Origin of the sequence: Lysobacter sp. Root690 (assembly GCF_001427785.1) — a bacterium.
Taxonomy (GTDB): Bacteria; Pseudomonadota; Gammaproteobacteria; order Xanthomonadales; family Xanthomonadaceae; genus Lysobacter.
On the sequence record NZ_LMHM01000013.1, the window covers coordinates 560,040 to 614,514 of the forward strand.

Annotated in this window: 51 protein-coding genes, 3 tRNA genes and 1 pseudogene; 25 read left to right on the top strand and 30 right to left on the bottom strand. The window is 65.9% G+C overall.

All coding sequences use genetic code 11. The features are described from left to right. Positions 1-45: 45 nt before the first annotated feature. Positions 46-432 carry a hypothetical protein gene (locus tag ASD86_RS14425; protein ID WP_056111668.1) on the bottom strand — a complete coding sequence of 129 codons (387 nt, stop codon included), beginning with the start codon at positions 430-432 and terminating at the stop codon, positions 46-48. A 314-nt stretch (positions 433-746) separates the two neighbouring features. Between ASD86_RS14425 and ASD86_RS14430 the strand changes: the two genes are divergently transcribed. Then, on the top strand, positions 747-1,817 hold the full coding sequence (locus tag ASD86_RS14430) for a sensor domain-containing diguanylate cyclase (RefSeq protein WP_056111671.1): 1,071 nt from the start codon (positions 747-749) through the stop codon (positions 1,815-1,817). A gap of 683 nt (positions 1,818-2,500) precedes the next feature. Here ASD86_RS14430 and ASD86_RS14435 read toward each other — a convergent pair. From ASD86_RS14435 to ASD86_RS14455, 5 genes are all read right to left on the bottom strand, one after another. Further along, positions 2,501-3,130 carry a hypothetical protein gene (locus tag ASD86_RS14435; protein WP_157476639.1) on the bottom strand — a complete coding sequence of 210 codons (630 nt, stop codon included), beginning with the start codon at positions 3,128-3,130 and terminating at the stop codon, positions 2,501-2,503. Between the two features lie 14 nt (positions 3,131-3,144). Continuing rightward, entirely contained in the window at positions 3,145-4,548 is a 1,404-nt protein-coding gene (locus ASD86_RS14440; protein ID WP_056111680.1) for a pectin acetylesterase-family hydrolase, read from the bottom strand. Between the two features lie 557 nt (positions 4,549-5,105). Then, positions 5,106-5,975, bottom strand: a complete 870-nt coding sequence (locus ASD86_RS14445; RefSeq protein ID WP_056112750.1) for a DMT family transporter — start codon at positions 5,973-5,975, stop codon at positions 5,106-5,108. A 38-nt stretch (positions 5,976-6,013) separates the two neighbouring features. Further along, positions 6,014-7,054: a UDP-N-acetylmuramate dehydrogenase gene (gene murB, locus ASD86_RS14450; RefSeq protein WP_056111683.1), complete on the bottom strand. Its 1,041-nt coding sequence runs from the start codon at positions 7,052-7,054 to the stop codon at positions 6,014-6,016. A gap of 73 nt (positions 7,055-7,127) precedes the next feature. Continuing rightward, the gene (locus ASD86_RS14455) at positions 7,128-8,186 is read right to left on the bottom strand and encodes a quinone-dependent dihydroorotate dehydrogenase (protein WP_056111686.1); all 1,059 of its coding nucleotides are present in this window, start codon (positions 8,184-8,186) and stop codon (positions 7,128-7,130) included. A 252-nt stretch (positions 8,187-8,438) separates the two neighbouring features. Between ASD86_RS14455 and ASD86_RS14460 the strand changes: the two genes are divergently transcribed. Beyond that, positions 8,439-8,654, top strand: a complete 216-nt coding sequence (locus ASD86_RS14460; RefSeq protein ID WP_157476641.1) for a hypothetical protein — start codon at positions 8,439-8,441, stop codon at positions 8,652-8,654. A 605-nt stretch (positions 8,655-9,259) separates the two neighbouring features. Here the strand turns inward: ASD86_RS14460 and ASD86_RS14465 are convergent. The 9 genes from ASD86_RS14465 to ASD86_RS14505 form a co-directional block, all read right to left on the bottom strand. After that, positions 9,260-9,484, bottom strand: a complete 225-nt coding sequence (locus ASD86_RS14465) for a hypothetical protein (protein ID WP_056111692.1) — start codon at positions 9,482-9,484, stop codon at positions 9,260-9,262. Positions 9,485-9,734: 250 nt separating this feature from the next. After that, complete coding sequence (locus ASD86_RS14470; RefSeq protein WP_056111694.1) at positions 9,735-9,959, bottom strand: hypothetical protein; 225 nt, start codon at positions 9,957-9,959, stop codon at positions 9,735-9,737. Between the two features lie 159 nt (positions 9,960-10,118). Then, complete coding sequence (locus ASD86_RS14475) at positions 10,119-10,409, bottom strand: DUF4190 domain-containing protein (RefSeq protein ID WP_056111696.1); 291 nt, start codon at positions 10,407-10,409, stop codon at positions 10,119-10,121. Positions 10,410-10,605: 196 nt separating this feature from the next. Beyond that, on the bottom strand, positions 10,606-10,833 hold the full coding sequence (locus tag ASD86_RS14480; protein ID WP_056111698.1) for a hypothetical protein: 228 nt from the start codon (positions 10,831-10,833) through the stop codon (positions 10,606-10,608). 314 nt (positions 10,834-11,147) lie between these two features. Continuing rightward, positions 11,148-11,375, bottom strand: a complete 228-nt coding sequence (locus tag ASD86_RS14485) for a hypothetical protein (protein WP_056111701.1) — start codon at positions 11,373-11,375, stop codon at positions 11,148-11,150. Between the two features lie 387 nt (positions 11,376-11,762). Beyond that, positions 11,763-12,611: a hypothetical protein gene (locus ASD86_RS14490; protein WP_157476643.1), complete on the bottom strand. Its 849-nt coding sequence runs from the start codon at positions 12,609-12,611 to the stop codon at positions 11,763-11,765. Between the two features lie 145 nt (positions 12,612-12,756). After that, positions 12,757-12,990, bottom strand: coding sequence for a hypothetical protein (locus ASD86_RS14495; RefSeq protein ID WP_056111707.1), 234 nt, complete (start codon positions 12,988-12,990; stop codon positions 12,757-12,759). 73 nt (positions 12,991-13,063) lie between these two features. Continuing rightward, positions 13,064-14,596, bottom strand: coding sequence for an aldehyde dehydrogenase family protein (locus ASD86_RS14500; RefSeq protein ID WP_056111711.1), 1,533 nt, complete (start codon positions 14,594-14,596; stop codon positions 13,064-13,066). Between the two features lie 111 nt (positions 14,597-14,707). Further along, positions 14,708-14,784, bottom strand: a tRNA-Arg gene (locus ASD86_RS14505). A 345-nt stretch (positions 14,785-15,129) separates the two neighbouring features. Between ASD86_RS14505 and ASD86_RS14510 the strand changes: the two genes are divergently transcribed. Continuing rightward, the gene (locus ASD86_RS14510; protein WP_235567763.1) at positions 15,130-15,627 is read left to right on the top strand and encodes a hypothetical protein; all 498 of its coding nucleotides are present in this window, start codon (positions 15,130-15,132) and stop codon (positions 15,625-15,627) included. 823 nt (positions 15,628-16,450) lie between these two features. After that, a complete protein-coding gene (locus ASD86_RS27425) occupies positions 16,451-20,935 on the top strand; it encodes an autotransporter domain-containing protein (RefSeq protein WP_056111717.1) in 4,485 nt (1,494 codons plus the stop codon). Between the two features lie 429 nt (positions 20,936-21,364). Here ASD86_RS27425 and ASD86_RS26820 read toward each other — a convergent pair whose 3' ends face one another. From ASD86_RS26820 to ASD86_RS26825, 4 genes are all read right to left on the bottom strand, one after another. Continuing rightward, positions 21,365-21,538, bottom strand: a complete 174-nt coding sequence (locus tag ASD86_RS26820; RefSeq protein ID WP_157476646.1) for a hypothetical protein — start codon at positions 21,536-21,538, stop codon at positions 21,365-21,367. A gap of 176 nt (positions 21,539-21,714) precedes the next feature. Continuing rightward, positions 21,715-22,470: a hypothetical protein gene (locus ASD86_RS14520; RefSeq protein ID WP_056111721.1), complete on the bottom strand. Its 756-nt coding sequence runs from the start codon at positions 22,468-22,470 to the stop codon at positions 21,715-21,717. Continuing rightward, the gene (locus ASD86_RS14525) at positions 22,467-22,859 is read right to left on the bottom strand and encodes an ankyrin repeat domain-containing protein (protein ID WP_056111724.1); all 393 of its coding nucleotides are present in this window, start codon (positions 22,857-22,859) and stop codon (positions 22,467-22,469) included. Before ASD86_RS14525 ends, ASD86_RS14520 begins: the two co-directional genes overlap by 4 nt. A gap of 99 nt (positions 22,860-22,958) precedes the next feature. Further along, positions 22,959-23,105: a hypothetical protein gene (locus ASD86_RS26825; protein WP_157476648.1), complete on the bottom strand. Its 147-nt coding sequence runs from the start codon at positions 23,103-23,105 to the stop codon at positions 22,959-22,961. 29 nt (positions 23,106-23,134) lie between these two features. Between ASD86_RS26825 and ASD86_RS14530 the strand changes: the two genes are divergently transcribed. Both ASD86_RS14530 and ASD86_RS14535 read left to right on the top strand, forming a co-directional pair. Beyond that, the gene (locus ASD86_RS14530; RefSeq protein ID WP_200957254.1) at positions 23,135-24,115 is read left to right on the top strand and encodes a GlxA family transcriptional regulator; all 981 of its coding nucleotides are present in this window, start codon (positions 23,135-23,137) and stop codon (positions 24,113-24,115) included. Between the two features lie 116 nt (positions 24,116-24,231). Beyond that, on the top strand, positions 24,232-25,293 hold the full coding sequence (locus ASD86_RS14535) for a DJ-1/PfpI family protein (RefSeq protein ID WP_082578352.1): 1,062 nt from the start codon (positions 24,232-24,234) through the stop codon (positions 25,291-25,293). 73 nt (positions 25,294-25,366) lie between these two features. Here ASD86_RS14535 and ASD86_RS14540 read toward each other — a convergent pair whose 3' ends face one another. Beyond that, positions 25,367-26,080 (bottom strand): TonB family protein, encoded by a 714-nt coding sequence (locus ASD86_RS14540; protein ID WP_056111728.1) that lies wholly within the window; start codon positions 26,078-26,080, stop codon positions 25,367-25,369. Positions 26,081-26,266: 186 nt separating this feature from the next. On the opposite strand from ASD86_RS14540, the gene ASD86_RS14545 reads away from it, so the two are divergent. Further along, entirely contained in the window at positions 26,267-26,617 is a 351-nt protein-coding gene (locus ASD86_RS14545) for a nucleotide pyrophosphohydrolase (protein ID WP_056111730.1), read from the top strand. Between the two features lie 172 nt (positions 26,618-26,789). Here the strand turns inward: ASD86_RS14545 and parC are convergent, their stop codons facing one another. Continuing rightward, a complete protein-coding gene (gene parC, locus ASD86_RS14550) occupies positions 26,790-29,033 on the bottom strand; it encodes a DNA topoisomerase IV subunit A (RefSeq protein ID WP_056111733.1) in 2,244 nt (747 codons plus the stop codon). Between the two features lie 152 nt (positions 29,034-29,185). Here parC and ASD86_RS14555 point away from each other — a divergent pair, with 152 nt between their 5' ends. Next, the gene (locus tag ASD86_RS14555; RefSeq protein WP_235567764.1) at positions 29,186-30,007 is read left to right on the top strand and encodes a glutaminyl-peptide cyclotransferase; all 822 of its coding nucleotides are present in this window, start codon (positions 29,186-29,188) and stop codon (positions 30,005-30,007) included. A gap of 22 nt (positions 30,008-30,029) precedes the next feature. Here the strand turns inward: ASD86_RS14555 and ASD86_RS14560 are convergent, their stop codons facing one another. Next, positions 30,030-30,596 carry a hypothetical protein gene (locus ASD86_RS14560; RefSeq protein ID WP_056111736.1) on the bottom strand — a complete coding sequence of 189 codons (567 nt, stop codon included), beginning with the start codon at positions 30,594-30,596 and terminating at the stop codon, positions 30,030-30,032. Positions 30,597-30,900: 304 nt separating this feature from the next. Between ASD86_RS14560 and ASD86_RS14565 the strand changes: the two genes are divergently transcribed. Further along, positions 30,901-31,617, top strand: a complete 717-nt coding sequence (locus ASD86_RS14565) for a heavy metal response regulator transcription factor (RefSeq protein ID WP_056111739.1) — start codon at positions 30,901-30,903, stop codon at positions 31,615-31,617. Between the two features lie 7 nt (positions 31,618-31,624). Then, positions 31,625-33,046: a heavy metal sensor histidine kinase gene (locus tag ASD86_RS14570; protein ID WP_056111742.1), complete on the top strand. Its 1,422-nt coding sequence runs from the start codon at positions 31,625-31,627 to the stop codon at positions 33,044-33,046. Positions 33,047-33,161: 115 nt separating this feature from the next. Here the strand turns inward: ASD86_RS14570 and rnk are convergent, their stop codons facing one another. Then, positions 33,162-33,599 carry a nucleoside diphosphate kinase regulator gene (gene rnk / locus ASD86_RS14575; protein ID WP_056111745.1) on the bottom strand — a complete coding sequence of 146 codons (438 nt, stop codon included), beginning with the start codon at positions 33,597-33,599 and terminating at the stop codon, positions 33,162-33,164. Positions 33,600-34,078: 479 nt separating this feature from the next. Here rnk and ASD86_RS14580 point away from each other — a divergent pair, with 479 nt between their 5' ends. The 12 genes and pseudogenes from ASD86_RS14580 (at position 34,079) to ASD86_RS14625 (ending at position 43,703) form a co-directional block, all read left to right on the top strand. Then, entirely contained in the window at positions 34,079-34,651 is a 573-nt protein-coding gene (locus ASD86_RS14580) for a sigma-70 family RNA polymerase sigma factor (RefSeq protein WP_056112758.1), read from the top strand. 9 nt (positions 34,652-34,660) lie between these two features. Further along, positions 34,661-35,419 (top strand): anti-sigma factor, encoded by a 759-nt coding sequence (locus tag ASD86_RS14585; protein ID WP_056111748.1) that lies wholly within the window; start codon positions 34,661-34,663, stop codon positions 35,417-35,419. 193 nt (positions 35,420-35,612) lie between these two features. Continuing rightward, a tRNA-Leu gene (locus ASD86_RS14590) sits at positions 35,613-35,697 on the top strand. 303 nt (positions 35,698-36,000) lie between these two features. After that, positions 36,001-36,690 (top strand): winged helix-turn-helix domain-containing protein, encoded by a 690-nt coding sequence (locus tag ASD86_RS14595; RefSeq protein WP_056112762.1) that lies wholly within the window; start codon positions 36,001-36,003, stop codon positions 36,688-36,690. Beyond that, positions 36,687-38,126: an ATP-binding protein gene (locus ASD86_RS14600; RefSeq protein WP_056111751.1), complete on the top strand. Its 1,440-nt coding sequence runs from the start codon at positions 36,687-36,689 to the stop codon at positions 38,124-38,126. Before ASD86_RS14595 ends, ASD86_RS14600 begins: the two co-directional genes overlap by 4 nt. Before the next feature lie 80 nt (positions 38,127-38,206). Continuing rightward, on the top strand, positions 38,207-38,392 hold the full coding sequence (locus ASD86_RS14605; RefSeq protein ID WP_056111754.1) for a hypothetical protein: 186 nt from the start codon (positions 38,207-38,209) through the stop codon (positions 38,390-38,392). 707 nt (positions 38,393-39,099) lie between these two features. Next, positions 39,100-39,891: a hypothetical protein gene (locus ASD86_RS14610; RefSeq protein WP_056111757.1), complete on the top strand. Its 792-nt coding sequence runs from the start codon at positions 39,100-39,102 to the stop codon at positions 39,889-39,891. Positions 39,892-39,893: 2 nt separating this feature from the next. After that, entirely contained in the window at positions 39,894-41,105 is a 1,212-nt protein-coding gene (locus ASD86_RS14615) for a type IV secretion system protein (protein ID WP_056111759.1), read from the top strand. A 555-nt stretch (positions 41,106-41,660) separates the two neighbouring features. Then, on the top strand, positions 41,661-42,158 hold the full coding sequence (locus ASD86_RS25995; protein ID WP_082578354.1) for a DUF4189 domain-containing protein: 498 nt from the start codon (positions 41,661-41,663) through the stop codon (positions 42,156-42,158). A gap of 206 nt (positions 42,159-42,364) precedes the next feature. Continuing rightward, positions 42,365-42,652: pseudogene (locus tag ASD86_RS26000) on the top strand (DUF4189 domain-containing protein); the annotation flags it as partial. Between the two features lie 191 nt (positions 42,653-42,843). Further along, complete coding sequence (locus ASD86_RS14620) at positions 42,844-43,170, top strand: hypothetical protein (RefSeq protein ID WP_056111762.1); 327 nt, start codon at positions 42,844-42,846, stop codon at positions 43,168-43,170. 74 nt (positions 43,171-43,244) lie between these two features. Then, on the top strand, positions 43,245-43,703 hold the full coding sequence (locus ASD86_RS14625) for a hypothetical protein (protein WP_056111766.1): 459 nt from the start codon (positions 43,245-43,247) through the stop codon (positions 43,701-43,703). A gap of 515 nt (positions 43,704-44,218) precedes the next feature. Here the strand turns inward: ASD86_RS14625 and ASD86_RS14630 are convergent. The 3 genes from ASD86_RS14630 to rnd all read right to left on the bottom strand — a co-directional run bounded on the left by ASD86_RS14630 (position 44,219) and on the right by rnd (position 46,424). After that, positions 44,219-44,836: a hypothetical protein gene (locus ASD86_RS14630; protein WP_157476650.1), complete on the bottom strand. Its 618-nt coding sequence runs from the start codon at positions 44,834-44,836 to the stop codon at positions 44,219-44,221. A 336-nt stretch (positions 44,837-45,172) separates the two neighbouring features. Further along, positions 45,173-45,248 (bottom strand) — tRNA-Ala (locus tag ASD86_RS14635). A gap of 45 nt (positions 45,249-45,293) precedes the next feature. Further along, positions 45,294-46,424, bottom strand: coding sequence for a ribonuclease D (gene rnd, locus ASD86_RS14640; protein WP_056111772.1), 1,131 nt, complete (start codon positions 46,422-46,424; stop codon positions 45,294-45,296). A 218-nt stretch (positions 46,425-46,642) separates the two neighbouring features. Here rnd and ASD86_RS14645 point away from each other — a divergent pair, with 218 nt between their 5' ends. Continuing rightward, on the top strand, positions 46,643-48,484 hold the full coding sequence (locus ASD86_RS14645) for a formylglycine-generating enzyme family protein (RefSeq protein WP_235567765.1): 1,842 nt from the start codon (positions 46,643-46,645) through the stop codon (positions 48,482-48,484). Positions 48,485-48,628: 144 nt separating this feature from the next. Beyond that, on the top strand, positions 48,629-49,558 hold the full coding sequence (locus ASD86_RS14650) for a M48 family metallopeptidase (RefSeq protein WP_056111775.1): 930 nt from the start codon (positions 48,629-48,631) through the stop codon (positions 49,556-49,558). 204 nt (positions 49,559-49,762) lie between these two features. Here the strand turns inward: ASD86_RS14650 and phbB (ASD86_RS14655) are convergent, their stop codons facing one another. From phbB (ASD86_RS14655) to gluQRS, 4 genes are all read right to left on the bottom strand, one after another. Continuing rightward, positions 49,763-50,503, bottom strand: a complete 741-nt coding sequence (gene phbB, locus ASD86_RS14655) for an acetoacetyl-CoA reductase (RefSeq protein ID WP_056111778.1) — start codon at positions 50,501-50,503, stop codon at positions 49,763-49,765. Between the two features lie 176 nt (positions 50,504-50,679). Further along, positions 50,680-51,192: a polyhydroxyalkanoate synthesis repressor PhaR gene (gene phaR / locus ASD86_RS14660; protein WP_036112324.1), complete on the bottom strand. Its 513-nt coding sequence runs from the start codon at positions 51,190-51,192 to the stop codon at positions 50,680-50,682. 359 nt (positions 51,193-51,551) lie between these two features. Next, positions 51,552-52,292, bottom strand: coding sequence for an acetoacetyl-CoA reductase (gene phbB / locus ASD86_RS14665; RefSeq protein WP_056111780.1), 741 nt, complete (start codon positions 52,290-52,292; stop codon positions 51,552-51,554). A gap of 42 nt (positions 52,293-52,334) precedes the next feature. Further along, positions 52,335-53,276, bottom strand: a complete 942-nt coding sequence (gluQRS, locus tag ASD86_RS14670; RefSeq protein WP_056111783.1) for a tRNA glutamyl-Q(34) synthetase GluQRS — start codon at positions 53,274-53,276, stop codon at positions 52,335-52,337. Positions 53,277-53,454: 178 nt separating this feature from the next. On the opposite strand from gluQRS, the gene htpX reads away from it, so the two are divergent. Further along, positions 53,455-54,369, top strand: a complete 915-nt coding sequence (htpX, locus tag ASD86_RS14675; protein ID WP_056111786.1) for a protease HtpX — start codon at positions 53,455-53,457, stop codon at positions 54,367-54,369. Positions 54,370-54,475 lie beyond the last annotated feature (106 nt).

Genomic DNA, 54,475 nt, shown 5'->3' on the forward strand with positions numbered 1-54,475 from the left:
ATAACGACGAACCTCGAACGCGGCATCGCAACCCTCAACCGCGACTCACCACTCCCGCCACTCCTCGGTAATGTCCTCGCCCTCGGCGCACAGGCCGGCCACCACCGCCGCGCCGAGGATCAACTCGCATAAGCCTTCGCGCTGATCGGTCTCGATCAGGCTGTGCCCGCAGCGCGCATTGAGCGCATTCAAGCCCAACACCGCGTCCTTGACCGCGCCGTGCGCGGCGGCGCTGTCGCCGCGTTCGGCCGCCGCGCTCATGGTCTCCAGAAAGCGGTCGATGATGCCTTCGCACTCGTCGATCTGTTGCACGCTGTAACCCGCATCGACGCCGTCCTGCGCGAGGTCTTCGCGGTAGCTGCGCATGCCGTCGAGGATCTCGCTCTTGAGCTCGACGTAATTATTCGTTTCCACCTGCACCTTGCCCTCCATCGTGGCGATCCGTGGCCGGCGCCGCGCTCGTTCGCGGCATCGCCTTGCCGTGGTGAGTCTATCGGTTCGACATTGCAGGCAGTGCGGCAGCGCCCCGTTCCAAGGTCGCGCAATCGCTGTGACGGGTATCGATGGTTGAGGCGTTCGCGCTCCAGTCGCATTGACGCCGCCGGGCCGGCGTGCTGCGGCCGAACGGGTGGGGCGGGCGGCAAACAGTCGGTTCAGGCCGTTTTGTTAGACTGACCGCCGTGACCCGCCGTCCGCGAAAACGGTGCCGACGCGCCGTAAACCGGACACTTACCGGACGTGGTGCCGTGCAGAAACCGCAGATTCCCGCAAACGAAACCGCGCGCCTGGAAGCGCTTCGCCATTACGGCGTGCTCGACACTCCACCAGAACAGGACTTCGACGACCTGGTCGCGATCGCCGCGGCGATCTGCGACGTGCCCACCGCGCTGGTCAGCCTGATCGACGCCGATCGCCAATGGTTCAAGGCGCGCATCGGCCTGGACGCGCAGCAGACCCCGCGCGATCTCGCGTTCTGCGCACACGCCATCCTCGAGCCGAACCGGACCATGGTCGTGCCCGATGCGCGCAACGACGAACGTTTCTTCGACAGCCCGCTGGTCACCGACGATCCGCATATCCGTTTCTATGCCGGCTCGCCGCTGGTCACCCCGGGCGGCGAAGCGATCGGCACCTTGTGCGTGATCGACAGCGAGCCGCGCGAATTGCAGCCGCATCAGTTCGATGCCCTGCAGGCCTTGTCGAAACAGACCTCGCGCCTGCTCGAACTGCGCCGGGTCAGCCGCGCGTTGGCCCAGCAGTTGCAGGAAAGCGATTGGTACGAACACAAACTGCTGCAGTACCAGGCCGAACTGGAAGCCAGCAACGCCGACCTGACCGCCTTGACCCGCACCGACCCGCTGACCGGCCTGCCGAACCGCCGCGCCTTCGCGCTGGCGCTGGAACAGGCGGTGGCGCGCAGCGACGCGAACGCGCCGCTGCAGGTCGCGGTGCTCGATATCGATCATTTCAAGCTCATCAACGACGTCCACGGCCATCCCGAAGGCGACCGCATCCTGCAGGCCGTGGCCGATGCCTTGCGCCTGTATTCGGCCGGTCCCAACAGCGTCGCGCGCTACGGCGGCGAAGAGTTCCTGATGCTGTTCGAAGCGCCGTCGGCGCAGGCGCAACTGCAATGCGAATTCGTGCGCGAAGCGATCGCCAACCTGCCGGTCGGCTTGCCGCTGACGGTCAGCATCGGCCTAGCGGCTTATCGCGCGGGCGAGGAGACCGCCGCCACGTTCGCGCGCGCGGATCAGGCGTTGTATGTGGCCAAGCGCAGTGGGCGTAATCGGGTGATCGTTGCCGAGGACATGTAGTTACAGCGCGTAGACGCAGCTTCCAGAAGCATTCCCCCCCCTTTGGAAAAGGGGGGCTAGGGGGGATTCGCTTTTACCCGCAGATCGCGGCGTCGTGTACGAAAAGCGAATCCCCCGCGCGAATCGACCAAGTACACACATCCAGCCCGCGCGGCGCGCCGCCCCCTTTTCCAAAGTGGGCTGATTGACGCGCAACGCTACGAGGCCGAGATGGCGCGCCGATTCCAAACCAAGACGCAGCTTCCAGAAGCATTCCCCCCTTTGGAAAAGGGGACTAGGGGGATTAGCTTTTACCCGCAGATCGCGGCGTCGTGTACGAAAAGCGAATCCCCGGCGCGAACCGGCCAAGTACACAGATCCAGCCCGCGCAGCGCGCCGCCCCCTTTTTCAAAGTGGGCTGATTGACGCGCAACGCTGCGAGGTTGAGATAGCGCGACGATTCCAAGCCAAAACGCAGCTTCCCGAAGCATTCCCCCCTTTGAAAAAGGGGGGCTAGGGGGGATTTGCTTTTACCCGCAGATCACTGCGCCCCGCACGAAGAGCAAATCCCCCGCGCGAATGAGCGAAGTACAGACATCTCGCGTGCGCAGCGCGCAGCCCCCTTTTTCAAAGGGGGCGAATGGACGAAATGATTGGCCAAGCTGTTTAAGCGTGGCGGCTCGGTGTCCCGCTCGCATTAGCACTCACCGATATACCCGCTCCCGCTCCGCCTGCAACCGCTGGCGCAGATATTCGTCGCGAGTGACGCCGCCGGGAATCTGCTGCATCGCCAACACCTCGGCGACCACCACGCGTTCGCGCTGCTTGTAAGTCTGAAAGCGCGTGTCGTGCTGCTGCTGTTCGATCCATTGCTGCTCGCGGCGTTTCGCATCGGCGCGGTAACGCGTCGCCAGTTGCTGCACCATCGCCGCCTGCTGCGCTTCGTCGGCGACGGTGGCCTGGATCAGGCCGACCCGCAGCAGCATCGATTCGCCGGCCGACAGTTCGCTCGCGTTTTCGTAGCGTTCGATGTCCTCGCGCAGCGCCTGCGCGCGGCGTTCGCGTTCGGCCGGACCCAGCGAGGCGGCCTTGCGGAAGAAGTCGTGGGCATCGGACTGGAACTGCTTGCGTTGCTGATAATCGCGCGCTTTCGGCGTCGCCAGCAGGTTGTGCAATGAAGGATCGGGTTTGCCGGCGGCGACCGCGGCTCCCGTCGATGTCGTGGGCGCGGCCTGCGCGCGCGCCGGGCGCAGCGGGTTCCAGCCCAGGCTGACCGCCGCGGCGCAGGCCGCGACGGTCAGGGCAAGACCCAGCATGAGGATGTTGCGATTCATGCCTTATCGTCTCATCAGGCCAGCAGCTGGTCGACCAGCCAGTACAGCAGGTTGAATGGCTTGGCCTTGTCGGCCGCGTCGCTGGCTTCGCTGGCGTCGAGCACCTTGCCGTTGCCGTCGAGCACGCTGTCGATGAAGTTCTTCAACTCCAGGTTCTGCGCCTGCACGTCGCCGTTCTTGAAATCGACGATGGTCGTGCAGTGGCTCTCGTTCAAGGCGCGGTACTGCGGGAAGTAACCGCCGAAGTTGTCCAGCGTGTTCAAGCGCGCGGCCAGGCGGGTGGTGTCGCTGCCCCACTTGGCGTGGATCAGCGCTTCCTTCGCGGCCTGGTTCGGCGCCTGGGCGATATCGTCGTGGAAACGCTCGTACGAGTAGGACGAATAGTTCAGGTCCTGCCAGAAATGGGTCTGGCCCAGGCGATCGTTACGGTGCTTGTTGGCCAGCGCCGGATAGATCGAACCCAGTTCGTTGAGATCGATCTGCGGCAGACCGGCGGCGAGGAAGGCCAACGGGCCGTTCGGCGCGTCCAGGCCCCACACGTCGCGGATCTTGTTCATCAGCGGCTGCGAGGGGTATTCGGCCGGATTGCCGTTGCGCGGGGTCGGGAAGATCGGGCCGGAGTCGTCGATCAGGTACGCGCTGCTCGGCGCCAGATCGCTGCGCACCGAATCGTAGGCGATCAGGCTGCCGGCGCCGCCGGCGCTGCAACCGGTGCTGAGCATCTGGCCCGGACGCGGCAGGTTGTCCTTGAGCCACGCGGTCATCGCGCGGGTATTGCGCAGGCCGTTGTGGTGCCACACCAACGGCTGCTGCTGTCCGCTCGGATCGGGATACACCGCGACCTTGTCGCCGCTGTAAATATCGCCGGTGCAGTAAGGCACGTAAACCATGTTCCAGTTCTGGGTCTTGACCGCATCGAACGGGCTCACGCGCGTCACGAACGGACTGACCAGGCTGGCGCCCGGGTTGAGCAGCTTCATGTAGTCGTCGGGCACGCCGTTGGGATTGCGCGCGCCGCGCACGCCGGTCGCGCCGGTGCAGCTCGCATAGTCCCAGCACGCGCCGCCGCCTTCCATGTAGATGATGGTGTTGGTGGTGTTGGGCACGCGGTTGACGAAGATCTTGTACGGCGAACCGTTGCCGCAGATCGCGCCGGTTTCCGCCGGCAGTTGCACGGTCTGCCATTGGTAGTACGCGGCCGGGTCGAAACCGTCGGCGCGCGTGGCGTCGCGGCTGAGCAGCGGGTATTGGCCGGTGCGTTGCGCGGCCTGGACCTTGTTGTCGGCCTTGGGCGGCGACACCAGGTTGCGAATGGTCTGGAAAAATCCGTAATCGCCCTGTTCGGCCTGCGAGGGCAGGCTCGACAAGGCGACGGCGCCGCCCACGAGGGCGACGGCCAGATAGCGGCTTACTGCCATGATGTCTCTCTCCTTTGAATCGTCATGAAGGGAGGAGCGAAACGCGTATTCGGCGCGTGCTAGGGCGTGCGCGCGGCCGGTTCCCCTCCGTACTGCAGCGTCCGGAATAGCGGTGGCGGGGTGACGGGTCAATCGCGATGGGGCGTGTTTACCGGCCGCGCCGCAGATTGGCCGCGATTGCGGCTACCGGTGGCCGCTATTGCCCCTGAAACCGTCACGAAACGGCGCGGCGCGCGCGCGGGTTCGTGCGCTGCAGCATGTGATCCGCATCGCCTATTGCGCGCGCGTGTGCTGCGTCACTGCGACTGCGTGTCGGCGGTGGCGCGTTGGCCGCTGATGCGGGGACGGATGTGACGCGGGCCGCGGCCGCGATGGTGTGTAGTCGCCGCGATCGATGAGCGCGCGATCACCGAGTGGCTTCGTATTGCACTGTAGGAGCGGCGCAAGCCGCGACCGCGCTGCATCGGGTTCGCGGCGAAAGGTGCTTTCGTCGCGATCGGTTGGTCCGCGGCCGCGACTCACGCCGCGCCTGCAGGCAGCCCAGGTCGCCGCGCCGCTTACTCGCCCGGTACCGCGCCCGCCGTCGATGCGGCCGATGCGCGCCGCCGCGCCAGCACCGCTTCGCGATGGGCGATATACGCGTTCGATCCGAGAATGATCGCCGCGCCGATCACCGTGTAGATGTCCAGCGATTCGCCAAACCACAGCCAGCCGGCGGCGGCGACCAGCGGCAACTGGGTGAAGCTGATCGGCGTCAGCGCCGAGACCTCGCCCAGCTTCAACGCATGCGTCCACAGCACCTGACCGCCGGTGCCGAACAGGCCGGCGGCGGCGATCCACAACCAGGTGATGCCGTGCGGCCATTGCCACACGAACAAGGCCGGCAGCAGCGACATCGGCACCCAGAACGCGTAGGTGTACAGCACGATGGTGTTGGCCGAATCGACCTTCGATAGCTGCTTGATCTGGATAGCGATCACGCCGCCGAGGACCGCGGCGAGCAGCGCCGCCAGGCTGTCGATGGAGAACTCCGTCGAGCCCGGCCGCACGATGATCAACACGCCGATAAAGCCGGCCGCGACCGCGAGCCAGCGCCGCGCGCGCACGTGTTCGCGCAGGAACAGCACCGCGGCGATGGTGACGAAGATCGGCGTGGAGTAGGTCAGCGAAATCGCCTGCGCCAGCGGCAGATGGCCCAGCGCCCAGAACCCGGCCAGCATCGAGAACATGCCGATCAGGCAACGCACGAAATACTTCGGCAATTGCCTGGTGCGCAGTTCGGCGCGCTGCGCGCCCAGCAACAGCGGCAACACCGCTAGCAATCCGAACAGGTTGCGGAAGAACGCGATCTCGAAGGTGTGCAGCGAGGCCGAAGCCAGCCGGATCGCGATCGCCATCACCCCGAAACACAAGGTGCTCGCCAACATCAGGCCGGCGGCACGCAGCGGATGCGCCGGGGTTGCGCTCACCAGCGCGCGCCGACGATGCGCGGCTCGGGTTCGATCGCGACCGCGAACCGCGCCTGCACCGAGTCGGCGATGCGGCGGGCGAGGTCGAGCAATTGCAGGCCGCTGGCGCCGCCGTGGTTGACCAGCACCAGCGCGTGCGCGGCCGATACGCCGGCGTCGCCGTCGCGATGGCCTTTCCAGCCGCAGGCGTCGATCAGCCAGGCCGCCGACAGCTTGCGGGTGTCGGCATCGGCGCCGCGAAACACCGGCATCGCCGGATGCTGCGCGAGCAAGGCTTCGGCCTGCGCGGCGGCGACGATGGGATTCTTGAAGAAGCTGCCGGCGTTGCCGAGCACCGCCGGGTCGGGCAGTTTGCGCCGGCGGATCGCGATCACCGCGTCGGCCACTGACTGCGGCGTCGGCGTGTTCACGCCCATCGCCGCGAGTTCTTCGCCGATGCCGGCGTAGTCGAGCTTGAGCGCGGGCGCGCGTGGCAGGGCGAATTCGACCGCGGTGATCAGATAGCGGTCGGGCGATTGCTTGAAGCGACTGTCGCGGTAGGCGAATTCGCAAGCAGCATTGTCGAAGCGATGCCACTGCCCGCTTGCCGGTTCGAAGGCCTCGACCGCATGCACGAAATCGCGCACTTCCACCCCGTAGGCGCCGATGTTCTGAATCGGCGAGGCGCCGACGGTGCCGGGGATCAGCGCCAGGTTCTCCAGCCCGGCGAGGCCCTCGGCGAGGCTGTGCATGACGAACTCGTGCCAGATCACTCCGGCGTCGGCGCGCACGATGGCGCGATCGCCGTCGCCGCCGAGGGTCGCGATGCGGCGGCCGCTGAGCTCGAGCACGGCGCCGTCGGCATCGCCGGCGAACAGCAGATTGCTGCCGCCGCCGAGGGTCAGCGCGATGCCGTCGTTCAATGGACCGGTCTGCAGCGCCTGCGGCAGCGCCGCGGCATCGTCGATCGACACCAGCCAGGGCGCGCGCGCGGCAACGCCGAAGGTATTGCGGTGTTGCAGCTCAGCGTCGCGCACGATGCGCGGTTCAGCGGTCATGCGCGAAGGCCGGATTGAGTGGATCAGTGGGTGACATCTGGAAGCGGGCGGACTCGAAAGCGATGGCGGCGGCTCAGATCGTCGGCGGCACGTGGCCGCGACTGGGCGCTTCCTTGCGGCGGCGGATGGCGTCGACGCACTCGTGCACCAGCGCCGGGCCGCGATACACCAGCCCCGAATAGCACTGCACCAGGCTCGCGCCGGCGGCCATCTTGGTCACCGCGTCGGCGCCCGACAGAATGCCGCCGACCCCGATCATCGGGATGCTCTCGGGCAGGCGCGTGCGCATCTTGCGCAGCACCGTGGTCGATTGGGTCATCAGCGGACGGCCGGACAGGCCGCCCATCTCGTTCGCGAATGGGCTGCCTTCCACACCGTCGCGGGCGATGGTGGTGTTGGTCGCGATCACACCGTCGACCTGCAACTCGCCGAGCACGCGGCCGGCGGCTTCGATGTCGTCGTCGGACAGGTCCGGCGCGATCTTGACCAGCATCGGCACCCGCTTGCCTTCGCGCGCTGCGAGCTTCTCCTGCGCCTCGCGCAGGTTGCCGACCAGCCGCCGCAGCGATTGTTCTTCCTGCAGTTCGCGCAAGCCCGCGGTGTTGGGCGAGGAAATATTGACGGTGATGTAGTCGGCCAGCGGGTACACGCGTTCTAGGCAGTAGAGGTAATCGTCCTCGGCGCTCTCGTTCGGGGTGTCCTTGTTCTTGCCGATGTTGATGCCGAGCAGCCCGCGTTTGCGCCGGGCCTTGGCCACGTTGCGCACCAGCGCATCGACGCCTTCGTTGTTGAAGCCCAGGCGATTGATCACCGCCTGCTGTTCGGGCAGGCGGAACATGCGCGGCTTGGGGTTGCCGGCCTGCGGCTTGGGCGTGACCGTGCCGATTTCGATGAAGCCGAAACCCAGCGACAGCAGCGCATCGATGTGCGCGCCGTTCTTGTCCAGGCCGGCGGCCAGGCCGACCGGGTTGGGGAAGCTCAGGCCGAGGACTTTGGTCGGCAGCGGCTTGGGCGGCCGGGCCATCAGCGGGTTGAGGCCGCTGCGATAAGCCGTCTCCAGCGCCGTCAGGCCGAGACCGTGCGCGCGTTCGGCATCCAGTCCGAAGAGGAAGGGGCGGGCAAGGCTATACACGAGGTCGGGGGGCACTCGGGTCGGGGAACGCGGATTATCGCCCATGCGGGCGCTTGGGGGCGAGCGCCGCGTGGCGGGCCGGGACATGCATGCGCGTCGGGGAGCCGTGTGAGCGAACATTCCAGGCCGGTGTCGTTGAATTCCACGGCGGCGATCGCGAAACGCGCACCCGTCCCTTGACCCTTCGCGTCGGCGCCGCCTAGCGTGAATCCACCAGAACGGACTGGTGTCACAGGAGGGATTCTCGTGAACATGAGCTACCGCAGCATTCGCCTGACCGCGCTCGCGGTCGGCCTTTTCGGCTTCGCCGCCTCGCTCACCGCAACCGCCGGCGAGGAAGATTGCGAACGCTGCCGACTGCTGTTCCAGATCTGCATGACCAGCACCCCGGGCGACCTGGCTTGTTACGAGCAACTCTGGGATTGCGAGCGCCAGGCCGAGTGCCCGATCGGTTTGCAGACCATTTGAGTTGAGTTCGCGCGAGCCGGCGCCCGGACGTCCAGCCCCGCATGTGCGCGCTTGGACGTGGCTGGGTGTTGCGCCGTTTTGAGCGGCCGGGGTGTTCGTGCATGGTGCGGGCGGACGGCATGCGGTTGGAGCGGATCCGTTCTCGCGGCAGCGGCCGCCTGCGTCGGATTTGCTTCGCTCGTGAGCCGCGCCGCGGTACTTCGTTCGCGGGCTAAGCGGCGACGCCTGAGGTTTGTCGTGATTGCGGTATCGCGGTGGCGGCTTGCGCCGCTCCTACAGGGGCCTGCGTGCGATGGCGCTTAGTCCGGCCCCGCCGCGTTCGGGTGCGGTCTGCTGTGGGCCTACCGGCGTTTGCATGGCAGTGCGACGCATGCGAGGCATCGGCGCGTTGCTGCGACACAAGCGGCTTGGTGGTGGGCCGGTGCCTTTCTGTAGGAGCGGCGCGAGCCGCGACCGCGACAGAACAACTGCGACGCACGCGGGCAATCCCGGGTTACGACCCAGGCGAGGTGTCGCGGTCGCGGCTTGCGCCGCTCCTACAGGGGCCTGCGTGCGATGACGCTTAGATCCGGACCGCGCCGTGTGCGGGCGCGGTCCGGGACGAATCAGATTTCCTCGTACGGACAATCGAGCGTGCGCACACACTGGGCGTAGCGCGCGTCGCAATTGCCGCCGCCGGGAATTTCGCTGAACATCAGGCAGTTCTCGTATTCGATCCGGCATTGGCGGCAGGCGGCATCGTCGGAGGCCACCGCCGACAGCGAGGCGGCGAAACCGAAGGCGGCCAGGGCGATCAGGGCCAGGCGGTTGGAGCGGTTGCGGGTCTTCATCGGGTTGGTCCTGGTTGGGATGAATGTGGCGGTGCAATGAAGGTGGGCGCGCGGCGGGCGAAGACCCCGGCGAAAGCCGTCGCGTTCGCGCATCGCAGCGATGCGCTGGCGCAGGCTTGCAGCGCGCAACCAGCGCGATCACGGGCCATGCAGCGCGAATCGATCACGCGTCAGACGCGCGCCTGCGTGCGGATCGTTATGCGTGCGGGCGAAGCCGGCCGCCGACCTCGGTCGCGGCCGGCCCGAAGGCTCAAGGCTCGATGACGATCTGGCAGCGGTTCGCGGTCAGGCAGGCGCGATACTGCAGCCAGCAGCTCGGCGTCGCGTTGGGGGTGTTGGCCTCGCACCACTCCAGCACATCGGTGTAGCACTGGTGGCATTTGTCGACCGCGGCGAACGCGGTCAGCGAGGCGGAGAAGCCGAAAACGCCGGCCGCGATCGCGCTCAGGCGGGCTGTACGGGTCCATGTCTTCATCGAGTGTGTCCTGTCCTTAGCGCCAGTCCATCTGGCCCGGCCAAGCTTGTGACGAGGACGGGCGCGGAACAAGCTGCGCCGCAGCACTTTACGGCGCGCGCCGCTCAAATTCGCCAAGTCGCCGCGCGCGCCGATGTCGTGCTTGTCCGCGCGCCCGGTTCATTGGTTGGCGGCGAACGCGAACACCGCGGCCAAGCCGCCGAAGAACAGCACCACGACCAGCAGGGTCAGCAGCCCCACGATCACCGACGCCCAGCCCAGCACCAGTCCGGCGATGGCCATGCCGTCGCCGTCGTAACGGGCCGGTTCGCGACGGATCTGCGCGCGCGCCATGTGGCCGCAGACGATGGCGGCGGCGCTGCCGATGATCGGCAGCAAGATCCAGCTGAGAATGCCGGCGATCAGGCTGACCACGGCCATCGCATTGGTTTCGCGTACGGGTGCTTGCATGCGTGACGATCCTTCGTTTGGAGTATCGCCAAAGCATACCTGCGCGGGCGCGAGCGGGCCGTGCATGCGCCGGCCGGTAAGCGGCACCGGGCCACGAGCGGCGTGGTGCCCGGTCGTGCAAGTACGACAAAGCCCACGAATGCGCATTCGCGGGCTTTGTCGATAACGCCTCCGGCACCGCCGGCCGCGACCGCGCTCAGAAATCCGGCGGCAGGCTGATCATGCAGCCGTTCGAGGTCTGGCAGTTCCAGAAGTCCGCCACGCATCCGTCGCGGTTGTCGGGATTGGCGTTGACGCAGTCGTAGTAAATCGGTACGCAATGGTCGCATCCCCACGGCCCGGCGAGCGCGCTGAGCGAGGCGGAGAATCCGAACGCGCCGACCGCGATGGCGATCAGACGAAGACTACGGGTCCTTTTGTTCACAAGGCATCCTACATGTGGCGCCAGTCCATCTGGCGAAGCCACGCTAGGCAGGCGAACGGGCGCGGTCAAGTCAACGCCGTCGCAGTCTGCGCTTGCGGTTTCGCGATCATGGGGCGCAAGGTTTTTCGTTCGCACACGCCGCGACGATCCGCGCGCCATGAGCGTGGAATCGCGGATGCAGATGGCGTACTCGGGCGATTGACGACGCGTCGATCCGGATCGTGGAGGCGTCCGCCGACGCGGCTATCGCGGCGGTAACGCAAGGCCGGCGAATCGACCTACGCAGGCCTTGCGTTGCACCGCGTGCGCGGTGCTCAGAAATCCGGCGGCAGGCTGATGGGGCAGCCGCCGTCCTGCTCGCATTGCCAGAATTGCTCCAGGCAACTGGGTTGCGCGTCGGGCGTGTTGGTGCGGCAGGCGTAATAGCCCGGCAGGCAGTGGTCGCATCCCCACGGGGCGGCGAAGGCGGTGAGCGAGGCGGCGAAGCCGAATACTCCGACGGCGACCGCGGTCAGGCGAATGCTACGGTTCCCTTTGTTCACAAGACTTCCTTCATGTGGCGCCAGTCCATCTGGCGAGGCCACGCTAGGCACGCGTGCGGGCAGGGGTCAAGCGATGCGCTCGCAGTCTGCGACCGCGCGCTCATGGCCGATACGAGGGCTGATTGAAACGCCGCATTCAGGTGGGGGCGTGGTCGATGGGGCGAGGCGTGGATCGCGAAGGCGCAACTCGCAGTCGCAAAGTCGCCAGGTTGTTCGAGGTCTTTCGCGGGCGGAGTTTCAAACCCGAAACTCTCGGCTCAGGTCGCCGGAAACTTCACTGCCTGCTAGCGAACGGCATCGGGTGAAACTCACCCTGCAAAAGTATCCGCCCGACCGTTCGATCAGAAAGGCCGCGTTGCCGGTCATGCCGACACGTCATGCGATCGCTCAGCGAATCACCACCACTTTCCCATCCGCGATCGCCTGCCGGTAATCGTGGACATGGCGCGTCCTGTCGCTGGATTCGCGCAGCAGTTCGGGCTCCGCGATGGGTTTCATCCGGCCCGAGCGCAACGCTTTCTTGTTGACGGCGATGCGTTCGCGGAACTTGCACATTTCCACCCACCAGATCCGATACTGAAGCAGATCGACCCGCTGCGGATCGACGAAGCCGAGCAGTCCGAAGATGCGGGTCGGCGCTTCGCTGGGCGCGAGCATGCCCCAACTGCCGGTCAAGGCCATGCTGGCGCAGAGGACAACGCAGCTGATCAGTGGTAGCAGCTGAAGTTTCAGCGCATCCGGCCCCTCCGGCCCGATCAACCAGAACATCGCAGCCATGCAGGGATACGCGAAACAAAACGTCCACAACGCGAACAGACGACCCGCCTTATCATCCGCGGCGCTGCCTGATGGGTGATGGACCCATACGTAGCCTTGTTGCGGGTCCAGAATTCCGTGTGCACGCAAGGCTTCACCCACTCGAGATACCGCTACTTTCACGCGGTGACCTTGTTTGAGTTTGCCGGCCCCGGCGAAACTTCCGAACACGACTTGCCCTTCCATCCGGCAAGCGAAATAGTCGCGTTCTTCCCCGGGGTCCGAGGGCACCAGCGTGCGCTCGATGATGCCGGTTGCCTGCGCGAACGGCGCAGCGGTGGCGACGACAACACGCTTGGACGTCGGCTTGCTGTGCCGTTGCGGATCGATCCGCGCCATCAGCTTGTCCAGTGCGTCTTCTACATACAGCTGATCCAGCACGCCTTCGATCAGAAACAGCTCATCCTCGTCATGAGGCATCGCTGGCGAGTCGGTGCGTTGGTCGCTTGTCATGATCCCTCAGCAAAGGCCAGGGCGGCCGTGTCGAAAGTCCTTCGACTGTGCAGTGGTGCGTGGCGCGGGCTTGCGGTACCGGGTTCAATCAATAGCCCGTGGTGTTGCTTGCTTAAACAGATTCGCTTTCGAGAACTACTTCGGTTGGTCTCAGGCTGAACCAAGGCGCGTGTTCGCCGAACCAAACAAAGCCGTAGCCATCGATTTCCAGCACCGGCAGCACCTGGCCTTCAACGCTGCGCAGATGCGCGACGTCTTCGGCGGACAGGTCGTGGATCAGCGAGTGCGGGATGACCGGGATGCGGACCCGGCTGCCTTCGATGATGGGCCGTCCCGACGCGTCCACCGCCGCCAGGGGAAACCCCGGCGGCAATGGACCTTGCGGCGGATCGAAAAAACGCCACGGTCAGCGTGTCGGCTTACAGATCGAACTTGATGCCCTGCGCCAGCGGCAGCGCATCGGAGTAGTTGATCGTGTTGGTCTGACGGCGCATGTACGCGCGCCATGCGTCCGAACCGGACTCGCGGCCGCCGCCGGTTTCCTTCTCGCCGCCGAACGCGCCGCCGATTTCGGCGCCGGAGGTGCCGATGTTGACGTTGGCGATGCCGCAGTCCGAACCGGCCGCCGACAGGAAGGCTTCGGCCGCTTTCAGATTCGCGGTGAAGATCGACGACGACAGGCCCTGCGGCACATCGTTCTGCAGCGCGATGGCTTCGTCGAGGGTCTTGAACTTCATCACGTACAGGATCGGCGCGAAGGTTTCGGTCTGCACGACTTCGGCGTCGTTGGTCAGGCCGGTGATGATGGTCGGCAGGACGAAGTTGCCCTTGCGCTCGATCGCCGCGCCGCCGGTGGCGACGGTGCCGCCGCTGGCCTTGGCCTTTTCGATCGCGTCCAGATACGCCTGCACGCCGTCGCGGCTGTTGAGCGGGCCCATCAGGTTGGTCGGGTCGGTCGGATCGCCGATCTTCTTTTCGACCTGCTTGAACGCGGCGACCAGCTTGGCCAGCACGTCGTCATGGATCGACTCGTGCACGAACAGACGGCGCGTGGTGGTGCAGCGCTGGCCGGCGGTGCCGACCGCGCCGAACGCGATCGCCGGGATCGCCAGCTTCAGATCGGCCGAGGCGTCGACGATGATCGCGTTGTTGCCGCCCAGTTCCAGTAGCGAACGGCCCATGCGGCGCGCGACGCGCTCGCCGACGATGCGGCCGACCTTGGTCGAACCGGTGAAGCTGACCAGACCGATGCGCTTGTCGTCGACGAAGTTCGACGCGAGCTCGGTGCCGGCATCGTTGAACAGGAAGAAGATGTCCGGGAAGCCGCCGGCGCGCAGCGCTTCGTTGCAGACCTTCATCGACGCGATCGCCGACAGCGGGGTCTTGGGCGAGGGCTTCCAGATGGTGATGTCGCCGCAGATCGCCGCGATGAACGCGTTCCACGCCCACACCGCGACGGGGAAGTTGAACGCGGAGATGACGCCGACGATGCCGAGCGGATGCCACTGCTCGTACATGCGGTGGCCCGGGCGCTCGGAATGCATGGTCAAACCGTATAGCTGGCGCGACAGGCCGACCGAGAAGTCGCCGATGTCGATCATTTCCTGCACTTCGCCGTCGCCCTCGGGCTTGGACTTGCCCATTTCCAGCGCGACCAGCGAACCCAGCGCGTCCTTGTGCTTGCGCAGCGCGTCGGCGCACAGGCGGATGGCTTCGCCGCGGCGCGGCGCCGGGGTGGTGCGCCACACCGCGAACGCGGCCTGGGCGCGCTCGACGATGGTGTCGTAGTCGCTCTGCGAGGAGGCCTGCACGCGCGCCAGCACTTCACCGTCGGTGGGGTTGACCGGTTCCAGCACGCCGGCGTCGGCGGTCTTCGCCCACTCACCGTGACCGAGGTAGGTGCCGGACTCGGTGTCGTTGAGTCCGAGTGCGGCGAGAACGGGGTGAGTCATACCGAAAGCTCCATGTAGTTGCACGCCGGTGGCGCGGCATAAGAAAAGCGTTGGATTGGCACGCGTCCGGTGGACGCAGACGGCGCGCGACGGGGCGCGCGGCCGTGGAAGTGGTGACCCCGACACGATTCGAACGTGTGACCTTCCCCTTAGGAGGGGGATGCTCTATCCAGCTGAGCTACGGGGCCGAAGGTTTGGAAAATCAAGTGGTTGCACGACCCGGATCGACCATCCCGGGGCCCGCGCGGCGGCGCGCCGATGTGCAGGCACGATCGACGCGACCGGCCCGGATTGTACTCGGCCGGGCCCGCGCGCCGCCATGCCGCGGCCGTCGGCGAGGGCGCATGAATGCCGATTTGATCGCCGCGCGGGCGTAACGCTTCGCTCACAAGCGCCTGATGTGGGCTGGTTATGCTCGGCCCGACGTGATCGGTCTGCCGCGTCGTCGCCGCGCCGATGCGCTGCGCGGGGCGGCAGCCAGGGATTCGATCCGCCGGTCCGTCGGGACCCTGAAGTAACTCAAGGAGCAGTGCATGTCATTCGATCGACTCGGACGTACGTCCTCATCCCCCCAGGCTTCATCCCCCTTGTTGTTCAAGACCGCGGCGGCTGTTGCCCTCGCGCTCGCCGCCAACGCCGCCTGGGCGCAAAGCGACGCGCAGGTGTACGAATCAGCCATCGCCGAAGCCGCGCGCCTCTGCCCCGGCCATTCCAAGGAACGCACCACGCCCGGCATCCGCGCGGTTCCGGTCGGCGCGCTGCGGGTGTTGGCGCAGCGCAATTACACGATGTGCCCCGACCGTCGCCTCGACGCCGCGACCCCGGCGGTGTGGTACGGCGCGGCCGGCGTATTCGCGTGGAATCCCGACAACAAGGGCGCGGCCAAGCTGATCGCGGGCAAGGTCGATGCGATGACCCGCAAGGAAGAGTTCCCGGCCGAAACCCTGGTGTGGAAGGCCGACGGCAGCGAGGCCAAGGGTGTCACCGTGCCGATGTTCGAACCGCGGCCGCGGCCGGCCGGCGCGTACTGATCCGAGCGGGTGTGATCCCGGTAAGAAGAGACTGATCGACGATGTCCGCTGCTCGCGGGCGAGCGCACGGGCCATTGGCCCGGCTCGAGCCACCGCCCGCGAGCGGCTTTGGCCGCATGCGGCGAGCGCGCCATGCCGGTGACGGGCCGGAGCGATAAGCGAACGCGACCGGCCAGTTCGCGACTGCTTGTGTGCGTCGCCCGACGTTCCAGGCTCAGGCGGCCGGCGAACGCACCGTGTCCGATCGAGAGCGCCGCAGCCGAAGCACGCCTGCAAGGGACTTCGTCGCCGCGGAACCGGGTGGGGCCTGTCCGCACGCCGTGCATTGCACACCTCCTGAAACCCGTTAGCGGCGCATCGGTTGGGGCCACCGGCCAATACAATCTTTCAGATCGAAAGCGCAGGTCGAAGCGCAGTCCGCAAAGGACTTCGTCGCTGGGGCTCCGGGCGGCACCGGTCGGCGCGCCGTGCTTTGCACACCTCTGTAACCCTTAGTGGACCTCGCCCGAGGCGTCCGGCGCGCTGTTTCGACATGTCGCGCGCATCCGGCTGTGCCATTCAGACGTATCCAGGCACATCTATTTCGTACAAATCGCATTTGTGACGGCCGTTCTTGGCGCCTGATTGCGTTACATGCCAGTAACCCTGGATGTTTCAGGACGGAAACGGCCACCACGGCGACCTCCCGACGAGCGGGATTGCTGTGGAGGGAATACGTATTTAATGTGTGATCGGGGTCGCATGTTCGAGGCGCGCCGTTAGCGGCGCAGTCAGAGGCATCGGTTTTTTTCGGCCGCGGGGAAGCGGTCGTCTAGGGGACAACATGATCGGTTTAAAGAACTGGGCGCTTCGCGCCCGTGCGGCGCTGCGCGTGGGTGCGAGTCCGTCGGCGCGGTTGGGCTGGGTGTTGTTGTTGCCGGGCCTCGGTCTGGCCGGCGCGGCCCAGGCCCAGAGCTGCGGGGTCGGTGAGGTCCCGGCGGCATTCGGGTTCACCGGCGGCGAGCAGACCACCACGGTCCCGGCCGGCGTGCATTCGCTGACCGTATACCTCAGCGGCGCGCAGGGCGGCGCGGGTCGCAGCGGCGCCGGCAGCATTGGCGGCAGTCCGAATTCTCCGGGCGGCACGGGCGGCCTGGGCGGACGCGTGCGCGGCACCCTGGCGGTGACGCCGGGCGCGGCGTTGTCGATCTGGGTCGGAGGCCAGGGCTCGCAAGCGGTCAATCCCGGCGGCCTGGGGCAGGGCGTCGACGGCATCGGCGGCGGCGCCACCGATCTGCGCGTGGGCGGCAACGGCATCGGCAACCGGGTCGGCATCGCCGGCGGCGGCGGCGGTGGCGGCAATGCCGGCTGGAGCACGTCCAACGTGATCGCCGGCGGCGCTGGCGGTGTCGGCGGCGGCGGTGTGGGCGGCACGGGCGCGACCGTGCCGGGCGGCCCTGGTCCGTTCGGCGGCGGTGGTGGTGCAGTTGGCACCGGTGGTGCGGCCGGCGGCGGCTGCGGCGGCTTTCCGGCCACCGCAGGCAACGCGGCCACCGGCAAGGGCGGCAACTCCAATAATTTCTCCGGCTCCTTCATCGGCGCCGGTTACGGCGGTGGCGGCGGTGGCGGTGCCACCATCGGCGCGGGCGGCGGCGGTGCCGGCGTCGGCACCACCGGCTGTCAGCAGAACTGGAACGGCGGCGGTGGCGGTGGCGCGGGCGGTAGCTCGGGCGCGACCGGTCTGACCGCGGTCACCATCAACAATGGCGTGCAGGCCGGCAACGGCGCGGCGCTGATCTGTTTCGCGCCGACCCAGTTCTCGGTCGGCGGCACCGCGACCGGTCAGACCGGTCCGGTCACGCTGCAGCTCGCCGGCACCAACCCGGTCAGTTCGCAGCAAGTCGTGGTGGCGCAGGCCGCGACGACCTTCGTGTTCCCCACGCGTCTGCCGCAAGGCGCGAACTGGACCGTCAGCGTGCTCAGCGCGCCCGCGGGCCAGCAATGCACGGTCACTCCGGCCAGCGGCCTGGCGATCAACGCCGACGTCACCAACGTCGCGCTCAGTTGCGTCACCGTCGCGGTGACGGTCAATCCGGCCACCTTGCCCAACGGCGCATTCAATACGGCGTATTCGCAGACGCTCAGCGCCACCAGCGCCAACGGCGGCACCGCGCCGTACACCTTCGCGGTCACCGCCGGCGCCTTGCCGGCCGGGCTGACCTTGTCCAGCGCCGGTGTGCTGTCGGGTACGCCGACCGCGGCGGGTTCGTTCAACTTCACCGTGCGCGCCACCTCGAGCAACAACTTCAGCGGCACTCGCGCCTATACCTTGGCGATCGCCCAGAACGCGCAGGCCATCACCGCGTTCGCCTCCAATCCGGTTTCGCCGGTGTACGCACCGGGCGGTACGTTCACCGTGTCGGCCACCGGCGGCGGATCGGGCAATCCGGTCGTGTTCGCCAGCACCACGGCGGCGGTGTGTACGGTCGCCGGCAGCACGGTGACGATGGTCGCCGCGGGCAATTGCGCGCTGACCGCCAATCAGGCCGGCAACGCCAACTACAGCGCCGCGCCGCAGGCCAATCTGGCGGTGACGATCGGTGCGGCCAGTCAGGCCATCACCGCGTTCGCGTCCAACCCGGCTTCGCCGGTGTATACGCCGGGCGGCACGTTCACTGTGTCGGCCACGGGCGGCGCGTCGGGCAATCCGGTCGTGTTCGCCAGCACCACGGCGGCGGTGTGTACCGTCGCCGGCAGCACGGTGACGATGGTGGCCGCGGGCAATTGCGCGCTGACCGCTAACCAGGCCGGCAACGCCAACTACAACGCCGCGCCACAGGCCAACCTCGCGGTGACCATCGGTCTGGCGAATCAGGCGATCACCGGTTTCGCCGCCAACCCGGCCGCGCCGGTGTATACGCCGGGCGGCACGTTCGCCCTGTCGGCCACGGGCGGCGCGTCGGGCAATCCGGTCGTGTTCGCCAGCGGCTCGCCGGCCGTGTGTACGGTCGCCGGCAACACCGCGACGATCGTGGCCGCGGGCACCTGCTCGCTGACCGCCGATCAGGCCGGCAACGCCAACTACAACGCCGCGCCGCAGGTGGCCCTGGCCGTTGCGATCGGCGTGGGCACCCAGGCGATCAACAACTTCGCCGCCAATCCGGCTTCGCCGGTGTATGCGCCAGGCGGCACGTTCGCGGTCTCGGCCACGCCGGGTGCGTCGACCAGCCCGGTGGTGTTCGCCACCACCACGCCGGCGGTGTGTAGCGTCGCCGGCAGCACGGTGACGACGCTCGCCGCGGGCACCTGCTCGCTGACCGCCGACCAGGCCGCCGACCCCAACTACGCCGCGGCGCCGCAGGTCCTGCTCGACGTGACCATCGGCGTGGCCGCCCAGGCCATCACCGACTTCGCCGCCAACCCGGCGTCGCCGGTGTACGCGCCGGGCGGCACCTTCGCGGTCTCGGCTACGCCGGGCGCGTCGACCAGTCCGGTCGTGTTCGCCAGCACCACCACCTCGGTGTGTACCGTCAGCGGCAGCACCGTGACGATGCTGACCGCGGGCACCTGTTCGCTCACCGCCGATCAAGCCGCCGACGCCAACTACAGCGCCGCGCCGCAAGTGACGCTGGACGTGAACATCGGCGCGGCCGCGCAGGCCATCAGCAACTTCAGCGCGAATCCGTCGGCGCCGGTGTACACCCCGGGTGGCACCTTCGCGGTGAGCGCGAGCGGCGGCGCCTCGGGCAACCCGGTGGTGTTCGCCAGCACCTCGCCGGCGGTGTGCACGGTCAGCGGCAGCACCGTGACCACGCTCGCCTCGGGCACGTGTTCGTTGACCGCCGATCAAGCCGGCAACGGCAACTACAGCGCCGCGCCGCAAGTCGCGTTGCAGGTGTTGATCGGTGGCGGCACGCCGACCCTGTCGTGGATCGGCGATGTGTCCAAGACCATCGGCGAGGCATCGTTCGATCTGCCGAACCCGACCAGCAACAGCAGCGGCGCCTTCACCTTCTCCAGCAGCAATACCGCGGTGGCGACGGTGAGCGGACGCACGGTGACCATCGTCGGCGCGGGTGTGGCGACCTTGGTCGCGACCCAGGCCGCGGCCGGCAGCTACCTGCAGACCACGATCAGCGCGACCCTGACCGTCGCCGACCGCCCCGATCCGACCCGCGACCCGAGCGTCGTCGGCGGCTTGCAGGCCCAGGTCGATGCCAGCGTGCGCTTCGCTTCGGCGCAGCAGTCCAACATCCACGACCGTCTGCGTCAGCAGCGTTTCGCCGGTGCCAACAACTCCAGCGACGGCCTCAGTCTCAACCTGAGCAACCGCTCGGGCGGCGCGATGTCGTTGACCGCGGGCCAAGTGGCCTCGGTCGATAACGTGCGCCTGCCGGAAGGCTGGGGCTTGTGGACCGCCGGCAGCATCACCAACGGCCAGCGTGAGCCCAACAGCCGCAGCGACGGGTTCGACTTCCAGAGCGACGGCATCACCGTCGGCGCCGACTGGCGCATGGGCGAGCGCTTCCTGCTCGGTGTGGCCGGCGGTTTCGGCTGGAACGACACCGACCTGGACGACGGCCGTTCCAAGCTCGACGCCAAGCAGCGCGCCCTGTCGCTGTACGGCCTGTGGCGCCCGAGCGAGCATTGGTTCGTTGACGGCATCATCGGTTGGGGCCGCCTGGACTTCGACATCCGTCGTTACAGCGCGACCGCTGGCGCCACCGCCACGGCCGAGCGCGACGGCGACCAGGTGTTCGGTTCGTTGACCGCCGGTTACGAGCACCACGGCGACGGCATGACCCTGACCGGTTACGGCCGCTTCGACACCAGCCGCACCAAGCTCGACGGTTACCGCGAACACGGCCTGGGCATCTACGACCTGAACTACGGCTCGCAGACGGTGGAGAACAACGGCGCCTCGCTGGGCCTGGAGGGCAGCTTCCCGATCGTGACCACCCGCGGCAGCATCTTCCGCCCGTACTGGATGGTCGAATACCGCGAATCGCTCGACAACCGCAGCGACGTGAACTTGAACTACGTGGTCATGCCGGTCGCCAACGACTACAGCCTGTCGCTGCGCAGCTACGGCGACAACGCGCTGACCTACGGCGCGGGCATGGACATGGACTTCCGCGCCGGCTGGAAACTGTCGTTGCTGATGCGTCGCCAGCACGGCAACGGCCAGGACCCGAGCACCAGCTTCGGCCTGCTGCTGTCGTTCTCGCCGAGCATCCAGCCCTCGTCGCTGACCGCCCCGACCGCGCAGGAAGTGGCCGAGCAGATGGACGCGACCGCATCGACCAAGGAGCCGCAGACCGGCCGTTGAGCGAGCGACGGGCCGGTCGGATCAACGACCGGCTTGTCGAGACAGGCGAGGCGTTCGACCGGCACCGCGAAACGCGTTGCCGGTCGGTGGTTTCAAGCCGTGTCGTGGTCGGGAAGTTCAAAGCAGCGGCCGCTCGACCAAGTGGATTCGCATCAGCCGACCACGAAACAGGTCCGCGAAAAACGGATCGCCAAGCGAACGCTCCCGGTTAACCCCGTGGAGCGTTTTGCTTTGGGCAAGTGCGAGATTGTGTTGGCGTTTTCTTAGACCACCGTGAGGTCGCGGCGTGCGCCGCTCCCGCAGCGAACAACGAATCCGCGATGCCCCCTGTAGGAGCGGCGCAAGCCGCGACCGCGACACCTCAATCAGGGCGAAAAATCATTCGCGCGAAGCATCACGCAAGCCGCAAGCGTCGCCCGCACCCTAGCTTCACCCCGCACCACGTTCCGCACGAGACACCAGCAACTTATCGACGATCGCCTGATACAACGACGCCGCGAATTCGGCATCGTTGCCGGTATCGTCGGTCATGGCGTATTGCCCGCTGGCCAGCATCCCCGCAGCCAGATGCACTGCGACTTGTTCGGCTTGTTCGCGATTCATGTCTACCTCCAGTTCGGATTGCGCGAGCCCTTGCCCGCGCCGCGCGCAGAGCGCGTCAGCCCCAGGCTACGCCTACGCGGCTAGCCATCGGGTCGCGAAAATGGAACTGTCTGGAACGGTGCAATGGTTCGGGCCGATTCGGCAAACAGCCGCGGTCGCGACAAACGGCGCCGCCCTCAGCGAAGCGCCAGCTCTAGCCGCAATTGCTGATAGCGCGCCTCGCTGACGCCGAGCGCCTTGAGCCAGTTGGCGAAGTACTGCGTCAACAGCGCCGACTGCGCATGCGAGCGCAGATGATGGATCTCGAAATCCTTGCGGTTCTGCACTTTGTCGGCGATCAGCATCTGGTTGACTTCGGCCAACGGACTGAGCGCGATCACATCGTCAGCACCGGTGCAGTGCTGCGACAGGTAGGCATTGGCGACCCGCCGGTATTCCATCGCCAGCATCACCGCGCCTGGATCTGGCTGGTGCCGCAATAAAATCGAATCGGCGATGCACGAGCGGAGCAAATCCTCATCGTTCTGCACCAGTGGATGCAGGCAGTACGCCTGCATTGCTCGCAGCGGCGCCCCGATGCGTTCGAGAATCGCCAGCCCTTCCTCGATATGCCGGATCAATGCGACCCCACTGCGCGCCGCCGTGCGATCGGCGTAGAACGTCGCGATCGCACGATAGTGCGGGTCTTGCCGATCCATGCCATGGCCCAGGCGCACGGGTTGGTAAGCAAGAATCGCGTCGGCGACCTGTTCGGCGGAGAGTTCGCGATCGTTGTGGAAGATCAGGTCGCATGCGCCGGGCAGCGCAGAGACGTCGTTGAGCCGTTGAACCAGTTCGTCGATCTCATCTTCCGAACCGTCGATGTCGATAATCCGGCGGATCAGAGCCACCAGTGCGTCGCGATCGATGGAATTGGCCGAAGAGGGCATCATGGCAAGTCCCGTGCGGCTCGTGCCGACCGATGTTTCACTATCGTCGCGAGCACCTGCGCATCATCTTCCTTCAACAAATCGAGCGGACGATCGCCGTACTCGTTCTGGGCCGACAAACTGGCCCCATGGTCCAGCAAGACATCGACGATCGCGGCATGTCCAAACATGATCGCGTAGTGAAGCGCCGTATGGCCGATTCCGCCTGGAGTGTCGATGTTTGAGATGGTCGGCAGGATGAGCGTCAGATCTTCGACCTCTCCGTTGAGAGCGACCAGATGCAACGGCGTCTCTCCATCTTCGCCACGACTTTCGAAATCCCGGATATCGTGGTCAACGAACATCTCGTGGGCGCGATACTTTTGCAGCAATTTATCGAGTTTCTCTTCCATCCATCGCGCTCCTGCAGGCGGCGTTCGTTGATCTGGCGACCACGGGCGATGGTTCGCGTCCGCGGCTCATCAACGAGTCCTTTACCACCGTTTTTCCAATTATTTAACCAGCAAACCGGTCGCCCGGGCGTATTTGTGTTCGAGCCGGTCTATTGCGTCGGCCAGATCGCGTGTCAGGTCCGCCGTCGGATCGAATTCCGATTCCGGCCGACCCACGCAATTCCCGGCGCCCGCGTTCTGGTTCATCCTGAGCACCTTTCCCACCGACCCACACCGTGCCCAAGATCATCTGCATGCTGGTGTATGCCGACGCGCAATCGCTGGACATCAGCGGGCCGCTGGAGGTGTTCGCGCTCGCCAGCCGGCAGGCGCAGGAGGACGATCCGGGCTGCGAGCCGCTGTATCGGCTGCACGTGGTGGCCGAGCAGGCGGGCCCGGTCGTGCTGGCGTCGGGGATGCAATTGCTGCCGGACATGCTGTGTTCGCAGATGCCCGAAGCGATCGACACGCTCTTGGTCAGCGGCGGCATGGGCGATGCGCTGGATCGGGTGCGCGCGAACGCCGGGCTGGTCCGATGGCTGCGCGAAATCGCGCCGCGGGTAGGGCGGATCGCATCGGTGTGCAGCGGCGCCTTGCTGTTGGCCGAGGCCGGGGTGCTCGATGGCCGCAAGGCGACCACGCATTGGCGCGATCTGGCCGAGCTGCGCCAGCGCTATCCGCGGGTGCAGGTGGAGGCCGACGCGATCTACACCCACGACGGCGCAGTCTGGACCTCGGCCGGCATCACCGCCGGTATGGATCTGGCGCTGGCGATGGTCGCCGCGGATCACGGCCTGCCGCTGGCGCTGAAGGTCGCCAAGCGCATGGTGATGGTGAGCAAGCGCTCGGGCGGGCAGAGCCAGTTCAGCCGGCAATTGGACGAACTCGATCTGCCCGATCAGTTCGCGCAACTGGCCGCGTGGGTGCGCGAGCATCTGCGCTCGCGCCTGGACGTGGAGCGGTTGGCGCAGCAGGTGCATATGAGCCCGCGTCAGTTCGGCCGGCGGTTCCAGTCGCTGTTCGGCACTACGCCGCAGAAATACATCGAGCAACTTCGGGTGGAGGCGGCCAAGCCCTTGCTGGAAAGCACCCGCAAGGAATTCAAGCGGGTCGCGTCCGATTGCGGGTTCGCTTCCGACGAAGCGATGCGGCGCGCGTTCGTGCGCCAGCTCGGCATCCGCCCGAGCGATTACCGCGAGCGCTTCGGTTCGCCTTGAGCGGGGAGTGAGGCCGGCCGATCGCCGATGTCCGAAAGCGCGGCTTCGATGTCCGCCTTTGCGCCCGGCGTTTGCGCACGCTGACGGCCTTCCGGACGATTTCAAAGGTAGATTGCATGCGCGCTCGATCGACGATCGTGGCGATGTGGTGGCTGTCGCTATTGCTCATGCTGTTGCCGCTGTCGGCCTGGGCCGCGCACGCGCCGCATTCCAAGCCGGAAGTGCGGGTCGGCATCGTCCTGTTCGACGGCGTGCAGATCATCGATTTCGCCGGGCCGTACGAGGTCTTCGGCACCGCCGGCTTCGGGGTGACGACGATGTCGGCGGACGGCAAGCCGGTCAAGACCGCGATGGGGTTGACGGTCACGCCGGACACGAGTTTCGCCGACGCGCCGGCCTTCGACGTGCTGCTGGTGCCCGGCGGCGACGTCGACGCCGCGCAGAAAAATACCGCCGTGCTCGACTTCATCCGCGCGCGTTCCGCGCCTTCGCGCTATGTGCTGTCGGTCTGCACCGGCGCCTTCATCCTCGGCGCGACCGGATTGCTCGACGGCCTCAAGGCGACGACGTTCCGGCCGGCGATCGAAAGCTTGGCCACCGAGTTCCCGAAGATCGACGTGATCTCCGACGTGCGCTGGGCCGACAACGGCAAGTTCATCACCGCCGCGGGTTTGTCGTCCGGCATCGACGCGGCCTTGCACGTGGTCGAGAAAGTGCGCGGCGACCAGTTCGCCCGAGCGACCGCGCTGCGCCTGGAATACGACTGGCAGCGCGAACACGGCTTCGTGCGCAGCAAGATGGCCGATCGCTATTTCCCCAAGCAGTTTTCCACCGTGGTCGCCTGGCCGAAAGACATCAAGTTCGAAGGCCTGATCTCGGTCGGCGATGCGCGGCAGTGGCGCATCCGCTACCGAGTCACCACCGCCACCTCGGCGGAAGCGCTGTCGAAGCTGATCAATGCCGGCGTGGTCAAAGCGGGCGGATGGACGCGTGAACCGACGTCGAGCGGCTTGCGTTGGCGCGGCGAGCAGGAGGGCCATCGGCTCGTCATGGCGCTGGGCACGTATCCGTCCGATGCGGGTGGCAGCTATGAGATCGAGATGACGATCGCGGTGGATGGTGCGTCTGTGTCCGATGCAATCGATAAGGTTGCGGCTGCGAAAACCGCGGCGTCTTGAGTCGCTTGGTGTCTGGGGTGCCGGCTCAGTGGCACGCGTCAAAGCCTGCACCAGCCTGACTTTCAGCGTGAAATCAACGGGCGCAAGTATTCACATTTGCAACGAGCTCGATCGGCTGTTTACGCGGAGAAAATCGCCAGCTCTCGACGATGCGCATCGCCGCCAGATCGCATTTTGAATTCCCGGATGAACGCCTGAACCTGATATGGGTGACGGCGCCGGCTGGCGATACCACGAATTGTATTTTCGCCGTCGGCACAAGTGCGTCATCGGGCAGGCGTCGCGGCTTGGCGCCACCCTTGTTTATCGGTTTCGGCGCCGTTTCCTTGGGGCCGATAAGGTCGGCCAGGCGCAGGTCGGGCCCTCGTTTCCATGAAATCACCCCGGTATGTTTCCCGATGAGAATCGCATCTTGATCGGCGACGCCGGCTACTCCCGTTTTTGGCGTGCTTACCCAGTCCAGGTTCCGGTCGATGGCCGGATAGGCTAAGCCGCACCCGCCGATAAAACGCTGGCAATAATATTGAGCCATTGTTTCAGCTTGCTTCTGGGTAATGCCTGCGTCCAGGTCGACTCGACCGATTTCACCGGCCAGTTCATCCGCCAGCGTTTTGATATCTTGCGCATAGACAGGTGCGCACAAGACGAAAAGCAAGGCTGCGATAAGTTTTTTCATCGTGTGGCCCAGGCTGGATGACAAAAACGGCGTTGGGGTGGGAGTCGCGAGGCGGAAGTCCGAACCATTACCGGCATGATCCGCCGCGTGGTCCGACTCATGGCTGAGCATAGTGGCAACGCGGTTCGTGGCGTGCCACCGGCCGGGGATAGGGCTATGACACGCTCGGCCTGAGCGCGCGGCGAACCGTGATCGTGCTCAAACCTCGGCCCGTCCGGCATTCACTGACGGCAGACATCGCTGCCAGCCGCACCGCGCAGTTACGATGAGCCAACCGTCAAGGAGCCCCGAACCCCCATGAGCACCGAGATCGAATCACTGCAATCCGACCTGCGCCGATTCGCGGACGAGCGCGAATGGGGGGCGTTCCACACGCCCAAGAATCTGGCCTGCGCCTTGTCGGTGGAGGCGGCCGAATTGCTGGAGCACTTCCAGTGGCTGACCGAGGCGCAAAGCTGGGCGCTCGACGAGCCCAAGCGGTCCGAGGTGGCCGCTGAAATGGCCGATGTCTTTCTGTATCTGCTGCAATTGTCGATGCGTCTGGACATCGATCTGGTCGCCGCCGCGCGCCGCAAGATGATCGCGAACGCGAAGAAGTATCCGGTCGAGCATACGAAAGGGCGCATCGCCAAGATCGCCGAGGAATGAGGGGCGCGCAGTCGCGGGATGCGTGCATTTCGATGAAGAACCCCGCCGCTGTTCCTGCTCAACCGTCCAAACGCGACTTATAAAAAAAGCCGCCCTTTTTACGGGGCGGCTTTTTAATGCTTGCGATGGCAACGTATGCCGCGATACCTCGCGCCTGCGCGCGCAGCCGCGATCACTCCACCGCCAAACCTTCGACCTTCTGCCAGCCGCGCGGCAACAAACCGCCGCGAGTCGCGCGCGCGCCCAGGTACGGCTCGAGTTCCTTGAACGAAAGGCTCATCGTGCGCGCGCCCGACTTGATGCTCAACGTCGTGCCGGGCGCGACCACCGCCACCGCGACCACGCGCTCGGTGCCGAGCTTGGCCTTGGGGATGTCGATGATCTTGTTGCCCTTGCCCTTGTCGAGTTCCGGCAGTTCGTTGACCGGGAACGCGAGCAGGTGGCCGACGTTGGTCACCGCGACCACGCGGTCTTGTTCGACATCGCCGACCTGCGCCGGTTGCAGCACCTTGGCGTTCGGCGTCAGCGACAGCATCGCCTTGCCGGCCTTGTTGCGGCCGGTGAGGTTTTCGAAGCGGGTGACGAAGCCGTAGCCATGAGAACTGGCCAGAACGAAGCGCATGTCGTTGTCGCCAGCCGCCAGCGTCTGGAACGAAGCGCCCGCGACAGGCGCGAACCGCCCGGTCAGCGGCTCGCCGTTACCGCGCGCCGAAGGCAGGCTGTGGATCAGCGCCGAGTACGAACGCCCGGTCGAATCCAGGAACGCGACCTGCTGCGTGCTGCGACCGCGCGCGGCGCCGAGCAGGCTGTCGCCGTCGCGATAGCTCAGGGTCGCCGCGTCGATCTCGTGACCCTTGGCCGCGCGCACCCAACCCTTTTCGCTGATGACCACGGTCATCGGCTCGCTGGCGACCAGTTCGGTCTCCGACAGCGCCTGCGCGGCGCTGCGCGCGACCAGCGGCGAACGGCGCGCGTCGCCGAACTTCTTGGCGTCGGCGATCAGTTCGTCCTTGATCAGCTTCTTGAGCTTGGCCTTGCTGCCGAGCAGGGCGATCAGTTGTTCGCGTTCTTTCTGCAATTCGTCCTGCTCGCCGCGGATCTTCATTTCCTCCAGGCGCGCGAGCTGGCGCAGCCGGGTTTCCATGATGTAGTCGGTCTGTTCCTCGCTCAGGCCGAAGCGCGCCATCAACACCGCGCGCGGTTCGTCCTCGGTGCGGATGATGCGGATCACTTCGTCGAGATTGAGGAACGCGACCAGCAAGCCTTCCAACAGGTGCAGGCGGCGCTCGACCTTGTCCAGACGATGGGTCAGGCGGCGGGTGACGGTGTCGGTGCGGAAGGTCAGCCACTCGCTCAGCAGTGCCTTGAGGCCCTTAACCTGCGGGCGGCCGTCCAGGCCGATGATGTTGATGTTGACCCGGAAGCTCTTCTCCATGTCCGTGGTCGCGAACAGATGGCCCATGAGCTGTTCGACGTCGACCCGGTTGGAGCGCGGCACCAGCACGATCCGGGTCGGATTGGCGTGGTCGGATTCGTCGCGGATGTCTTCCAGCCACGGCAGCTTCTTGGCCCGCATCTGGGTGGCGATCTGTTCGATCACCTTGCCCGGCGAGGCCTGGTAGGGCAGCGCGGTGATGACGATGTTGGCGCCGTCTTTCTCGTAGATGGCGCGGGCGCGCACGCTGCCCAGGCCGGTTTCGTACATCTGCAGCAGGTCGCTGCGCGAGGTGATGATCTCGGCCGGGGTCGGATAGTCCGGGCCGAGCACGTGCTCGCACAGGTCGCGGGTGGTCGCGTCCGGGTCGTCGAGCAGGCGCACGCAAGCGCTGACGATTTCGTTGAGGTTGTGCGGCGGCACGTCGGTGGCCATGCCGACCGCGATGCCGGTGGTGCCGTTGAGCAGCAGGTGCGGCAGGCGCGCCGGCATCCAGGTCGGTTCTTCCAGGGTGCCGTCGAAATTGGGCGTCCAGTCGACCGTGCCGTGGCCGAGCTCGCCCAGCAGCACTTCGGCGATCGGGGTCAGCTTGGACTCGGTGTAGCGCATCGCCGCGAACGACTTGGGATCGTCGCTGGAACCGAAGTTGCCCTGACCCTCGACCAGCGGATAGCGGTACGAGAACGGCTGCGCCATCAGCACCATCGCCTCGTAGCAGGCGCTGTCGCCGTGCGGATGGTATTTACCGATCACGTCGCCGACGGTGCGCGCCGACTTCTTGGGCTTGGCCCCGGCGTTGAGGCCGAGCTCGCTCATCGCATAGATGATGCGGCGCTGCACCGGCTTGAGGCCGTCGCCGATGAAGGGCAGGGCGCGGTCCAGGACCACGTACATCGAGTAGTCGAGGTAGGCGCGCTCGGCGTACTCGCGCAAGGGAATCTGTTCGAAGCCGTGGAACACCGGACGTACGGGATCAGTCATGGAACCTTGAGGCGGGTAGGGCAGACCGGGGATTCTACCCGCGGACGCGTTTCACCGGGTGCGACTGGACGGCGATGCAGGCCGCGCAAGGCTTTGGCGGTATCCTCGGCGGCCTGTCGATGGCCGTTGACGGCCGCCAAAGGGAGTCGCCCATGCCCGTGAGCCTGTTGTGGATGCGTTCGCCGGCCGTCGCCGCGGCGATCCTGGCCCTCGCCACCGCCTGTTCGCAGGGGCCGGCGCAGGCGCGCAGCCATGTCCCGGTCGATTCCTACCGGGTGGTGGCGAGCTATCCGCACGACCCGGGCGCCTTCACCCAGGGGTTGATCTTCAAGGACGGCTTTCTGTACGAGAGCACCGGCCTGTACGGGCAGTCGTCGGTGCGCAAGGTCGAGCTGGACACCGGCCGGGTCCTGCACAAGACCGACCTGCCGGCATCGGTGTTCGGCGAAGGCATGACCGACCGCGGCCAGCAGCTGCTGGTGCTGACCTGGACCACCGGGGTCGGCTATGTACTGAACCTGCCCGGTTTCGATCAGGCCGGCACCTTCGCCTACCCGGGCGAGGGCTGGGGCCTGACCCGCTCGGCCGATGCGCTGTACATGAGCGACGGCAGTTCGCAGATCCGCGTGCTCGACCCCAAGACGCTGAAGGAGCGCGCGCGCATCGACGTCAGCGACGAGGGCCGTCCGATCGACCAGCTCAACGAACTGGAGTGGGTGAAGGGCGAGCTGTACGCCAATGTCTGGCAGACCGACCGGATCGCGCGGATCGATCCCAAGACCGGCCACGTGCTCGGCTGGATCGACCTGACCGGGTTGCTGCGCGAGCACGGCCGGCCGCATCGCGGCGTCGACGTGCTCAACGGCATCGCCTACGACGCCGCGCGCGACCGGCTGTTCGTGACCGGCAAGCTGTGGCCGGACCTGTTCGAGATCCAGCGGGTGCCGGCGGCCGCATCCTCCGGCAAGCGCTGAGCGCACGGGTTCGCGGACCGCCTCACACCCCGCGCAGCCGGCCGTTCTCCACCATGAACAGCGCGTCGCGGAAACGAGGGTGGGCGGCCTGCACGTCTTGCAGCAGGCCGACCTCGACGGCGAAAAAACGCAGCATCGAATTCCACGGCTGCGCCATCAGTTCGATCCGGCCTTCGCGAAAGAAGCACAGCTCGTCCGAAGCCAGTTCGGCGTCGGTCGCATGCCAGCGGTTGAAGTCGGTCAGGCCGAGCAGGTAGGCGGTGTAGGCGCTGAACTCGCAGACCTCCAGGTCGAAACGTTCGCCGTCCAGCTCGACATCGCGCATCGTCTCGGCCGCCGACAACTCCAGCACCCGGGCGATGCCGCACTCGGCGAACCCGCCATCGGCGCTATCGTGCGCGGCCCGGTGGTTGCTGAAACCGATCCGGTCGTAGCGTGCGGCCAGGATCGCGGCGAGGTCGCGCCAGGTGCTTTCGGGCAACCGCGCCCAGGCATGCAGGTGACCGTCGCCGTCGAACACCGGGTCGACCACCAGCAACGCGTCGACCTGCCAGGGTCTGGATCTGCGGGCGATGTCGGTCTGGTTCATCGGAGGCGGCAACCGGCGAATCGGCGGTCAGGACCTGGCCAACACTAGCCCTCCCGCGTCGGCCGCGCCAACTGACGAATTTGTCAGCCAAGCGACAGCGTGGCGTAGGCCGGGCGAGTCTAGAGTCTCGCGATGGCCCCTGTCCTCCCACGGGCGCCATCGGCGGCGTTTCTCTCCAAGGGCGCCGCCCCCTATTCCAGCCGCCCGCGATGCCTCCGCCTGGCGCAGTTGTACGATGGCCCGGACCGGGCCCGCGTCAGGACACCTACGCCGCAATGAACGCCGCCTCAATGAAGTCGCCGCAATGAAATTGCTGATCGTCGAGGACGAAGCCAAGACCGCCGACTACCTGCGCGACGGTCTGGCCGAGCAGGGCTGGGCGGTCGATGTCGCGCGCGACGGCACCACCGGCCTGCATCTGGCGCGCGAACTCGATTACGACGTGATCGTGCTCGACGTGATGCTGCCCGGCATGGACGGTTTCGCGGTGTTGCGCGAACTGCGCCTGCGCAAGCAGACCCCGGTGATCATGCTGACCGCGCGCGACCGCATCGACGATCGCGTGCACGGCCTCGGCGCGGGCGCCGACGACTACTTGGTGAAACCCTTTTCCTTCATCGAACTGCTGGCGCGGTTGCAGGCGCTGGTGCGGCGCGGCCGCCAGCAGGAACCGACCGAACTGCAGATCGGCGACCTGCAGATCAACCTGATCGCGCGCCGCGCCTTCCGTGACGCCACCCGGCTCGATCTGACCGGCAAGGAGTTCGCGCTGCTGGCCCTGCTGGCGCAGCGGCGCGGCCAGATCCTGTCCAAGACGGTGATCGCCGCGCAGGTGTGGGACATCAATTTCGACAGCCACACCAACGTGGTCGAGGTGGCGATCAAGCGCCTGCGCGCGAAGATCGACGGCCCGTTCCGCAACAAGCTGCTGCACACCGTGCGCGGCATGGGCTACGTGCTGGAAGCGCGCGAGGGCGACGAGGACGACGACACGCCCGCGGCCGGACGGACTTTGGCATGAGGCCGGCATGAAGCGCGTGCGCGATCTGTCCATCGCCCAGCGCCTGGCGGCGATGTTCGCGCTCGCCGCGCTGTTGGTGTTCGCCCTGGTCGGGGTGGCGCTGTATCACGTGCTGCAGACCCAGATCGTGCGTTACCAGCACGCCGAGCTGGCGACCAAGTTGCGCTATGTGGTCGGCAGCGTGGCCTTGTGCGAAACCCACGAGCGCTGGCTCAAGGTCGAGGACAAGGTGCAGAACCTGATCTCCAGCGACCGCAGCACCAAGGTCTGGGCCTGGAGTTCGAATCCGGACTACCGCATCGGCGACGGCGAACCGAAGATCAGCGGCGCGATCAGTCGCCGTGATCTGGGCATGGGGCGCTTGCTCCTGCCGGGCGCCGAATACCCGTATCGCACCTTGCAGGAACTGGTACCCGCGTTGGGCAATCGTCCCGCGGTGCAAGTGTCGGTCGCGATTGACTCGAAACCCTATGTGTCGGCGCTGCGCTGGTTCACCCTGATCATGGTGGCGCTGGGCGTGTGCGGTATCGCCCTGGTCGCCTTGCTCGGGCACTGGATCGCGCGGGTCGGCCTGCGCCCGCTGCAGCGGCTGTCGAACGAAGCGCAGACCTTGAGCCCGAGCAATCTGTCGCAACGCCTGCAGCCGGCCGAATTGCCGCCCGAACTGGGGCGCCTGACCGGGACGTTCAACCGCGCGCTCGATCGCCTGGAAGCGGCCTACACAAGGCTGGATGCGTTCAATGCCGATGTCGCCCACGAACTGCGCACGCCGCTGACCAATCTGATGGGCCAGACCCAGGTCGCGTTGTCGCGTCCGCGCGAGGTCGCGCAACTCGAAGACGTGCTGCAATCGAATCTGGAAGAACTCGAACGCATGCGCGGCATCATCAACGACATGCTGTTCCTGTCGCGCGCCGGGCAGGGCGATATCGCCCTGGACCGGGTCTGCGTGCCGCTGGCCGAAGAAGTCGCGAAGACCGGGGAATTCCTCGAATACTTGCTAGAGGAAGCCGGTATGCAGTTGCGTATCGACGGCGCTGTCGATGCGTGGATCGACACATCGTTGTTTCGCCGCGCGATGACCAATCTGCTGCACAACGCGGTTCAGCACGCGACTCCGGGGTCGGAAATCGTGGTCGAACTGCGCGACGGCGACGCGGCGTACAGCGACTGCGGCACCGGCGCGCGTGTGGCCGTGCGCAACCACGGTGCTGGTGTGCCGCCGCAGCATCTGGCGCGGATGTTCGACCGTTTCTACCGCGTCGACGCCGCCCGCGAGCATCGCGGCGAGCGGCATCACGGCCTGGGCCTGTCGATCGTCAAGGCGATCGCCTCGCTGCACGGCGGCACGGTGTTCGCCGACAGCCGCGAGGGCCGCACCACGGTGGGTTTCAGTCTGGCGACGCCGCGACCGCATTCGCCGGCTTAGCAGCCTGCGAGCTTGGTGAAAGCTGTGAGGTCTCGATGGGAGGGAGTTTCAACTCCGACTCCCGAAGCATCGCAAGCGTAAGCGCACGCCGCGGCAAAAACCGCGCGACACAGGCTCAGCGATGCAGGTCGCCCGCCGCCTCTGGCTGATAACGCAACCCCAGCACGCGCAGGCGCGCACTGCGTCCGCCCGGCAACGGCCAGGCGATATGCGCGCCGACCCGCAGGCCGAGCAATGCGCTGCCGACCGGCGCCAAGATCGAAATACGTTCGGCGCTGCCGTCGGCATCGCGCGGATACACCAGCGCGGCTTCGCGCTCTTCGCCGCTGGCTTCATCGACGAAACGGATCACCGAATTCATCGTGATCGCATCGGCGGGGACCTGCGCGGGTTCAACTACTTCGGCGCGGTCGAGTTCGCGGCGCAGGCCGGAGACATCGATGCCCGCCGGCAAGGCTTGTTCGAGCAAGGCTTCGAGCCGCTCGCAATCCAGGCGCGAAATCACCAGCGGAGGAGGCAGGCCGGACGGGTGGAGCAGATGACGGTCGTTCATGGTGGATCTCCAAAGCAAGAACGGGCGACGCACCGTGTACGCCACCCGTGGACTGAGAGTAGCTGCGGACCATAGCCCGCACGCCCGGCTTCATCAAGCCAGCCGCGCCGCGCCGCCGCGCGGCTGCAGCGCGCATCCATCGTCGCGCACCGACCGTATCAATCCGCGTGGGCCGAACAGCGGCCGTTTCGTGAATCGCGATGGATGCCGTCGTCTACAACGCCAACCCGTTCCGCGCCGCGAGTCTGAAGAACGGCGCGCGGGATTTGTCGATGCGTGCGCGGCGGCCGGCCCGGCCGCCACCGGGTCGGACCGGCACGGTGGCGCGACCGCACCCGGGCTGTCAGCAACCGCGCCCTGGCGCACGCTTCGCTCACGCCGGCGCCGGATATTTGCCGAATCTGTCCGCTGCGCGGCTAGTATCCCTGCCTGAGTGTGCCGTTTCGGCACGCACGACCGAGACCCAGATGACCGACTACATGGCCGCTCAGCCCGCCGACTTCCCCGGTGGCTCCGATCCGACCAGCGAGTTGTTGACCGCGGTGGGGCGCGGCGATGCGAGCGCGTTCGAACGCCTGTACCGCGAAACCTCCTCGCGCCTGTTCGGCGTGTGCCTGCGCCTGCTGCCCGAGCGCAGCGAGGCCGAGGACGTGCTGCAGGAGGTCTACGCCACCGTGTGGCGCAAGGCCGGGCAGTTCGACGCCAGCCGCGCCAGCGCGATCACCTGGCTTGCGATGATCGCGCGCAACAAGGCGATCGATCGGCTGCGCGCCGCGCCGTCCTCGCTCAAGCGCGCGCCGATCGAACTGATCGACGAAATCGCCGATTCCGCACCGAGCCCGTCGGCGCAGGTCGAAAGCGCCGACGAAAACGAACGCCTGCGGCTGTGCATGGAGGAACTCGATGCGCGCCGACGCCAGTTGATCCGCACCGCGTTCTTCGACGGCGCGACTTATGAAGAACTGGCGCAGCGCAGCGGTTCGCCGCTGGGCAGCATCAAGAGTTGGATCCGGCGTGGCCTGATCCAGCTTCGCGCTTGTCTGGAACGGTGAGGCGCAGCCATGACCATTCGTGAACACGATATCGAGGGCGAGCCGCCGAGCGCGGACGTGCATGCCGGTGAGTACGTCCTTGGCGTATTGAATTTGCGCGAACGCCGGCTGGCGGAGGTGCGGATCGAAACCGAGCCGGCGTTCGCGCGGTTGGTCGCCGATTGGGAGCGTCGCCTCGCCGCGCTGCTTGCCGAGATCGATCCCGTCGCCGTGCCCGCGCACCTGTGGCCGCGCTTGCGCACGCGCCTGGGCTGGTCGCCGGTCGACGGCGCCGCGCCGCGCGGCTTGTTCAACAGTGTCGGCTTCTGGCGCGCCACCGCCGCGCTCGCCGCCGCATTGGCGGTGGTCGCACTGTTCGTCGGCCGCGGACCGGCGCCGGTTACGCCGCCACTGGTGCAGCAGCCGCCGGCGCAGCCCGACGAAGCCGGGTTGACCCGTCCGGTCACTCTGCTGGCGCGCGACGACGGCAGTACCGGCTGGCTCGCCACGGTCGATCGCGGCCACGGCAAGGTGCTGATGGTGCCGGTGCCGGGTCCGGCCGACGCCCAGGGCCGGATCGCCGAACTGTGGATCATCCCGAGCGGCGAAGCGCCGCGTTCGCTGGGCGTGGTCTCGACCGAGGTCGCCCATTCGGTCGCGGTTCCGTCCGAGCTGATCGCCAAGCTGGTGGCCGGCGCGACCCTGGCCATCACCCTGGAACCGTCGGCCGGCGTGCCGCACGCCGCGCCGACCGGTCCGATCGTCGCCAAGGGCGGAATCTCGCTGTAACTCGCGGAACCGGCGCCATTCCGCGGCGCCGGGCCTCGGGCCGGCGCCACGGACGGCGTAGCGAGGCGGGGCGGTCGTTGCGGGTTCTGGCGATCGAGTGAAAAAGTTGTGACACAACCGTTGACAGCCGCGCCGCCGCAACGCAACATACGCCCCTCGCAGCGGCGACGGTTCATCGAAACCGCAGCGATTGGCCCAGGTGGCGGAATTGGTAGACGCACTAGTTTCAGGTACTAGCGGGTAAAACCGTGGAGGTTCGAGTCCTCTCCTGGGCACCACTACATCGGTCATCGCCACGGCGGTGATCCAACGAGAAACCCCGCTCACGCGGGGTTTTTTGTTGCCCGCGATTCATCCGTTCGCATCGCATCCGCGGGTCGCCCACGGATATTTTCCGAACAAGCAGCACGCCACCCAGGCCGCCGCCTGCCCGACTTTCAGCTGAAGACCTCGATGCGCGAGCGCCGCGGGCCGCGTCGCCGCGGACAATAATCGGGCGAACCACGCCTCAACAGCGGCCCCGGCGATCACCGACGATCCTGCTGACAGGGTTGGCGGCGTACCGCGAGCGCGCTCCGCCCATGACCGACATCCTGCTGATCGAAGACGACGAACGCCTCGGCGCGCTGGTCGCGCATTACCTGGGCAAGCACGGCTATCGCGTCGCGGTCGAGGCCGACGGCGCGCGCGCGGTGCAGGCGATCCTCGAGCGCGCGCCGGCGCTGGTGCTGCTGGATATTTCCCTGCCCGGGCAGGACGGCTTCGAGATCTGCCGCGCGGTGCGCGCGCGCTACGCCGGAATCATCTGCATGCTGACCGCGCGCACCGACGACATCGATCAGGTGCTGGGCCTGGAACTGGGCGCCGACGATTACATCGGCAAGCCGATCGAGCCGCGCGTGCTGTTGGCGCGCCTGCGCGCGCATCTGCGCCGCGACAACGCCACGCGCCAGGGCGGCAACCTGCTGTGCTTCGGTCAACTGCGCATCGATCGCGGCACCCGCGAAGCGACTTTGCATACGCGGCGCATCGAACTGACCACCGCCGAGTTCGACCTGCTGGTGTTGCTGGCCGACCGCGCCGGCCACATTCTCAGCCGCGACGATCTGCTGCAGTCGCTGCGCGGCATCAATTTCGACGGCCTGGACCGTTCGATCGACGCGCGCATCTCGCGGCTGCGGCGCAAACTCGGCGATCTGGCCGAGGAACCTGAGCGGATCAAGACCGTGCGCGGCAAGGGTTATCTGTTCAACCGGGCCGCGTGGGAGTGAGCGCGGAGCGCGGCTTCGCCTGGAGCGATCGCGCCCGGCGCTGGTTCGGCCCGGCGTCGCCGCTGCGCCGCGCGTTTGCCGCCGACGGCGCGGGCGCGGGCGGCAAATCCCGGCACGGCCATTTCAGTCTGTTCGTGCGCTATTACCTGACCGTGTTGTTGATCTACGCCGCGGTCATCATCGGCGGCGTGTCGGCCTGGATCTACATCACCGACGAAAACAGCCGCGACTACTCGCAAGCGCAGATGCGCGGCACGCATTACCTGATCGAACAACGCTATCTGCACACCGATCCGGCGCAGTGGCCGGCGTTGACCGACGAACTGCGCGCGCACTTCGCCTATCCGCTGAACCTGGTTTCGCTCGACTCGCTGCAAGGCGGCCTGACCGCGGTCGAATGGCAGCGCCTGCGACGCGGCGCGCTGGTGATGGACAGCGAGAACGAGGCCTATACCTATCAGCGCCTGCCGGGCACCGACCGAGTGGTGGCGCTGGGCGATTTCGACGAGGTGATCGTGCAGGGCGTGCCCTGGCGCGATCTGGATTTCGTCGATTCGCTGGTGATGCTGGCGATGTACTTCCTCGCGATAGCCTTGCCCTTGTACTTCCTGGTCTATCGATTCTGGCGCGACCTGCGCAAGCTGCGCGCGACCGCTGAAGCACTGAGCGCCGGCGACCTGGAGGCGCGCGCGCCCGAAGTGGTGACGCGCCTGGTCAATCCGCTCGGTCACGCGCTCAACCGCATGGCCGTGCAGGTGCAGCAGGTGCTGGAGAGCCAGCGCATCCTCGCCCAGGCGGTCGCGCACGAGATCCGCACGCCGCTCACGCGCATGCGCTTCGCCCTGGAAATGCTGGAGTCGGCCGAAGACGAGCGCGAGCGCGCGAATCTGCAGCACGGACTGGAAACCGACATCCGGCGCCTGGAGCATCTGGCCGCGAACAGCGTCACTTACGCGCGGATCGGCCGCATGGTCGGAATCGAGCGCGTCGAGATCGACCTGCGCGCGCTGTTCGCCGATCTGGCCGATATCTTCGCGCCGCCGGTATCGCTGCATCTGCGCTTCGACCGCGGCGGCGTCGACAGCGTCCAGGCCAATCGCGAAGCGCTGGAACTGGCCTTGCGCAATCTCATCGCCAATGCGCTGCGGCATGCGCGCTCGGCGATCGAGATCAGTGTCGCGCAGGAAGGCGACAGCACCGTGTTCCGCGTCGACGACGACGGCGAGGGCGTGCACGAGGAGCTGAGCCAGCAGGTCTTCCTGCCGTTCACCCAACTGCGCAAGAACCCCGACGGCTTCGGCCTGGGCCTGGCGCTGGTGCGGGTGGTCGCGGAGAAACACGGCGGCCGCGCCACCGTGGTGCCGTCGTCGCTCGGCGGCGCGAGCTTCCGGATCGAACTTCCGACTCATCCGTTGCATCCCGCGACGTCCTGCTGAGTCGCGCGGCGCGGAGAGCGGTTTCGGCACGCCGGTCGGCGGTTGGCTACGCGCGCTATTGCGCGAGTGGGGCCGAGGCTTTGCTCGGCGAATTGCGACCGCGCCGCGAGAGTTTGTTCAATGTTGTGGCGATCCACACGTGGCGGGGCGAATTTCTCGGCCGCCAGCGAAAATCGCATGTGTATTTGTGGGGCGTGCTGATGATCCAGGCCTGGTTGCAGCGGCGCCGGTCCGCGCTGACCGCGACGCCGTTGCCGATCGGATGACGCATTGAGGTTGGGTCAACGACGGCTCGTATCGATTTGCCCGAGTTCGACGCCACCTGAGCGGACGCATCGACCAGCGCCGGTGTTCATAGACTGATTACTATTTCTCACCGATCCCTGGCGGGAATCCGGTTTCATTTGGCTGAAATTATGTGTCGGTTTCGGCACTGCGATGTGTGTCGCATTCGCTCCGTGCCAAGACCGACTTTATGAACGTGGCCGTTATTCGGTTATGAATGGCAGAAATGCCGTCAAAACGTATTCGCGGGCATGAAAATATGGATGCGGAGCAACTTGAAGTCGCGCTCTGTGANTGCGTGCCCGAATGCATCTGGGTAAGCGTGGAAAGGCAGCTGATCTGCGTGGAAATTTAATTGTTTGCTCGATTCGGATACGTACTTTTGATGTGTCTGTTGGAGTTAGTACGTATTGGCTATGTGCTGTATCAGTAAATGTTGCACAGAATTTCAGGATGTTTAATGCAGGGGGCTTGTCACAGGCGCGAACAAGGATTGTGAACTCGGTTAGCCCGGTGCTAGCCTGATTTTCATTGGGGGATTTGACGGGCGATCCGTATCGCGCTCGGACGAATGGCCCCGTCGCCCGTCCGGGCAGTTCGAATGCGCATGAAAGCAGTTTCGATGATTTCGAGCCTTGCCACGCATCACGGCCGCCCAGACAAGCGCTACATTCAATAAGGAGATGGAATGAGCGGGATCAACATCAATGGCGCGCGCGCGACGATGCTCGCGCTCGGCAACGCCGCGGTGCTCGTTTGCGGCCTGGGCGCAGGCCAGGCATTCGCCCAGAACAGTTGGGAAGTCAACGACAGCCAGGCCGGCAAGTACCTGGAGGAAATCCGCGACGGCCTCGGCAAGAAAGGGGCGACCGACAAGGACAACGTCAACGGCAAGTTGAACAACATCATGAAGATCGGCAGCGCCAAGAAGAGCGGCGAAGCCGCTCCCGAGCCGACCGAGAAGATGGAGAAGGACAAGCCCAGCCAGGTCGCCAAGACGATCCAGGACCGCTGCCCCTCGAACCAGGGCAGCTCCGATCAGTCGATGAAGGACTTGCACACGATCTGCGAGGAACTGGTCAAGACCGAAACCGCGCAATACAACTATTCGTTGGCGATGTACGAGATCTTCAAGAAGCGCAAGGAACGCCTGGACGAGATCGAAAGCAATCGCAGCAACCTCAGCAGCACCGACCAGGGCAAGCTGCAGGACAACACCAATGCCTTGCTCGCGCTGATGGCGCGCATGGAATTGGACATGAATCAGTATCGCTTCTACATGGAAGCCTACGCCGCGCGCACGACGTACCTGAAGACCGTGCGCGACAACGTGAGCAACCAGGTGGTCAACGGCCAGAGCAAGGACAAGAGCTCGCTCGGTTCGATCGGTCGTGAGGTCTTCGGCGCGGGTGTGCTGAAGGGCGCGATGGACGCGATGAAGACCAACCGAATCGAATCCCCCTGGAAATCTCGAGACTGAATATGGATATCTTGCATGTCGCGGGAGGGATCCCGGGTGCGCTGGCGGCCACCGGTTTCGAACAAGTAGGCGAGTGGGCGTTCTTCAAGCTCATCTTCGAATTCATCGACTCTGAAATCGCCGTTCTGCAGGACAACATGCTGACCCGGTTGGCGTTCTGGATCGGTTCGATCGGCGTGATGCTGATGACGTTGTGGATCATCTTCAACGGCTTCCGCATCCTGACCGGCCAGTCGCGCGACTCGATGATGGCGCTGGTCGTCAACTCGTTGCGGGCGACCTTGATCCTGGTCGCCGCATCGACGCTGTCGTTCGGCAACGCCAACATCTACAGTTTGCTGACCACCGGGCTTCAGGAAGAAGTGTCCTACATGGTGACCGGCAATCGCGATTCGCCGGCGGATCGGATCGACAGCAACCTCACCAAGATGCAGTTGACGATGGCGGCGATCGAGACTTTGCCGACGTTGGAAAACCAGAGCATCAAGCAGGACGTCGACAAGGCGGTGCTGATGACCGGCATCGGCGTGGCCGGTCCGGCGGTCGTCGGCGGCGCCTTGTTGTTGATGTACAAGGTCGCGCTGGCCTTGTTCGTTGGTCTTGGGCCGTTGTTCATCCTCAGTCTGCTGTTCGAGCAGACCAAGAGCATGTTCAGCCGATGGCTGTTCTACGGCATAGGCACCATGTTCTCGATGGCCGTGCTCAGCTTCATGGTGTCGATCGCGATGAAGATCGTCGGCGCGGTCGCGGCGCAAACCGCGGCGAAGTACGCGGCGGCACTCGCCTTGAACAATTTCGGCGTGTCCGTGGACATGCCCAGCGTGAGCAGCCTGGCGATGCAGCAGGGCGGCCTGGGTTTGGTGCTCACCGTGCTTCTGATCACGATTCCGCCGATGGCGGCTTCGTTCTTCCAGGGGGCATTGGGCAACTTTGGTGCTTACTCGGCGTTTGGTGCGGTGGGGCGTGGTGCGGATGCATCAGGGCAGCAGCCTGGATCTAGGCCTGGTACGGGGTATGGCCAGAATCCCAATCCTGCCGAAAAGGGCCGGGAGCAAGATCAGCGAGTGGCCGGAAACCTTCCGCAATTGACGGGGGCCGGTACTCCAATAGCTAAGAATTTGGATGAGATCAAAGTGGCCAAGGTTGATGGTTCGCAGAACTCTAACTCTCCGGTTAAGAATCAGGATGAGATAAAGAGCGAGTCCAAGAGTTAGTGGAGTGACAGGTGATGAATTTGAAATTGATGCTTCTTGTTGCATGTTGGAGCGCTAGCGGTCTGGCGGTGGCTCAAGGCTGTCCCGCAGGGATACCTTCGGCCGGCAATCCCGGATGTATTCCTCCAGACCAATCCAACTCTCCTTACTACCAGTCTACGGGTGGACGCGTTTCGACACCTGCAGCGAAGTGGGAGACTCGTTGGGGCGCTTTTGCGATTGACATGAAAACGGGACTTGGTGCTTCCAAAGGAATGCGTAGTAAAAGGGCTGCACAAAGCGCAGCCATCTCAGCATGTCGAGATAAAGGTGGGCAGAGCTGCAAGATCCAGCTTGCGTACTTCAATCAATGTGGCGTAATCGTTCAAGGTGAAGCTGGGTTCAACGTTGCATCCGCTGACACACTTGAACGAGCGACTGAAATAGGAATGAAGGGGTGTAGCGCGGCTGGAGATCAGAATTGCACGGTCTACTTCTCCGAATGCAGTCCTGCTGAGCTTGTGAGGTAGGCGAAGTAGTTCGCGGCGCGGGAGATGAGGGCAGGAGAGGCGTCTGATGAAGTTGGGGTTTGTTGTTTTTCTGGCGACTATAGGTAGCGTTGCGGTTGCGCAGAGTTGTCCTAACGGAATTCCCTCGGCCGGAAATCCTGGATGTATTCCGCCCAGCCAGTCCAACTCTCCTTACTACCAATCAGGATCTTCTGCTTCCGCTGCGCCTGCTGCTCGTTGGGCTGATCGTTGGGGCGCGATAGCGCTCGATGATCGTGACAATGGAATTGGCCTCGGCGTGGCTCAGATGGCTGGTAGCGAGCGCAAGGCAAAAAGAACTGCGTTAGATGATTGCCGAGCTAAAGGCGGGCTGAGCTGCAAAGTTATCCTTGCCTATTACAACCAATGTGGCGTGGTGGTTGCTGGTGACAGTGGACTGAACTCGACCAGTGCGGCATCAGTTGATGAGGCGGCAAAGCGTGGTTTTGAAAAATGTGAGGGAGATGGCTTTAAGGGCTGCAAGGTTTACTACTCCAATTGCAGCTATCCCGTTTGGATAAGGTGAGATGGATGTGCCGATTATCGGCTATCGCAGCTATTTTTGGCTTGAGTAGTTTGGCGACAGCGCAGGGTTGTCCAGCGGGAATTCCTGCGGGAAATAACCCTTTGTGTCTGCCGCCCGACAATCCAAGCTCTCCTTACTATCAGTCGACTGATTCTCATCCAACAGTTCCTGGTGGTCGATGGGAGACTCGCTGAGGCGCATTCGTCTTAGATCAAAAGACTGGGCTGGGGATATCCAGCGGGATGTCCAGCAAACGAGCCGCGCAAAGCGCGGCCATGGCTGATTGTCGGGCGAAGGGCGGTACGCGCTGTAAAGTCGAACTTGTGTACTCCAATCAGTGCGGTGTTCTCATCGAGGGCAATCGGGGGTTTAACACGGTGGCGGCAAACACTGTTGAGCAGGCAACCAATATCGGGATGGAAACCTGCGAGAGCGCCGATACGGGCTGCAAGCTTTATTTCTCACAATGCAGTCATGCTCAGTTCGTGCGATGAGTTATGGGTTCTGCTTTGGTGATTGCGGGCAATTTTCGCAGCGATGATCTTGTTTTAGGTCGTTGCGTCGAAAATTCTTCGGTCTAAAATTCCGGGAATATATTCTTCGCATGTCCTAATAAAATATTTTGCGTTACGAAGTAATCGATGTTCGTGTTCAAGATCAGGCGTGGTATCACAAGGAGAGTCGTATGAAACGTTCAGTCGTGGTGTTCTTTCTGATGGCGTTGTTCGCAGTCGCGCCGGCGATGGCACAGGGCCAGCGCGGTGTGTACGAGGAAGTGCCGTACAACAACAACCCGGACAAGTTCTGCAAGATCGGGTACCCGGCGCATAACTGGATGGCCATCAACGGCAAGATGGGGCTGTGGACCGTCATCAACCCGTATTACGCCGTGAATTATCAGTACATCAACACCTTCATGTACGTCTGCTCGGCCGGCGGCCGGCCGATGGTGCCCAGCCATGGCGCGGGCAAGAAGGGCGGCGGATCGTCGGACCCGGCAGCCACCTTCTGATGGCCGCGCGATTCCACGGATGGGAGCGCGTCGATTGGTCCGGAACCGTACGACGGATTCGCTGGACGGCCGCAATGGCCTTCTGCGCGATGATGTCGGCGTTCGTGCTGGCGGTGTACTGGATGAAGACCGGCATCGGCAGCTTGCTGATGCTGGCTCAGGCCGCGGCCGCAATGGCCGCGCTGCTTAGGCTGCGCGAGGCGGTGCTTGAAGCAGGGCTGGTGTTCAAGGCGTGGCGTTACGTCAAAGACTCCTGGCGCGGCGTGCGGCGCGAGGACATCCGTCAGCTGCGCAGCTATGTGCTCAGGTCGATCGTGCCGGCGCTCGGCGCCTGGCCGGTCGTGGCCGGCATGGCCTGCCTGCCGTTTCTGATGCACCTGCCGGTCGTGGTCCCCGGCGGTGAAGAAGTGTTCGCGATGGCCACCTTGCTGTTCGTGATGCATTTCGCCGCGGCCGAAGTGAGCTATCGGCGTCTGGCGGGCGCGGTGGTCGATAGTCTCGATTCGCGCCATGTCTGTGCTGTGAGGGTCTGAGGCAACGATAGGGCCTCGCCGCGGTCCAGGGCGACACCGCGGCGCCGACGGCGCGGTCGCTTGCGACTGGATTGGAGTGGCACGATCGAAATGACGCCGGGCGCGATGCGTCCGGCGTTGTCGTATCCGGGGTTCGGCGATTCGCGAGCCGACAGGTCGCACAACCGCGCTGAAGCAGCGAATCGACGGCGGGCGAGGGGATGCCGCCTATGCCGGTTTCGTTCTGGCATCGCCGCATTGGCAACCCGATGTCGATCCGTGGCCACGTCCACAACCCGTCACGACTTCGTCGCGGTATCCGCCGCGGCCGCGTGCAACTGCGTCATCGACAGGCCCGTGGCAGCCTCGACCGATACAACACGGCCACTTGCTCAGCCCGCTCGAATCGCAATGAAGCAGTGGCAATGAATAGCAATCGGATGCGGGGGCGAGCAAGCCGCATCGCATCGCGGCCAGATCGTGTCCCTCAGAAATAAGCCGGGCCTGCGCGGCGTAGCCACACCGACCGTTACGAATCAGCGGATATCGCCCAGATCCAGCACCTGCCCGTCCTGTTTCACGTCGACGACTTTCAGGATGTGGTGAGTGACCGGCGCGCTGCCGGTATGCACCTGGCCGCCGTAGATCGGCGTGGACGACAGTTCCTGGCCGTAGCCGTTGTAGACCGTCTCGGTGCCGACCTGATCCTGCCAGCTGGCGCTGACCACATAGCCGATGCCCAGGTACAGCAGATACTTGCCGGGCTTGAGCTTGTCGAACGCGAACTGACCGCCGCCGTCGGTGCGGGTCTGGCGATGGATGCGCAAGGCTTCGGCCGAGCCATAGCCGATATTGGTATCCAGGCCGATGCCGGGATCGTTCTTGAAACGCCGATACCACTCCTGCATGTAGCCGGTCATCGGAAACAGATACACCGCCCTGTTGTCGGCGTAGGTCTTGCCGCCGATCAGGCCCTTCAGGCGCATGAAACCGCGGCCCTTGAGGGTGGCGTTGCCTGGTTCGAGCATCTGCACGGCTTGCGCGGCGTCGAAGGGCGTTTCGACCTTGCCCCAGTCGGCGGCGATGCACGGCGTCGCCGCGAGCGCGGCCAGGATCAATGCGGAACTCAGGGTCTTGCGGATTCGATGGGGCATGGCTTGCTTCCTGCGTGGCGGCGGATCGCCGTTGAGTGAAACGTCCTTGGGGTCGAACGGCCTGCGGTTGGAACTGCCGACCTGCGAGCGCGGAGCGATGGCTCGATCGAGCGTCGCGGTCCCGGCGCATAGTGTGATGGCGTTCGGAATCGTTGCAAGCAGTTGCGGATGGCGGCGTGCCTATCGGCGCTCGCCGGAGAGGACGCGGATGAAGCTGTTTCGTCGCATTGCGCGCACTGCGCGACAGCGGCATCGATCTGCGCGCCGATAGCCCCGACAGGCCACGCGCAGGCAACAAAAAAGCCGACGATCGCTCGTCGGCTTGTTCGCATGAAGTGGTGGAGCGGAGGGGGATCGAACCCCTGACCTTCGCGATGCGAACGCGACGCTCTCCCAGCTGAGCTACCGCCCCACATACTTCAAGAAGACGAAGTTTAGCGGGATGAAACCGCTCGCGCTAGCCCCGGCTGCTCGATGCGTCCGCGGGCGCGGTCAGCAACGGTGCGAGATCGGGTTCCAGCGCGGCGCGGCGCCAGCCGGACAGGGCGTCGGGCCAGTCGCCGTGATCGAGCAGGGCCTCGAGCCAGCGCCGTGAGGCGAGCACGCCGTCGGGCAGGCCGAGCGCGGCGCTGCGGTTGGCGACGGCGTCCTGCAACAGGCGCAGGCGCTGTTTGTCGCGGGTTTCGGCGACGCCGGCGTCGGGGATCTGGTCTTCGTCGGGCTGGACCGCGGCCAGCGCGGCCCAGATCGTTTCTCCGAGCTTGCGCGGCGCTTTGGGATGGGCGTCGAGCTGGCGCTGCAGTGCGTCCAGGTCGGCCGGCGCCTGGCGCGCGATCGCCACCGCCAGTTCGTTATCGAGGATCCAACTGCGCGGCTTGTCGCTGTCGCGCGCGTACACGTCGCGCCAGCGCAGCAGCCGCACCAGCCGGCGTTGCGCGGCTTGATCGAGGAACTGGGCGCTGCGCATCGACAGGTGCGGCCAGCGCTCGGGGCCTTCGTTCTCGGCGTTGATCACGGTGCGGGTGGCGTCTTCAGCCAGCCATTCGCGGCGGCCGAGCTGACCGAGCATGCCGTCGAGCGCGTCGTGCATCGCGAACAGGTGCAGCACGTCGTCGGCGGCGTATTCCAGTTGCGACGGCGACAGCGGCCGGCGCATCCAGTCCGAGCGGGTTTCGCCCTTGGCCAGGGCCACGCCGGTCAATTGTTCGACCAGTTTCTGATAGCCCAGGCCGCTGCCGATGCCGGCCAGGGCCGCGGCCTGCTGGGTATCGAACAGGGGCTTGGGCACCACGCCGCAGGCGTGCTTGAACGCGACCAGGTCCTCGCTCGGGCTGTGCACGATCTTGAGGATGTCGGTATCGGCCAGGATCGGCGCCAGCGCGGCGGCGATGCCCGGACGCAGCGGGTCGACCAGCAGAATGGTCGGTTCGGCCTCGCCCTCGCCCTCGCGTTCGATCGCGATCTGCACCAGGGCCAGTTGCGGCCAGTAGGTGCGTTCGCGGATGAATTCGGTATCCAGCCCGATGCGCGCGGGCTTGACCTCGAAATGCGCTTGCAGCGCGGCGGGCGTGGTGATCCAGTCGGGCATGTTCCGGTTCTTTCGGGTCGCGGCCGTTAGCGGGGCCGGGCGGGCGACAATAGCTTAAAGGGCCGGGATTGGGGATTCGGGATTAGGGATTGGCAACCGCCGATGCCTCGAAACCCGCGCCGCGCGGCCTTTACCAATCCCGAATCCCCAATCCCGAATCCCGGCCCTTAAGCGATATGCTGCATCAATCGCTCAATTCATCCGGGAGAGGTTGCGGTTTGCGCGCACTGATGTGGACCAGCATCGTGGCCCTGGGGCTGTTGACCGGTTGCGGCGACCGCGCCGGCAAGGCGGCCTCGACCGAGGCGGCCGCGCGCAAACCGATCGTGACCGTCAGCGCCGATCAGGCGGTGTCGCCGGTGCCGCCGTGGCGCGCGCCGGCGATCGCGGTGACCCCGGACAACGCCGAGGACCTGCGCAAGCGCGCCGAGGCCGCGCTGAAGGCGGGCAAGCTGTACGCCGATGCCGATTCGGCGATCCCGCTGTTCGTGGCCTTGCGCGGTTTCGCGCCCAACGACCGCCGCATCGCCGCCGGCCTGGACCGGGCGATCGCGCTGTTGCTGATCGAGGGCGACACCGCGCTGAAGAAGATCGACGACGAGCCGCTGTCGCTGCGCGACGCGCATCAGGCGGCGGCGGTGGCGCGCGCGGTCGCGCCGGAGCATCGCAAGGTCGAGGCCTATCTGGAGCGCGTGGATCGCGCCGACCAGGCGCAGGAAGCCGATCGCCTGGGCGAGGAAGACCTCAACGCCGGACGGATCGGCGAGGGCGCCCAGGCCGGCCAGAACGGCGCGCTGGCGAGGTTCCGCGAGGCGCTGGAACTGCGGCCGGGCGACGTGCGCGCGCTGCAGGGCATCGCCGCGGCCGAGAGCGCGCTGATCCGCCGCGCCGAGATCGCCGCCGACCGCGACGACTACGCCGGCGCCGAGCGCTGGCTAGCCAAGGCCGCGCTGGTGCGGCCCAAGCTGTCGACCGTGTCGGACGCGCAGGGCCGGATCGCCGAGCAGCGACGGGCGCGGATCGGCAGCCTGCGCGATCAGGGCATCGCTGCGCTGCCCAAGCTGCGCGGCATCGACGAGGCCCGCGGCCTGCTGGCGACCCTGCTGCGGATCGCGCCGGCCGGCGATCCGGCCGCGGCCGAACTGCGCGAGCGGATCGAATTGGCGACCCATTACGGCCTGTTCCGCCCCGGCCAGGTGTTCACCGATGCGATGAACTTCGGCGGCCGCGGCCCGGCGATGGTGGTGATCCCGCACGGCGCGTTCGCGATGGGCGCGCCGGTCGGCGAGGCCGACTCCAGCGACGCCGAACGGCCGCTGCGCACCATCCGTTTCGAGCGCGGCCTGGCGGTATCGCGCTACGAAATCACGGTCGGCGAGTTCCGCCGTTTCATGAATTCCAGCAAGCATCGCGCGCGCGCCACTCGCCGCGGCTATTCGACCGCTTACGACGAACGCAGCGGCAATCTGGTCCGGCGCGGTGGGGTCGACTGGCAGTCCGATTACGCCGGCCAGCCGGCGGCCGACAATCTGCCGGTGGTCCACGTCAGCGCCAAGGACGCGGCGGCGTACGTGGAGTGGCTGTCGGCGATCACCGACCAGCGCTATCGCCTGCCGAGCGAGGCCGAGTACGAGTACGCATTGCGCGCAGGCAAGCAGGGTCGATATCCGTGGGGCGACGGCGCGCCGACCAACAAGATCGGCAATCTGACCGGCAGCCTCGACGTTTCGCCTAGCGGCCGGCATTGGCGCAACGCGTTCCAGGGCTATGGCGACGGTGCCTGGGGACCGATGCCGGTCGGCAGTTATCGGCCCAATGCATTCGGTCTTCACGACATGGGCGGCAATGTCAGCGAATGGGTAGCCGATTGCTGGCACGACAATTACCGCCGCGCGCCGCGCGATGGCGCGGCCTGGTTCAATCCGGGTTGCCGCACGCGCGTGTTTCGCGGCGGTTCGTGGTCGAGCTCGCCCGCGCAGTCACGCGCGGCGTGGCGCCAGGGCACCAGCGCCGACACCACCAACGGGCGTCTGGGTTTTCGCGTGGTGCGGGATATTTGAGATCGGCGGCCGGCGGTCCATGATGGGCCGCGCGCAGCGGGTCGGCGGCAAGATAGGACAGGGGGCGGTGCGGTTCGCGCAGGCGATCGCGGCGCCCGATGGCAGGGCGATTGACGTCCGCGAGCAGGATTCGGGAGTGTGCAGATGAGTGTCTACGGCAACCAGGTGCAGGGCGGGCGGCGCGGTTTCGGCATCGGCGGCGGGTTCCGCTGGCTGATCCTGCTGGCGTTCGGCATCTACGCGCTGGTGTCGTGGTTCGGTGGCGCCAAGACCGATCCCTACACCGGCGAGAAGGCGCACTACGGCGCCAGCGCGGACGAAGAAGTGGAGCTCGGCGCGCAGGCGTTTCAGCAGGTGCTCAGCGACGCCAACGCGCAGCGCGCGCTGCTGCCGTCGAATTCGCCGCAGAGCCAGGACGTCAGCGAGATCGCCCAGCGCCTGATCGACAAGGTGCCGCAGGTCACCCAGGCGCTGGCGCAACAGAACCAGCAGGCCGCGCCGGAGGACTACAAGAGCTTCAAGTGGAGCGTGGCGGTGATCAATTCGCAGGAGGCCAATGCCTTCTGCCTGCCCGGAGGCAAGATGGCGGTGTACACCGGCCTGCTGCCGGTGACCCAGAACGACGATGCGCTGGCGGTGGTGATGGGCCACGAGATCGCCCATGCGCTGTTGCGTCACGGTTCGCAGCGCATGGCCCAGCAGAAGCTGGTGCAGATGGGCCAGATGGCCGCGGGCGTGGCGATGGGCGGGATGGATCCGCAACAGCAGCAGATGATCATGGGCGCGCTCGGCGCCGGCGCGCAGTACGGGCTGGTGCTGCCGTACGGCCGCAACCACGAGACCCAGGCCGACAAGGTCGGTCTGATGCTGGCCGCGGCGGCCTGCTACGACCCGCGTCAGGCGATTCCGTTGTGGGAGCGCATGTCGCAGCTCGGCGGCGGCCAGCGTCCGCCCGAGTTCGCCTCGACTCACCCGGATCCGGCGAATCGCATTCAGACTCTGCAGGCGTTGATGCCGGCGGCGATGCAGTTCTATCAGGCCAATTGCGCGAACAAGCCACTGGCGAGCCGCTAGCCGCGTATCCGCGTTTCAGACTGTAGGAGCGGCGCGAGCCGCGACCGCGAACCCACGCTGACGACGTAATTGAGGATTCGCGGTCGCGGCTTGCGCCGCTCCTACAGTCGCAAGCGCTACATGCGGCGCAAATACGAAAAACCCGCCGAAAGGCGGGTTTCTTGTTGCTGGAATCAGCCTTGCGCCGTTTCCCGATTCCCAACCTCAAAAACTCATGAACAACCCGCCATTCACCGGAATATTCGCCCCGGTGATGAACCCCGCATCGTCGGCGGTCAGGAATTCGACGGTACGCGCGATCTCGCTGGGCTGGCCGAGCCGGCCGACCGGCACCGAGTCGATGATCTTGTTGCGGATCTCCTCGGGCACCGCCATGACCAGCGCGGTCTCGCAGTAACCCGGCGACACCGAGTTGACGGTCACGCCCTTGCGCGCGACTTCGCGCGCCAGCGCCATGGTGAAGCCGTGCATGCCGGCCTTGGCCGCGGAGTAGTTGGTCTGGCCGAACTGGCCGGTCTGGCCGTTGACCGAACTGATGTTGACGATGCGGCCGAAGCCGCGCTCTGCCATGCCGTCGACCGCATGCCGGCACAGGTTGAACACGCCGTCGAGGTTGACGCTGAGCACCTCGTCCCAGGCGCGCTTTTCCATCTTGCGCAGGCTGCCGTCGCGGGTGATGCCGGCGGCGTTGACCAGGATATCGATCGCGCCGTCGGCGCCGACGATGCGTTCGATCGCCGCGCCGCAATCGTCGAAGTCGGCGACATTGGCCGCTTCGAAGCGGATGTCGAAATCGCTGGTGAGTTGCGCGAATTCGGCGATGCGTTCGGCGCGCGTGCCCAGGTCCAGCGCGATCACGCGGCGGCCGGCGCGGGCCAGGGATTTGCAGATCTCGGTGCCGAGACCGCCGATGCCGCCGCTGACCACGGCGATGCGTTTGCTCATGGAATCGTGCCCCTGCCTGGATCGCGCTGATGCGATCGCGCTGATTGGATCGGAATATTGGTTCGTGGCGTACGAAGCGGCGCGGTCGATGCACGCGCCGCGAACCGTCCCCACGGTTCGTCGACCAGATGTTGCCCGTTGCGTGCCGTTTCAGGCACGCAAGAAAAAAGCGCGGTTCAACCGCGCTTGTCGGGCTCGCGCTTGTCCGGTTCGCGCTTGTCGCTCTTGGGCTTGGGCGTGGTCGGCTGGCCCACGCTGCCGGACAGGTTCTGCTGGAATTCCTTCCACAGGGTCATGTTGCGCTCGGTGAGCTGATTCATCATCGCCCATGGCGTCTGCCCGAGCATGCCGCCCATCTGGTTGCGGAATTGCTGTTGCTGGTCGAGAAAGACCTGCATCGAGCGTTCCAGGTAGTTACCCATGAAGCCCTGCAGCGAGTCGCCGTAGAAACGGATGATCTGGCTGAGCAACTGGGTCGAGAGCACCGGTTCGCCGTCTTGTTCGTGCTCGGCGATGATCTGCAGAAGCACCTGGCGGGTGAGGTCGTCGCCGGAGCGCGCATCGCGGACTTCGAACTCCTCGCCGTCGACGATGAGCTGACGTACGTCCTCGATGGTGATGTAGCTGGAGATCTCGGTGTCGTAGAGACGACGGTTCGGGTACTTCTTGATGATGCGGGTCGAGGCCATGGAGCTTTGGCTCTAAAACGTGGTGCCTTGCAGCATGGCGCAGGGCGTGAGGGCTTGCAACTGGGGCGTGTCGCGGGACGCGGGCGGCGTAGTGGGCGCGTACGGCGGTCTCGGTCGAAGCGACCCGCGACGACCGCCGACGAGCGCGCGCGATCGCAAGGAAACAGCGGGAAATCAGCGGGAAAAGCCGAGTGAATCGACGCGCGCGGCGCTGCGGCGGAGCAGGGCGATCGCGGCGGCGAGGGCGCAGTCGAAGCGTGAACCGGTCAGTGTCAGATGGGGCCGCGCGAGCTGATCGCGGACGCTGATGCGCGAACGCCGGAGACCTGAACAGGCCTCCGGCGCAGCGCGTGCCGGGTTTACCAGCCCATGTACTGACCGCCGTTGGCGGACAGGTTGGCGCCGGTGATCCAGCCGGCTTCGTCGGGCACGAAGAAGCTCACCGCGTAGGCGATTTCTTCCGGCGTGCCCAGGCGTCCGGTCGGGATCTGGGCGACGATCTTGTTGCGCACGTCCTCGGGCACGGCCATGACCATATCGGTGGCGATATAGCCCGGCGACACGGTGTTGACGGTGATCCCGAACTTGGCGTTTTCCTGCGCCAGCGAAATGGTGAAGCCGTGCATGCCGGCCTTGGCCGCGGCGTAGTTGGCCTGGCCGTACTGGCCTTTCTGACCGTTGATCGAGCTGATCTGCACGATCCGGCCCCACTTGCGCTCGCGCATGCCCTCGATCACCGGACGGGTGACGTTGAAGCAGGAATTGAGGTTGGTGCCGATGACGTCGCTCCACTGCTCCGAGGTCATGCGGTGGAAGGTCGAATCGCGGGTGATGCCGGCGTTGTTGACCAGGATGTCGACCGGGCCGATCTGGCGTTCGATGTCGCGGATCAGCGTTTCGGCGTGTTCGGCCGAGGACACGTCGCCGTGAGCGATGGTCACGTCGATGCCCTGTTCCTTCAACTGCGCCTGCCAGGCGCGCCCCTTGGCTTCGTCCCGATAGTTGGTCGCGACCTTATGCCCCATCTGGGCCAGGCGCTTGACGATCGAGGTGCCGATGCCACCGGTACCGCCGGTGACGAGTGCAACGCGTGACTGCATGCTGAGCTCTCCTTGACCGCGGGGGGCGGTCTCGGCCCGATTCTAGACAGCATTTGCGCCAGGATCGTTGTGCATCGCGGCGAGACCGGAAACGTGGTTCGGAATCTGTGCCGGATTGAACGAAACGCGTGCGGCATCCAACGCTTCGGTGACAGTCGCTACCGCATCGAGCGCCTGCGCCGACTGCCCAAGCGTCTGCCAGGCGGCGCGCAGCGCGGGCAGTGGGTCGGCCGGGTCGAGCGGCCGGGCGGCATCGGACTTGGACAGTTTGCGGCCGTGCGCGTCGAGCAATAGCGGCAAATGCGCATACGTCGGCGTCGGCAGGCCGAGCGCGCGTTGCAGCAGGATCTGGCGGCCGGTCGAATCGAGCAGGTCGGCGCCGCGGACCACGTCGGTGATGCCCTGGTCGGCGTCGTCGACCACCACCGCGAGTTGGTAGGCCCAGTAGCCGTCGGCGCGGCGCAGCACGAAGTCGCCGACTTCGTGGGCGAGGTCCTGCGATTGCGGTCCCTGGATCGCGTCGTCGAACGTGACGATGTCGCCGTCGTTCACGCGCAGCCTGATCGCCGCTTGCGGCGCTGCAGGTTTGTGCGCGTCCGACGATGTGGCCACGCAGCGGCGATGGATGCCGCCGACCGCGGCCAGGTCGCTGCGGCTGCAGCGGCAGACGAAGGCGCGGTCTTGTTCGATCAGACGGTCCAGGGCCTGCTGATACAGCGCGTGGCGCCGGCTCTGCCGGACCACGGCTTCGTCGCTGTCCAGGCCGAACGCGGCCAGCGCGCGCAACTGCCGTTCAGCCGCGCCCGGAACTTCGCGCGGCGGATCGAGGTCTTCGATACGCACCAGCCAGTCGCCGCCGCGGTGACGCGCGAGCAGCCAACTGCCGAACGCGGCCAGCAACGAGCCGGCGTGCAGATCGCCGGTCGGCGAGGGCGCGAAACGGCCGCGGTAGCGGCGGGTGGCGGCGGCAGCATGTCCGGACAATGAATGAAGGCTCGGGCGGCGGTGCGGGTGTCGGCGATTCTCGTTGAATTAACGGCCGGTTCGCCACATTTACCGATAACGACGGCGGCGAGTACGCCGCCTCGGGACACGCAATACCGGACACGGAGGTTCGCCTGAAGCCGCGCGCGGTGCGCGGCACGACTAGCAAGCCACGACCATGTTCAAACGCATAGCGCTTTTCCTCGCCACCAATCTGGCCGTGCTGATCCTGCTCGGCATCGTGATGTCGGTGCTGCAGAACGTCTTCGGCATCCGCCTGGGCAACAACGGCGCGATCCTGGTGATGGCCGCGGTGTTCGGTTTCGGCGGCTCGCTGATTTCGCTGCTGAGCTCCAAGTGGATCGCCAAGCGCACCACCGGCGCCCACGTCATTACCCAACCGCGCAACGCCGACGAGCAATGGCTGCTCGCGACCGTGCGCGCGCAGGCGCAGGCCGCCGGCATCGGCATGCCCGAGGTCGCGATCTACGACGCGCCGGAAATCAACGCCTTCGCCACCGGCGCCAATCGCAACAACTCGCTGGTCGCGGTGTCGACCGGGCTGATACGCGCGATGACCCGGGACGAGGCCGAAGCGGTGCTCGCCCACGAAGTCAGCCACGTCGCCAACGGCGACATGGTGACCATGGCGCTGATTCAGGGCGTGCTCAACACCTTCGTGCTGGTTGCCGCGCGCGTGGTCGGCGGCTGGATCGACGCGATGATGAGCGGCGGACGCGAATCGCGCGGCCCGGGACTGTTCTACTTCGTGACCGTGTTCGTGCTCGACATCGTGTTCGGCCTGCTCGCGAGCATGATCGCGATGGCGTTCTCGCGTTATCGCGAGTTCCGCGCCGACGCGGGCGGCGCGCGCCTGGCCGGCCGGCCGAAGATGATCGCGGCGTTGAAGCGTCTGGCGCAGACCTATGGCGAAAGCACCTTGCCCAAGCAGGTGCAGGCATTCGGCATCAGCGGCGCGGTCGGGCATGGGCTGTCGCGTTTGATGCGCAGCCATCCGCCGTTGGAGGAGCGTATCGCGGCGTTGCAGAATGCTCCGCAGGAACATGCGACGGGGCGTGTGGTTACGCGTTGAGGCGAGAGGGAAAAGCGAAAAGCGAATCCCCCCCTGGCCCCCCTTTTCCAAAGGGGGGAACAGCAAAAGCAGGGGCGCAACGAGAAAAAACCCGCCAGATGGCGGG

Bases quoted from the DNA above. Each gene is read 5' to 3' on its own strand.
- ASD86_RS14425 (WP_056111668.1), bottom strand. From the start codon at position 432: ATGGAGGGCAAGGTGCAGGTGGAAACGAATAATTACGTCGAGCTCAAG.
- ASD86_RS14435 (WP_157476639.1), bottom strand. From the start codon at position 3,130: ATGAATCGCAACATCCTCATGCTGGGTCTTGCCCTGACCGTCGCGGCC.
- ASD86_RS14440 (WP_056111680.1), bottom strand. From the start codon at position 4,548: ATGGCAGTAAGCCGCTATCTGGCCGTCGCCCTCGTGGGCGGCGCCGTC.
- ASD86_RS14445 (WP_056112750.1), bottom strand. From the start codon at position 5,975: ATGTTGGCGAGCACCTTGTGTTTCGGGGTGATGGCGATCGCGATCCGG.
- murB (WP_056111683.1), bottom strand. From the start codon at position 7,054: ATGACCGCTGAACCGCGCATCGTGCGCGACGCTGAGCTGCAACACCGC.
- ASD86_RS14460 (WP_157476641.1), top strand. From the start codon at position 8,439: ATGAGCTACCGCAGCATTCGCCTGACCGCGCTCGCGGTCGGCCTTTTC.
- ASD86_RS14465 (WP_056111692.1), bottom strand. From the start codon at position 9,484: ATGAAGACCCGCAACCGCTCCAACCGCCTGGCCCTGATCGCCCTGGCC.
- ASD86_RS14470 (WP_056111694.1), bottom strand. From the start codon at position 9,959: ATGAAGACATGGACCCGTACAGCCCGCCTGAGCGCGATCGCGGCCGGC.
- ASD86_RS14475 (WP_056111696.1), bottom strand. From the start codon at position 10,409: ATGCAAGCACCCGTACGCGAAACCAATGCGATGGCCGTGGTCAGCCTG.
- ASD86_RS14490 (WP_157476643.1), bottom strand. From the start codon at position 12,611: ATGCCTCATGACGAGGATGAGCTGTTTCTGATCGAAGGCGTGCTGGAT.
- ASD86_RS14500 (WP_056111711.1), bottom strand. From the start codon at position 14,596: ATGACTCACCCCGTTCTCGCCGCACTCGGACTCAACGACACCGAGTCC.
- ASD86_RS14510 (WP_235567763.1), top strand. From the start codon at position 15,130: ATGTCATTCGATCGACTCGGACGTACGTCCTCATCCCCCCAGGCTTCA.
- ASD86_RS27425 (WP_056111717.1), top strand. From the start codon at position 16,451: ATGATCGGTTTAAAGAACTGGGCGCTTCGCGCCCGTGCGGCGCTGCGC.
- ASD86_RS26820 (WP_157476646.1), bottom strand. From the start codon at position 21,538: ATGAATCGCGAACAAGCCGAACAAGTCGCAGTGCATCTGGCTGCGGGG.
- ASD86_RS14520 (WP_056111721.1), bottom strand. From the start codon at position 22,470: ATGATGCCCTCTTCGGCCAATTCCATCGATCGCGACGCACTGGTGGCT.
- ASD86_RS14525 (WP_056111724.1), bottom strand. From the start codon at position 22,859: ATGGAAGAGAAACTCGATAAATTGCTGCAAAAGTATCGCGCCCACGAG.
- ASD86_RS26825 (WP_157476648.1), bottom strand. From the start codon at position 23,105: ATGAACCAGAACGCGGGCGCCGGGAATTGCGTGGGTCGGCCGGAATCG.
- ASD86_RS14535 (WP_082578352.1), top strand. From the start codon at position 24,232: ATGCGCGCTCGATCGACGATCGTGGCGATGTGGTGGCTGTCGCTATTG.
- ASD86_RS14540 (WP_056111728.1), bottom strand. From the start codon at position 26,080: ATGCTCAGCCATGAGTCGGACCACGCGGCGGATCATGCCGGTAATGGT.
- ASD86_RS14545 (WP_056111730.1), top strand. From the start codon at position 26,267: ATGAGCACCGAGATCGAATCACTGCAATCCGACCTGCGCCGATTCGCG.
- parC (WP_056111733.1), bottom strand. From the start codon at position 29,033: ATGACTGATCCCGTACGTCCGGTGTTCCACGGCTTCGAACAGATTCCC.
- ASD86_RS14555 (WP_235567764.1), top strand. From the start codon at position 29,186: ATGCCCGTGAGCCTGTTGTGGATGCGTTCGCCGGCCGTCGCCGCGGCG.
- ASD86_RS14560 (WP_056111736.1), bottom strand. From the start codon at position 30,596: ATGAACCAGACCGACATCGCCCGCAGATCCAGACCCTGGCAGGTCGAC.
- ASD86_RS14565 (WP_056111739.1), top strand. From the start codon at position 30,901: ATGAAATTGCTGATCGTCGAGGACGAAGCCAAGACCGCCGACTACCTG.
- ASD86_RS14570 (WP_056111742.1), top strand. From the start codon at position 31,625: ATGAAGCGCGTGCGCGATCTGTCCATCGCCCAGCGCCTGGCGGCGATG.
- rnk (WP_056111745.1), bottom strand. From the start codon at position 33,599: ATGAACGACCGTCATCTGCTCCACCCGTCCGGCCTGCCTCCTCCGCTG.
- ASD86_RS14580 (WP_056112758.1), top strand. From the start codon at position 34,079: ATGGCCGCTCAGCCCGCCGACTTCCCCGGTGGCTCCGATCCGACCAGC.
- ASD86_RS14585 (WP_056111748.1), top strand. From the start codon at position 34,661: ATGACCATTCGTGAACACGATATCGAGGGCGAGCCGCCGAGCGCGGAC.
- ASD86_RS14595 (WP_056112762.1), top strand. From the start codon at position 36,001: ATGACCGACATCCTGCTGATCGAAGACGACGAACGCCTCGGCGCGCTG.
- ASD86_RS14610 (WP_056111757.1), top strand. From the start codon at position 39,100: ATGAGCGGGATCAACATCAATGGCGCGCGCGCGACGATGCTCGCGCTC.
- ASD86_RS14615 (WP_056111759.1), top strand. From the start codon at position 39,894: ATGGATATCTTGCATGTCGCGGGAGGGATCCCGGGTGCGCTGGCGGCC.
- ASD86_RS25995 (WP_082578354.1), top strand. From the start codon at position 41,661: ATGAAGTTGGGGTTTGTTGTTTTTCTGGCGACTATAGGTAGCGTTGCG.
- ASD86_RS14620 (WP_056111762.1), top strand. From the start codon at position 42,844: ATGAAACGTTCAGTCGTGGTGTTCTTTCTGATGGCGTTGTTCGCAGTC.
- ASD86_RS14625 (WP_056111766.1), top strand. From the start codon at position 43,245: ATGGCCTTCTGCGCGATGATGTCGGCGTTCGTGCTGGCGGTGTACTGG.
- ASD86_RS14630 (WP_157476650.1), bottom strand. From the start codon at position 44,836: ATGCCCCATCGAATCCGCAAGACCCTGAGTTCCGCATTGATCCTGGCC.
- rnd (WP_056111772.1), bottom strand. From the start codon at position 46,424: ATGCCCGACTGGATCACCACGCCCGCCGCGCTGCAAGCGCATTTCGAG.
- ASD86_RS14650 (WP_056111775.1), top strand. From the start codon at position 48,629: ATGAGTGTCTACGGCAACCAGGTGCAGGGCGGGCGGCGCGGTTTCGGC.
- phbB (WP_056111778.1), bottom strand. From the start codon at position 50,503: ATGAGCAAACGCATCGCCGTGGTCAGCGGCGGCATCGGCGGTCTCGGC.
- phaR (WP_036112324.1), bottom strand. From the start codon at position 51,192: ATGGCCTCGACCCGCATCATCAAGAAGTACCCGAACCGTCGTCTCTAC.
- phbB (WP_056111780.1), bottom strand. From the start codon at position 52,292: ATGCAGTCACGCGTTGCACTCGTCACCGGCGGTACCGGTGGCATCGGC.
- htpX (WP_056111786.1), top strand. From the start codon at position 53,455: ATGTTCAAACGCATAGCGCTTTTCCTCGCCACCAATCTGGCCGTGCTG.